The 49,581-nt window shown below is 60.3% G+C and carries 44 protein-coding genes, 2 tRNA genes, 2 rRNA genes and 1 pseudogene (2 of these 49 only partly in view); 22 read left to right on the top strand and 27 right to left on the bottom strand.

Translation table 11 applies throughout. The annotated features are described in order from the left end of the window. The 5 genes from ABTV87_RS24685 to ABTV87_RS24665 all read left to right on the top strand — a co-directional run. A 23S ribosomal RNA gene (locus tag ABTV87_RS24685) occupies positions 1–1,969 on the top strand; it begins 922 nt to the left of the window's first position. Between the two features lie 156 nt (positions 1,970–2,125). Continuing rightward, positions 2,126–2,241 (top strand): 5S ribosomal RNA (gene rrf / locus ABTV87_RS24680). Positions 2,242–2,390: 149 nt separating this feature from the next. Next, complete coding sequence (locus tag ABTV87_RS24675; protein ID WP_007951772.1) at positions 2,391–3,050, top strand: paraquat-inducible protein A; 660 nt, start codon at positions 2,391–2,393, stop codon at positions 3,048–3,050. Beyond that, on the top strand, positions 3,037–3,660 hold the full coding sequence (locus tag ABTV87_RS24670; protein ID WP_007951771.1) for a paraquat-inducible protein A: 624 nt from the start codon (positions 3,037–3,039) through the stop codon (positions 3,658–3,660). Before ABTV87_RS24675 ends, ABTV87_RS24670 begins: the two co-directional genes overlap by 14 nt. Next, entirely contained in the window at positions 3,653–5,956 is a 2,304-nt protein-coding gene (locus ABTV87_RS24665; RefSeq protein ID WP_433898508.1) for an MlaD family protein, read from the top strand. The genes ABTV87_RS24670 and ABTV87_RS24665 overlap by 8 nt, the downstream gene beginning before the upstream one ends. 69 nt (positions 5,957–6,025) lie before the next feature. On the opposite strand, the gene mksF is transcribed toward ABTV87_RS24665, so the two are convergent. Genes mksF through mksB form a run of 3 tightly spaced genes read right to left on the bottom strand, consistent with a single transcriptional unit; the run spans position 6,026 to position 10,834 of the window. Then, entirely contained in the window at positions 6,026–8,866 is a 2,841-nt protein-coding gene (gene mksF / locus ABTV87_RS24660) for an Mks condensin complex protein MksF (RefSeq protein ID WP_085609275.1), read from the bottom strand. Next, complete coding sequence (gene mksE / locus ABTV87_RS24655) at positions 8,863–9,564, bottom strand: Mks condensin complex protein MksE (RefSeq protein WP_007951764.1); 702 nt, start codon at positions 9,562–9,564, stop codon at positions 8,863–8,865. Before mksE ends, mksF begins: the two co-directional genes overlap by 4 nt. Beyond that, entirely contained in the window at positions 9,554–10,834 is a 1,281-nt protein-coding gene (gene mksB / locus ABTV87_RS24650) for an Mks condensin complex protein MksB (protein WP_162803847.1), read from the bottom strand. The genes mksE and mksB overlap by 11 nt, the downstream gene beginning before the upstream one ends. Positions 10,835–11,065: 231 nt before the next feature. Between mksB and ABTV87_RS24645 the strand changes: the two genes are divergently transcribed. Both ABTV87_RS24645 and rimI read left to right on the top strand, forming a co-directional pair. Further along, a complete protein-coding gene (locus ABTV87_RS24645; protein ID WP_007951760.1) occupies positions 11,066–11,812 on the top strand; it encodes a hypothetical protein in 747 nt (248 codons plus the stop codon). Further along, positions 11,805–12,257 (top strand): ribosomal protein S18-alanine N-acetyltransferase, encoded by a 453-nt coding sequence (rimI, locus tag ABTV87_RS24640; RefSeq protein WP_007951758.1) that lies wholly within the window; start codon positions 11,805–11,807, stop codon positions 12,255–12,257. The genes ABTV87_RS24645 and rimI overlap by 8 nt, the downstream gene beginning before the upstream one ends. A gap of 15 nt (positions 12,258–12,272) precedes the next feature. On the opposite strand, the gene ABTV87_RS24635 is transcribed toward rimI, so the two are convergent. Continuing rightward, positions 12,273–12,677, bottom strand: a complete 405-nt coding sequence (locus ABTV87_RS24635; protein ID WP_221534790.1) for a serine kinase/phosphatase — start codon at positions 12,675–12,677, stop codon at positions 12,273–12,275. A gap of 141 nt (positions 12,678–12,818) precedes the next feature. Here ABTV87_RS24635 and can point away from each other — a divergent pair, with 141 nt between their 5' ends. Beyond that, the gene (gene can / locus ABTV87_RS24630; RefSeq protein ID WP_007951756.1) at positions 12,819–13,463 is read left to right on the top strand and encodes a carbonate dehydratase; all 645 of its coding nucleotides are present in this window, start codon (positions 12,819–12,821) and stop codon (positions 13,461–13,463) included. Between the two features lie 8 nt (positions 13,464–13,471). On the opposite strand, the gene ABTV87_RS24625 is transcribed toward can, so the two are convergent. From ABTV87_RS24625 to ABTV87_RS24605, 5 genes are all read right to left on the bottom strand, one after another. Further along, entirely contained in the window at positions 13,472–13,999 is a 528-nt protein-coding gene (locus ABTV87_RS24625) for a lysine methyltransferase (protein ID WP_433898507.1), read from the bottom strand. 180 nt (positions 14,000–14,179) lie between these two features. Next, positions 14,180–15,352: a hypothetical protein gene (locus tag ABTV87_RS24620; RefSeq protein ID WP_433898506.1), complete on the bottom strand. Its 1,173-nt coding sequence runs from the start codon at positions 15,350–15,352 to the stop codon at positions 14,180–14,182. Positions 15,353–15,413: 61 nt separating this feature from the next. Beyond that, complete coding sequence (locus ABTV87_RS24615; protein WP_433898505.1) at positions 15,414–17,141, bottom strand: J domain-containing protein; 1,728 nt, start codon at positions 17,139–17,141, stop codon at positions 15,414–15,416. A gap of 11 nt (positions 17,142–17,152) precedes the next feature. Next, positions 17,153–18,850 carry a molecular chaperone HscC gene (locus ABTV87_RS24610; RefSeq protein WP_433898504.1) on the bottom strand — a complete coding sequence of 566 codons (1,698 nt, stop codon included), beginning with the start codon at positions 18,848–18,850 and terminating at the stop codon, positions 17,153–17,155. A gap of 211 nt (positions 18,851–19,061) precedes the next feature. Next, on the bottom strand, positions 19,062–20,480 hold the full coding sequence (locus ABTV87_RS24605; RefSeq protein ID WP_007951749.1) for a short-chain fatty acid transporter: 1,419 nt from the start codon (positions 20,478–20,480) through the stop codon (positions 19,062–19,064). 199 nt (positions 20,481–20,679) lie between these two features. Between ABTV87_RS24605 and ABTV87_RS24600 the strand changes: the two genes are divergently transcribed. From ABTV87_RS24600 to ABTV87_RS24575, 6 genes and pseudogenes are all read left to right on the top strand, one after another. Then, positions 20,680–21,993: an MFS transporter gene (locus ABTV87_RS24600; RefSeq protein WP_433898503.1), complete on the top strand. Its 1,314-nt coding sequence runs from the start codon at positions 20,680–20,682 to the stop codon at positions 21,991–21,993. Positions 21,994–22,110: 117 nt separating this feature from the next. Beyond that, positions 22,111–22,839, top strand: a pseudogene (locus tag ABTV87_RS24595) (PAS domain-containing protein); the annotation flags it as partial. A gap of 156 nt (positions 22,840–22,995) precedes the next feature. Continuing rightward, complete coding sequence (locus ABTV87_RS24590) at positions 22,996–23,427, top strand: methyl-accepting chemotaxis protein (protein WP_371857323.1); 432 nt, start codon at positions 22,996–22,998, stop codon at positions 23,425–23,427. Between the two features lie 87 nt (positions 23,428–23,514). Next, complete coding sequence (locus ABTV87_RS24585) at positions 23,515–24,114, top strand: flavin reductase family protein (protein ID WP_085609284.1); 600 nt, start codon at positions 23,515–23,517, stop codon at positions 24,112–24,114. 92 nt (positions 24,115–24,206) lie between these two features. Next, the gene (locus ABTV87_RS24580; RefSeq protein ID WP_221534785.1) at positions 24,207–24,767 is read left to right on the top strand and encodes a DUF2975 domain-containing protein; all 561 of its coding nucleotides are present in this window, start codon (positions 24,207–24,209) and stop codon (positions 24,765–24,767) included. 7 nt (positions 24,768–24,774) lie between these two features. Further along, positions 24,775–24,996: a helix-turn-helix domain-containing protein gene (locus ABTV87_RS24575; protein WP_085609286.1), complete on the top strand. Its 222-nt coding sequence runs from the start codon at positions 24,775–24,777 to the stop codon at positions 24,994–24,996. 134 nt (positions 24,997–25,130) lie between these two features. Here the strand turns inward: ABTV87_RS24575 and ABTV87_RS24570 are convergent, their stop codons facing one another. The 3 genes from ABTV87_RS24570 to ggt form a co-directional block, all read right to left on the bottom strand. Beyond that, entirely contained in the window at positions 25,131–25,502 is a 372-nt protein-coding gene (locus ABTV87_RS24570; RefSeq protein ID WP_074692315.1) for a helix-turn-helix domain-containing protein, read from the bottom strand. 3 nt (positions 25,503–25,505) lie between these two features. Next, a complete protein-coding gene (locus ABTV87_RS24565) occupies positions 25,506–25,808 on the bottom strand; it encodes a type II toxin-antitoxin system HigB family toxin (protein WP_064378527.1) in 303 nt (100 codons plus the stop codon). A gap of 260 nt (positions 25,809–26,068) precedes the next feature. Beyond that, the gene (gene ggt / locus ABTV87_RS24560) at positions 26,069–27,901 is read right to left on the bottom strand and encodes a gamma-glutamyltransferase (RefSeq protein WP_433898502.1); all 1,833 of its coding nucleotides are present in this window, start codon (positions 27,899–27,901) and stop codon (positions 26,069–26,071) included. Positions 27,902–28,055: 154 nt separating this feature from the next. Here ggt and ABTV87_RS24555 point away from each other — a divergent pair, with 154 nt between their 5' ends. After that, a complete protein-coding gene (locus tag ABTV87_RS24555) occupies positions 28,056–29,156 on the top strand; it encodes a M14 family metallopeptidase (RefSeq protein ID WP_085607007.1) in 1,101 nt (366 codons plus the stop codon). Between the two features lie 84 nt (positions 29,157–29,240). Here the strand turns inward: ABTV87_RS24555 and ABTV87_RS24550 are convergent. Both ABTV87_RS24550 and ABTV87_RS24545 read right to left on the bottom strand, forming a co-directional pair. Then, positions 29,241–29,317, bottom strand: a tRNA-Met gene (locus tag ABTV87_RS24550). Positions 29,318–29,432: 115 nt separating this feature from the next. Continuing rightward, positions 29,433–31,490 (bottom strand): methyl-accepting chemotaxis protein, encoded by a 2,058-nt coding sequence (locus ABTV87_RS24545; RefSeq protein ID WP_433898501.1) that lies wholly within the window; start codon positions 31,488–31,490, stop codon positions 29,433–29,435. A gap of 333 nt (positions 31,491–31,823) precedes the next feature. Between ABTV87_RS24545 and ABTV87_RS24540 the strand changes: the two genes are divergently transcribed. After that, positions 31,824–33,041 (top strand): MFS transporter, encoded by a 1,218-nt coding sequence (locus ABTV87_RS24540; RefSeq protein WP_433898500.1) that lies wholly within the window; start codon positions 31,824–31,826, stop codon positions 33,039–33,041. Between the two features lie 45 nt (positions 33,042–33,086). On the opposite strand, the gene ABTV87_RS24535 is transcribed toward ABTV87_RS24540, so the two are convergent. The 9 genes from ABTV87_RS24535 to ABTV87_RS24495 form a co-directional block, all read right to left on the bottom strand. After that, a protein-coding gene (locus tag ABTV87_RS24535; RefSeq protein ID WP_371915882.1) for an IS3 family transposase occupies positions 33,087–34,312 on the bottom strand; the annotation gives its coding sequence in 2 pieces (ribosomal slippage) (positions 33,087–33,961 and positions 33,961–34,312; 1,227 coding nt in all). Between the two features lie 105 nt (positions 34,313–34,417). Continuing rightward, positions 34,418–35,518 (bottom strand): redox-regulated ATPase YchF, encoded by a 1,101-nt coding sequence (gene ychF, locus ABTV87_RS24530; protein WP_433898499.1) that lies wholly within the window; start codon positions 35,516–35,518, stop codon positions 34,418–34,420. 22 nt (positions 35,519–35,540) lie between these two features. After that, positions 35,541–36,125, bottom strand: a complete 585-nt coding sequence (gene pth, locus ABTV87_RS24525) for an aminoacyl-tRNA hydrolase (RefSeq protein ID WP_007951726.1) — start codon at positions 36,123–36,125, stop codon at positions 35,541–35,543. A 171-nt stretch (positions 36,126–36,296) separates the two neighbouring features. Further along, on the bottom strand, positions 36,297–36,899 hold the full coding sequence (locus ABTV87_RS24520) for a 50S ribosomal protein L25/general stress protein Ctc (RefSeq protein WP_007951725.1): 603 nt from the start codon (positions 36,897–36,899) through the stop codon (positions 36,297–36,299). Positions 36,900–37,040: 141 nt separating this feature from the next. Then, positions 37,041–37,982, bottom strand: coding sequence for a ribose-phosphate pyrophosphokinase (locus ABTV87_RS24515; protein WP_003171603.1), 942 nt, complete (start codon positions 37,980–37,982; stop codon positions 37,041–37,043). Positions 37,983–38,029: 47 nt separating this feature from the next. Beyond that, positions 38,030–38,104 (bottom strand) — tRNA-Gln (locus ABTV87_RS24510). 37 nt (positions 38,105–38,141) lie between these two features. Beyond that, positions 38,142–38,993, bottom strand: coding sequence for a 4-(cytidine 5'-diphospho)-2-C-methyl-D-erythritol kinase (gene ispE / locus ABTV87_RS24505; protein ID WP_085606999.1), 852 nt, complete (start codon positions 38,991–38,993; stop codon positions 38,142–38,144). A gap of 3 nt (positions 38,994–38,996) precedes the next feature. After that, positions 38,997–39,614 (bottom strand): lipoprotein insertase outer membrane protein LolB, encoded by a 618-nt coding sequence (gene lolB, locus ABTV87_RS24500; RefSeq protein ID WP_007951721.1) that lies wholly within the window; start codon positions 39,612–39,614, stop codon positions 38,997–38,999. Positions 39,615–39,617: 3 nt separating this feature from the next. Continuing rightward, positions 39,618–41,342, bottom strand: a complete 1,725-nt coding sequence (locus tag ABTV87_RS24495; RefSeq protein WP_433898498.1) for a tetratricopeptide repeat protein — start codon at positions 41,340–41,342, stop codon at positions 39,618–39,620. A gap of 182 nt (positions 41,343–41,524) precedes the next feature. Between ABTV87_RS24495 and hemA the strand changes: the two genes are divergently transcribed. The 6 genes from hemA to ABTV87_RS24465 all read left to right on the top strand — a co-directional run bounded on the left by hemA (position 41,525) and on the right by ABTV87_RS24465 (position 46,886). After that, the gene (hemA, locus tag ABTV87_RS24490; RefSeq protein WP_007951716.1) at positions 41,525–42,811 is read left to right on the top strand and encodes a glutamyl-tRNA reductase; all 1,287 of its coding nucleotides are present in this window, start codon (positions 41,525–41,527) and stop codon (positions 42,809–42,811) included. Next, entirely contained in the window at positions 42,808–43,890 is a 1,083-nt protein-coding gene (gene prfA / locus ABTV87_RS24485) for a peptide chain release factor 1 (RefSeq protein ID WP_433898497.1), read from the top strand. Before hemA ends, prfA begins: the two co-directional genes overlap by 4 nt. Beyond that, on the top strand, positions 43,891–44,721 hold the full coding sequence (prmC, locus tag ABTV87_RS24480) for a peptide chain release factor N(5)-glutamine methyltransferase (protein WP_007951712.1): 831 nt from the start codon (positions 43,891–43,893) through the stop codon (positions 44,719–44,721). Beyond that, positions 44,715–45,470, top strand: coding sequence for a molybdopterin-synthase adenylyltransferase MoeB (locus tag ABTV87_RS24475; RefSeq protein WP_433898496.1), 756 nt, complete (start codon positions 44,715–44,717; stop codon positions 45,468–45,470). Before prmC ends, ABTV87_RS24475 begins: the two co-directional genes overlap by 7 nt. After that, entirely contained in the window at positions 45,463–46,254 is a 792-nt protein-coding gene (murI, locus tag ABTV87_RS24470; RefSeq protein WP_433898495.1) for a glutamate racemase, read from the top strand. Before ABTV87_RS24475 ends, murI begins: the two co-directional genes overlap by 8 nt. Positions 46,255–46,367: 113 nt before the next feature. Continuing rightward, entirely contained in the window at positions 46,368–46,886 is a 519-nt protein-coding gene (locus ABTV87_RS24465) for an acyloxyacyl hydrolase (RefSeq protein ID WP_007951709.1), read from the top strand. Positions 46,887–46,927: 41 nt separating this feature from the next. Here ABTV87_RS24465 and ABTV87_RS24460 read toward each other — a convergent pair whose 3' ends face one another. The 4 genes in view from ABTV87_RS24460 to ABTV87_RS24445 are tightly spaced (at most 52 nt apart) and all read right to left on the bottom strand, a layout consistent with a single transcriptional unit that may run on beyond the window. Further along, positions 46,928–47,233, bottom strand: a complete 306-nt coding sequence (locus tag ABTV87_RS24460) for a YkgJ family cysteine cluster protein (protein WP_007951707.1) — start codon at positions 47,231–47,233, stop codon at positions 46,928–46,930. A gap of 52 nt (positions 47,234–47,285) precedes the next feature. Further along, positions 47,286–47,777, bottom strand: a complete 492-nt coding sequence (locus ABTV87_RS24455; protein ID WP_433898494.1) for a DUF2878 domain-containing protein — start codon at positions 47,775–47,777, stop codon at positions 47,286–47,288. Further along, on the bottom strand, positions 47,770–49,041 hold the full coding sequence (locus tag ABTV87_RS24450; protein ID WP_258712304.1) for an SAM-dependent methyltransferase: 1,272 nt from the start codon (positions 49,039–49,041) through the stop codon (positions 47,770–47,772). Before ABTV87_RS24450 ends, ABTV87_RS24455 begins: the two co-directional genes overlap by 8 nt. After that, positions 49,028–49,581: the 3' portion of a DUF1365 domain-containing protein gene (locus ABTV87_RS24445; protein WP_221534779.1), read on the bottom strand. Its footprint extends 262 nt past the window's final position; 554 of the gene's 816 nt are visible here — the last part of the coding sequence; its start codon lies beyond the right edge, outside the window; it ends in the stop codon at positions 49,028–49,030. The genes ABTV87_RS24450 and ABTV87_RS24445 overlap by 14 nt, the downstream gene beginning before the upstream one ends.

The raw sequence follows: 49,581 nt of genomic DNA, 5'->3' as shown, positions 1-49,581 counted from the left end.
GAGCATGGGAGACACACGGCGGGTGCTAACGTCCGTCGTGAAAAGGGAAACAACCCAGACCGTCAGCTAAGGTCCCAAAGTTATGGTTAAGTGGGAAACGATGTGGGAAGGCTTAGACAGCTAGGAGGTTGGCTTAGAAGCAGCCACCCTTTAAAGAAAGCGTAATAGCTCACTAGTCGAGTCGGCCTGCGCGGAAGATGTAACGGGGCTCAAACCATACACCGAAGCTACGGGTATCACGTAAGTGATGCGGTAGAGGAGCGTTCTGTAAGCCTGTGAAGGTGAGTTGAGAAGCTTGCTGGAGGTATCAGAAGTGCGAATGCTGACATGAGTAACGACAATGGGTGTGAAAAACACCCACGCCGAAAGACCAAGGTTTCCTGCGCAACGTTAATCGACGCAGGGTTAGTCGGTCCCTAAGGCGAGGCTGAAAAGCGTAGTCGATGGAAAACAGGTTAATATTCCTGTACTTCTGGTTATTGCGATGGAGGGACGGAGAAGGCTAGGCCAGCTTGGCGTTGGTTGTCCAAGTTTAAGGTGGTAGGCTGGAATCTTAGGTAAATCCGGGATTCCAAGGCCGAGAGCTGATGACGAGTTGCCTTTAGGCGACGAAGTGGTTGATGCCATGCTTCCAAGAAAAGCTTCTAAGCTTCAGATAACCAGGAACCGTACCCCAAACCGACACAGGTGGTTGGGTAGAGAATACCAAGGCGCTTGAGAGAACTCGGGTGAAGGAACTAGGCAAAATGGCACCGTAACTTCGGGAGAAGGTGCGCCGGTGAGGGTGAAGCACTTGCTGCGTAAGCCCACGCCGGTCGAAGATACCAGGCCGCTGCGACTGTTTATTAAAAACACAGCACTCTGCAAACACGAAAGTGGACGTATAGGGTGTGACGCCTGCCCGGTGCCGGAAGGTTAATTGATGGGGTTAGCTAACGCGAAGCTCTTGATCGAAGCCCCGGTAAACGGCGGCCGTAACTATAACGGTCCTAAGGTAGCGAAATTCCTTGTCGGGTAAGTTCCGACCTGCACGAATGGCGTAACGATGGCGGCGCTGTCTCCACCCGAGACTCAGTGAAATTGAAATCGCTGTGAAGATGCAGTGTATCCGCGGCTAGACGGAAAGACCCCGTGAACCTTTACTATAGCTTTGCACTGGACTTTGAATTTGCTTGTGTAGGATAGGTGGGAGGCTTTGAAGCGTGGACGCCAGTTCGCGTGGAGCCATCCTTGAAATACCACCCTGGCAACTTTGAGGTTCTAACTCAGGTCCGTTATCCGGATCGAGGACAGTGTATGGTGGGTAGTTTGACTGGGGCGGTCTCCTCCTAAAGAGTAACGGAGGAGTACGAAGGTGCGCTCAGACCGGTCGGAAATCGGTCGTAGAGTATAAAGGCAAAAGCGCGCTTGACTGCGAGACAGACACGTCGAGCAGGTACGAAAGTAGGTCTTAGTGATCCGGTGGTTCTGTATGGAAGGGCCATCGCTCAACGGATAAAAGGTACTCCGGGGATAACAGGCTGATACCGCCCAAGAGTTCATATCGACGGCGGTGTTTGGCACCTCGATGTCGGCTCATCACATCCTGGGGCTGAAGCCGGTCCCAAGGGTATGGCTGTTCGCCATTTAAAGTGGTACGCGAGCTGGGTTTAGAACGTCGTGAGACAGTTCGGTCCCTATCTGCCGTGGACGTTTGAGATTTGAGAGGGGCTGCTCCTAGTACGAGAGGACCGGAGTGGACGAACCTCTGGTGTTCCGGTTGTCACGCCAGTGGCATTGCCGGGTAGCTATGTTCGGGAAAGATAACCGCTGAAAGCATCTAAGCGGGAAACTTGCCTCAAGATGAGATCTCACTGGAACCTTGAGTTCCCTGAAGGGCCGTCGAAGACTACGACGTTGATAGGTTGGGTGTGTAAGCGCTGTGAGGCGTTGAGCTAACCAATACTAATTGCCCGTGAGGCTTGACCATATAACACCCAAGCAATCTGTAGACTCGAAAGAGACCAGATTGCGGTGTGTGAAGACGAAAATGAACCGAAAGTTCGAGTTCACAAAACACCGAAAGCTGTCACATACCCAATTTGCTGAAGCGAGGCCATCTGGTCACGACTCAGTACCCGAATTTCTTGACGACCATAGAGCGTTGGAACCACCTGATCCCATCCCGAACTCAGAAGTGAAACGATGCATCGCCGATGGTAGTGTGGGGTTTCCCCATGTGAGAGTAGGTCATCGTCAAGATTAAATTCCGAAACCCCAATTGCGAAAGCAGTTGGGGTTTTGTTTTGCCCGCAGGAAAGTTTTTGCTCGCGTCAGCGAACAAATTTGCACAGTTATTTTCGAATCAGAACACTAGAATAGATCCCAACTTTTTCGGAGTCAGAGCCCTTATGTCAGATTCGGTTGACGCCCCAGGGCTGTCAGATTTACCGCTGGATGACTTGGTGGCCTGCCATGAGTGCGATCTGCTGATGCGCAAGCCCAAGCTTGCTCACGGCGAAAAAGCCCTCTGCCCACGCTGCGGTTACGAACTGTACGCTCACCGCCATAACGTGGTGCAGCGCAGCCTCGCCCTGGTCATTGCCGCGCTGTTGCTCTACGTGCCGGCGAACTTTTTACCCATCATGCAGCTCAATGTTCTCGGACAATCGTCGCAGGACACGGTCTGGAGCGGTGTGATCGGTCTGTTCAACACCGATATGCGCGGTGTTTCGGTTGTCGTATTCCTTTGCAGCATGGCGATTCCACTGTTGAAACTGCTGTGTCAGTTGATCGTATTGCTGACTATCCGTTTCAACATCGGACGCAGTTATGGCCTGCTGCTCTACCGCATTTATCACCACCTCAAAGACTGGGGCATGCTCGAGGTCTACCTCATGGGCGTCCTGGTCGCGATCGTCAAACTGGCGGACATGGCGGCTATCACCGTGGGCCTCGGTCTGGCGTGTTTCATCGGCTTGTTACTGGTTCAGGTCTGGCTCGAAGTGGTGATGTCGCCGCACCAGATCTGGCAGGCGTTATCAGGAGAAGATGCCCATGCGGGCGATTGATGCAGGCATTCTGATCTGTACCGAATGCCACGAACTGAACAGGCAGGATACCGACAGCGATGTGCAGACTTGCACCCGATGCGGCGCGCTGGTCCACGCCCGGCGCCCCAATAGCCTCGCGCGAACCTGGGCGCTGCTGATCACGGCCGCGATTATCTACATCCCGGCCAACGTACTGCCGATCATGACCGTCAGCTCTCTGGGCCAGGGTGACCCGAGCACGATCATGTCCGGCGTCATTCAGTTGGTGCAGCACGGCATGATTCCAATCGCCGCCGTGGTGTTCATCGCCAGCATCCTGGTGCCGACTTTCAAACTGGTGGGCATCGCGCTGTTGCTGTTTTCTGTACAGCGCCGCCAGCCGTTGTCCGCCCGTCAGCGGATCTGGATGTATCGTTTCATCGAGTTCATCGGCCGCTGGTCGATGCTCGATATTTTCGTGATCGCCATTCTGGTGGCGGTCGTCAACTTCGGCCGGCTTGCCAGTGTCGAAGCCAATCTTGGCGCCATCGCCTTCGCCAGTGTGGTGATTCTGACGATGCTCGCCGCTGTCACTTTCGATCCCCGACTGATTTGGGATAACACGGAGTCGGACGCCGACCATGACTGATTTGCCTGTAGCGAAAACCCGACCGGCTTCGAACTGGTCTGCCATCTGGGTGTTGCCCCTGATCGCCCTGATTATCGGCGGCTGGCTCGGCTGGCGTGCCTACAACGAAACCGGCATCGAGATTCAGGTGCGGTTTGAAAGCGGTGAAGGCATTCAAGCCAACAAGACCGAAGTGGTCTACAAAGGCATGCCAGTCGGCAAGGTGAAAACTCTCAAGCTCGATGATGAAGGCAACTCCAAAGGTGTCATCGCGACCATCGAGATGAACAAGGATGTCGATCAGTACCTGAAGACCAGCACCCGTTTCTGGCTGGTCAAGCCGAGCGTGACCCTGGCCGGGATCACCGGCCTGGAAACCCTGGTATCGGGTAACTACGTGGCCATCAGTCCCGGTGAAGGCGAGCCGACCCGCAAGTTCAAGGCCTTGGCCGAAGAGCCGCCGCTATCGGATTCGAAGCCCGGTCTGCACTTGACGATCAAGGCCGATCGCCTCGGTTCGCTGAATCGCGGCAGCCCGGTGTTCTACAAGCAGATCAAAGTCGGGCAGATCAAAAGTTACGTGCTGTCGGAAGACCAGAGCACGGTCGAGCTCAAGGTGTTCATCGAACCGACCTACGCCAAACTGGTGCGCAAACACACACGATTCTGGAACGCCAGCGGCATCAGCATCGACGCCAACCTGTCCGGCGTGAAAGTGCGCAGCGAATCCCTGGCCAGTATCGTCGCTGGCGGTATCGCCTTCGCCACGCCGGAGAACCGCAAAGACAGCCCGCCCACCGATCCAAGCCTGCCGTTCCGTCTCTACGAAGACTTCGATGCGGCCGCCGCCGGCATCCGGGTGAAGGTCAAACTCAGCGATTTCGAAGGCCTGCAAGCCGGGCGTACCCCGGTGATGTACAAAGGCATTCAGGTCGGTAACCTGAAAGCGCTGAAGATCGATCCGGACCTGTCCAGCGCCACCGCCGAACTGACCCTTGATCCGCTGGCCGAAGACTATCTCGTCACCGGCACGCAATTCTGGGTGGTCAAACCTTCGATCTCCCTGGCCGGCATCACCGGTCTGGAAGCGTTGGTAAAAGGTAACTACATCGCCGTGCGCCCGGGCGACAAGGGCGGTGCGCCACAGCGTGAATTCGAAGCCCGACCCAAAGCGCCGCCGCTCGATCTGCGTGCACCCGGCCTGCACCTGGTGCTGTTCACCGATACCTTAGGCTCGATCGACGTCGGCAGTCCGATCCTCTACAAGCAGGTCAAGGTCGGTTCGGTGCAGAGCTATCAGTTCTCCAAGACACGCAAGCAACTGGTGATCGGCGTCCACATCGAGAAGGAATACGAAAACCTGGTCAACGCCTCGACCCGGTTCTGGAACGTCAGTGGCGTCACGCTGACCGGCGGTTTGACCGGCGGCATTCAGGTCAAGAGTGAATCGTTGCAGACCCTGATGGCCGGTGGCATCGCCTTCGAAACGCCGCAGGCCAAGGCGCCGCTGCAAAAGCGCATTCCGCGTTTCCGTCTGTTCGCCAACCATGATGAAGCGAATCAGAAAGGCGCCGTCGTCACCATCAAGGTCGATCGCGCGGACGGTCTGCGCAGCGGCACCCCGGTTCGCTTCAAGGGCCTGGATGTCGGCAAGATTGAAAGTGTGGACCTGACCGATGATCTGCAATCGGTAATCCTCACCGCGCGCATCACTGAAGTGCCGGAGAAGATTGCTCGAGTCGGCAGTCAGTTCTGGGTGGTCAAACCGGAGTTGGGTCTGATCAAGACCTCGAACCTGGAGACCCTGGTCACCGGGCAGTACATCGAAGTGCAACCGGCGGCCAAGAACCTCGGCCCGCAGAAGAACTTCGTGGCCCTGGCCAATGCGCCAGAGGTGACCAAGCAAGAGGCTGGCTTGAGTCTGGTACTGAGCGCTGCCCGTCGTGGCTCGCTGAAACCGGGCGTGCCGGTCACCTACCGTGAGATCACCGTAGGCAAAGTCACCGGTTACGAACTGGGCCAGACCGCGGATCGCGTCCTGGTGCACATCCTGATCGAACCGAAGTACGCGCCACTGGTGCGCAGCGGCAGCCGTTTCTGGAACACCAGCGGCGTCGGTTTCGATATCGGCCTGTTCAAAGGCGTGACCGTACGCACAGAGTCGCTTGAGACAGTGATTCAGGGCGGTATCGCCTTCGCCACACCGGACGGCGAGAAGATGGGCAATCCGGCTCGCGCCGAACAAACCTTCCCGCTGTTCGACAAGTTCGAAGACGAGTGGCTGAACTGGGCACCGAAAATCCCTCTCGGCAAATAATCCAGAGCCCATGAAAAAGGGCCGCGATCCAATGGATCGCGGCCCTTTTTTGTGCCCGTCAGTTACGCATCAAACCGCATCCAGCTCCGGCTCGTCCGCTTCGACATTGACGGTGGCTTTCACCACGTCGTGGCGACGGATGTACTTCCAGTCCGCCTCGTCGATGTAGATGCCGGCCGGGCCGCTGCCGCCTTCCAGGTCGATGGCGACACTGGCGCAGACCTGCGGCTTCACACTCGCCAGGATCGGCACGAAGCCCAGTTGCAGGCTGGTTTCCAGCAGAGCGGCCTGGTTCTTCTCGTCGATGTCCGCGGCCTCGTCGAGGTAGTACGGCAGACGTACGCGACCGGCCAGGTCGCGGTCCATCAAGTGCAGCAACAAGTACATGTTGGTCAGCGCCTTGATGGTCATCGTGGTGCCGTTGGACGCCGCGCCATCGATGTCGGTGTGGATAACCGGCTGGCCGTTGACCTTGGTGATCTCGAACGCCAGTTCGAACAAGTCCTTGAGGCCGAGCTGGTTGTGGTTTGCCGCCACCAGCCGCGCCAGGTATTCCTTGGCCTCTTCGTTCTTGTTGTCCTGTTCCGCACTTTGGCTCAGGTCGAACACCGACAGGGTTTCGCCTTCTTCGTACTGACCGGCGCTGTGGATGATCTGATCGATGTGCTTGAGCGCTTCCTTGTTCGGCGCAAGGACGATGCGGAAGCTCTGCAGGTTGGACACCTGACGCTTGTTGATCTCGCGGTTGAACAGCGCCAGTTGGTGCTCGAGGCTGTCGTAGTCGCTGCGGATGTTGCGCAGGGTCCGCGCGATATCGGTCACGGCTGCGCGACGGGCCTTGCCCAGGGTCAGGGCTTCGTCGGTGCGGTGCGCGTAAGCGTTGATCAGCAACGACAGACGGCGCTCCATGTCGTCTTCACTGTCGAACTTGGCCACGCCTTTCAGGCGCACCTGCGCGTACAGCGCTTCGATTTGACCATCGGCGCGCAGCAGGCCTTGCCAGCTGTCTTGATAGTCGTTGAGCAGCGGCAGCAGGTTGTCCATCGAATCGTCGACCGGATCCATGAATGGCGTACCGAACGGCAGATCCGCCGGCAGCAGCTGACGGCGGCGCAGGGCATCGTCGAGGGTGCGTTGCTTGGCTTCCATGTCGGCGATCTGCCGGCCGACCAGTTGCAGCTTGGCCGACAGTTGCTGGACACGCTCGGTGAACGCATCGCTGGAACGCTTGAGTTCGTCCTGCGCGGCTTCCATCTGCGCCAGTTGCTCCAGCTTGTCGCCTTCTTCGGCGCTCAGGGTCTGGGTGCGGCGGAAATCTTCCAGCGCCTTTTGCGCATCCAGCACCTGCTGGTACAGCGCTTCGGTCTGGGTCTTGCTCGCAGCACGGTCGGCGGCCACGGCTTGTTGGGTCTTGAGTTGCTTGAGCTCTTTTTCCAAACGCTCTTTCTGATCGCGCAACGCGGCACGGTCGGCCAAGGCCTGCAGAGCCGGCGGCTCGATGTGCGAGATGTCGATCGACAGGCCAGGCACTTCGAAACGCTCGCCCTTGAAGCCGTCGAGGATCAGCTCGACCGATTTCACCCATTCGCCATCGTCGTCGAGGGTGATGCCGTGTTCACCCAGTGGCAGGCTGAACAGCGCACTGTTGAACAGGCGCATCAGGCGCTCGACATCCTGCTGCGAGAACTCTTCGCGCAGACGGGCGTAGCTGTTGTTGTCGGCGTGATCGAGTTGCTGCTTCACCGACTTCAGGCGTTTTTCCAGATCGCGAAGACGTTCTTCGAGATCCTCGGCGCTGAATTGACGGGACTGCGCCAATGCGCCGGCCAGTTCGTCGTGAGCGTCCTTGGCTGCCAGCAATTGCTGCTCCAGAACCTTGACGTCATCGACCAGCGCGAAGCGGTTCTTCAGAACGGACAACTCGCCGAGCCAGCGCTGGATGCCGGAGATTTCCCGCTCCAGACGCATCAATTCCTGAGTGCCACCGCGCTGATCGTTTTGCAGATCGTCCTGCTCGCGACGGTAGTGTTCGGCCTGAATCGTCAGCTCCTCCTTGCGCGCCGTGGCGTAGTCCGACCAGGTGCCGAGCAACGAGTCGAGCAACGGCGACAGGCGATGCAGTTTGCCGCGCAGCACATCGCGCTGTTTCACACCGTTGGCCAAGGCTTCGACCAACGGGCCGGCAGCCACCAGCGAGTTGTAGTCCTGTTCCATACGACGCACGTCGCGGAAGGCTTCTTCGCACGCGGCGATGTAATCGACGCTGCCGGAACGCAGGCTGTGTTCGAACGCATCGAGGAACAATTGCTTGAGCTTGGCTGCGGTGATTTCGCGCATGTGCAGCAGGTTGATGAACAGTGCACGGAAAGTCTTCAGGCTCTGCTCGCTGGTGGAGCGCAGCGGGATCAGGGTCAGATCCAGCGGGATCGACGTGTGACCGCCAACCAGCAAGCGACGCAGCTCATCGGGCTTGAGTTCGTAGGCTTTCAGGCCTTCTTTCTCAAGGTTGCTGAACAGCTCTTTCTGCCGCAGGCAGGTGTCGTTCTTCTGGTAGTGCGCCAGGTCGAGCTTGCCGGCATAGGCAAAGAACTGGTGACCGAAACCGCCACCCGGGCCGCGACCGACCACACCGATCACGTGTGGGCCGTGGGGCAGGTTCACTTCGACGAGGATGTAGCTGGTGTCGGAGGCAAAGTAGAAACGCCGGGATTGTTCCAGGCTGTACTTGCCGAAACTCATGTCCGACATGCGCGCCAGGATCGGGAACTGCAAGGCGTTGATCGAGGCGGATTTACCGAGGTTGTTCGCGCCGTAGACCGACAGCGGTTCTTCCAGCGGGAACAGACCGAGGCTGTAACCGGCGGTGTTCAAAAGGGCAAAGCGGCGGATGCCGTAGCGTTCCTGGCTCATGCGTCGGACTCCTGTTCTTCGGCAATGGCGCGGGCCAGTGCGTCTTCTTCGCTCTCTTCTTCAAACTCGGAAAGATCGAGCGGGTCGTCAGTGGCGAGGAATTTCGCCTCGGCGGCTTCGTCGATCAGCACCGGCGCCGGCAGCGGCAGAACGCTGTGCACGCTGGCCGCCAGGTCGCGGTCCTGTTGAACCGACAGGCAGACGTCGAGGAAACGGTGCATCGGCGGCAGGAAGCGGTACACGCCGTTTTCCTCGCTGGCGAAGCCGAGCTGAGTCATGCGGCGCATGATTTTTTCTTCGAGCTCTTCAACGGTCTGCACTTCGGCCTGGATGAACAGGTCGCGGTATTTTTCCAGCAGCGACGGCAGTTCTTCGCGGCCGAGGCTGCCGCCATCGAGCACGGCGATCGGATCGCGGCCCTGATCGGCCAGATGCTCGACGAGGATGAAGGTGAACAGCGCCAGACGCTGGGCAGTCTTGTTCACCGCCGCAGCGGCCATGTCGGGCACGAAATAATAGAAACCACGGGTGTCGCAGACCAGTTCGAAGCCCAGCGCCTTGAACAGCGTGCGGTACTGGTCCTGGAAGTTCGACAGTTGCGCGTACAGCTCCGGGTCGCGGCGGCTGACGTGGTAGCCCTTGAACAGCTCGCGGAAGATCGGCGCCAGCTGAGACAGTTCGGATAGATCAAGATGCATTGGGGATGCTCGCAGAATCCTCGGCGGCGGTGTCGCCGGCCGAGAGCAGGGCGAAGGAGCGCAGGCTGACCTGATGCTCGTGAGTGTGGTATTCGCGACGTTCCAGACGCTCGCGCTTGAAGCGTTTTTCCCGCGACAGGCGCGAGAACCAGTAAAGCAATTCGTCGGTCGCGCCGTCCGGCTCCTGCTCCAGCAACCAGGTCATCAGATCCGGCATCGGCAGGGATTCTTCGCAACGGTCGACCATCTCGCGCACGGTGCGCGGTGCACGCGGGGCATCGCCGGTCTTCTGCGACTTGTGCGCCTTGGGGAAACGCGCCGGTTTCGGCTCGAAACGGGCCAGGGCGTAGACGTAGGCTTCAACCTGACTGGCGCTGCCGAGGAAGGTACTTTGCGGCCGGGTGAACAGCGGCATCGCCGCTTGTGGCACGGCGTCGATGCCTTTGCGGCGGATCGCGGCCAGCGCCAGCGCAGCACCACGGGTCACGGCGTTGTGCCGGCGTGCTTCTTCGCGCAGCGGCAGCAGCAGCTCGCGGGCGTGACGCAGGGTCAGCTGGGCGCTGGTCTGCATTTCGAGGATGCGCGCGTGGGTGCGCAGCAGCATGTCGTCATCGACCAGATGGCCGAGGCGCTGCTGTTCGCTGAGCATCTTCAGCAGCACGGTTTCGACCTTGCGCACGCCTTGCTCGAAAGCGCCATCGGCGTTCACCAGATCGATCATCGGCTCGACGTATTCGTCCCAGGTCGCCAGCACTTCCGCATAACGCTGACGCAGCGGAATCTGCCGGTCGCTGGTCTTGGCCCGTTCGGCCACGGCCACCAGCGCCTGTTCGTCGTTGTCGAGTTTTTTCAGAACGTCGCGCACGCGCATGTCGAGCAAACGCAGCTGACGCGCCAGATCATTGCCGTCGCGAACGTCGAACGCATCCTGGATATAACCGGCCAGACGCTCGAGGTGACGCAGATAGGCTTCGATCTCCAGACACAGGCCCAGACGGTGTTCCCGACGCAGGTAGGCGAGGAAGTCGTGGATCTGCGCATTGAGCTCGAAACGGTTCGGGCTTTTCGCCACGGGAACCAGAATGTCGAGGCGGATCCACACGTCGAGCAGGCTGGTGATGTCCTGCGGCGTGCTGTCCAGTTGCTGGGCGGCCAGTTGCGTGCGCAGTTCGTTGAGGCTCAGGGTGCCCTGGTCGAAGTGCTCGCACAGTGGCTCCAGAAGTGCCCAGTGTTCAGCGAGGGCGCGCAAGACGCGCTTGGGTTCGATCATCGGAATGGCCGGCTGGTTGGCGATTAAAAGCCGCGATTGTACTGCATCACGAAGGATGCGATTCACTCTCGGGACGGGCTGTCGCTTTTCTTTGCGTCAAGGTATCGGTCAAGACTATCGATCAACAGCGCGCGATCTTGAGCGAAGGGCGGTAGAATCAGCGCACTTCAGTTATCCACAAGTGGCCGACCCTTGCTAATCGAGTCCCGCCGCCGCGCCTATTTGAACGCCATGCAGGTGGTCAACTGGCTGCCGCGCACCGAACTGCCCTTTGCCGCGCCGTCGCGGCCCGAGCTGCTGGACATGCCCGAGCCCGAGATTGCCGCACCGGTGATCCCGGCTACCCCGGCCGAAGCGCCGGAGCAGCCGGCCGCGCGTCCGGTCGAACGGCCGAAGATCGAGGTTCCGCGACCTTCGCTGGCCAGCACCCGCACGGGCGCCAAACCGGTCGAAGAAGTCGACGAAACCCCTGTGGTGGCCAAGCCGGCGCCGGTGCCGCCACCGCGTTTTGCCCTGCAATTGCTGCGCGCCGGCCGTTGCCTGCTGCTGGTGGAGTTACCCACAGGCGAAGCCTTCCAGTCCCGCGATCCTGCTTATCTGTTGCTCAAGGACATGCTGCGTGCCGCCGGCCTCCCGGACGCGCCGCAGATTGTCGGTGAGCCGGTGCGCTGGCCATGGCTGAACCGCGGCACGATGGATCAGGGCCCGGAAGCGGCCCGGGATTTCGTCCAGGGTTTCCTGTCGGTGCAGATGGAGGCGGCGCCGTGCGCCTGCCTGTGGCTGATCGGCCTGCCGGCGGTGCGCTTTGCCGGTGAGGCGGATGCCGAGGCGTTCAACCGTGAATTGCAAATCGAGGGTCTTGGCCTGGCGTGGGCCGTGCCGGGGCTGGAATTGTTGATGGAAGAGCCACAGCGCAAGGCCGCCGTGTGGCAAGCCATGCGTCGGCTGATGGCGCGCTGGAAAGAATCGAATGAGTGACGCTGTATCGTTTCGCCCGATGACCGAGGCGGATCTGGACGCTGTGCTGAAGATTGAATTCGCCGCGTACAGCCATCCGTGGACCCGCGGGATTTTTCTCGACGGCCTGGGCAAGTACCAGATCTGGCTGATGTTCGAAGGTGAGCAGCAGGTGGGCCACGGGGTGGTGCAGATCATTCTCGATGAGGCGCACCTGCTCAACATCACGGTCAAGCCTGAAAACCAGGGTCGCGGGCTGGGGCTGACCCTGCTCGAATACCTGATGTCCCGCGCCTACGCCGCCGATGCCCGGGAATGTTTCCTGGAAGTGCGCGACAGCAACACGTCGGCCTTTCGCCTGTACGAGCGCTATGGCTTCAACGAGATCGGCCGGCGCCGGGATTACTACCCGGCGGTCGGCGGGCGTGAAGATGCCGTGGTCATGGCCTGCACGCTCGTCGACTGATCGCGGCAGGTGTCCTCAGCGCTTGCGATCCAGCGGATCGCGGCGCGCCAGTTCCGCTTCATCCAGCCCGTTGCCGCCGCCGATATCGTCCTCGTCGACCACGCTCAGATCCCAGTCGGCCTGATTGCCTTCTCCGAGTTCGTGGGCATCCCGGGCACCGTCCTCACGGATCAGGGTTTCCGGGCTCAGGTCATCGTCGGTGGGCTCGTGATCGGCGGTCGAGGCTCCGGTGAAACCGGCTTCGCGCACGCGGTCACGGGGCATCAACTGTTCGCGCTCGCGCTCGGGCAGTTCATCGCCGATCTTCGCACTGGGCTGTTCGTCGTCGAAATCCAGCTCATGCACCGAACCCATGCGGTCTTCGTTATCATCGATGGGCTCCGGTTGCACCGCATCGTACGGACGTCGTGAATCAGTCATGGCAATTCCTCATACTGTGGGCCTTACTGGATGGACTCACCGGGCACACGAGAAATTCAAAGCAAATCACCCACGATCCCAGCGTGACCCCGACGGGCGGTCGACAGTCATACCAGCGCATCTTTCTTGAGGCCTTACAGCATGCACGACTTACAAGACCTGATTGATAACAACGAGCGTTGGGCTGACGCGATCACCAAGGAAGACCCGGATTTCTTCGCCAAGCTGGCCCGCCAGCAGACGCCTGAATATCTGTGGATCGGCTGCTCCGACGCACGGGTGCCGGCCAACGAGATCGTCGGCATGCTGCCGGGCGATCTGTTCGTTCACCGCAACGTTGCCAACGTGGTGCTGCACACTGACCTCAACTGCCTGTCGGTGATCCAGTACGCGGTGGACGTGCTCAAGGTCAAACATATCCTGGTGACCGGGCACTACGGTTGCGGCGGTGTACGCGCGTCCATGCAGGATCGTCAGTTCGGCCTGATCGACGGCTGGCTGCGTTCGATCCGCGACCTGTATTACGAAAAACGCGAAGAACTGGCCAAGCTGCCGACCGAGGAAGAGCAGGTCGACCGTCTGTGCGAGCTCAACGTGATCCAGCAAGTCGCCAATGTCGCCCACACCAGCATCATCCAGAACGCCTGGCATCGCGGGCAAAGCCTGTCGATCCACGGCTGCATCTACGGCATCAAGGATGGTCGCTGGAAGAGCCTGAACACCACGATCAGCGGTTTCGAGCAGTTGCCGCCGCAGTACCGCTTGCGTCCGGTCGGCGCGCCCTGATCGGTCGTTCAGCGTAAACCTTGCCGTCGCCGCCAGCTCAATAGATAGCGCTGGCCTTCGAGATTGGGTGATTCATCGTAACCGGTGATCCACCCTCGGCAGCGCGAGGATCCGCAACCGCAGGCGAACTGCCGCAGCAGTTTGTCTTCGGTGGCGGTGTAATCGATAGTCAGCCTTTCACCCTCCAGAATATCGCGCAGGGCCCACACCCATAACTCGCTCATGTCGAGAAAGGTGTTCGGGTCGCAGCAATGCTCGAACGCACCGCAAAAACGCGGATCGTAGAGGTGGATACCGGCCAGCAGTTGCCGGGTCTGCCGGCATCGATAGGGCAGAAGTTGGCCTGAAATCCGGCACATTCGGGTGATACGCAGGAATGCCCGGCACGCTACGACAGCGGTGGCTACGCCCTCGGGATCGTGAACAATCTCGAAATCCTGTTTTGACGGAAATCCCAGGCGGACGGGGAGTCCGGCAAAAGGATAAATGCCCTCGGTATCGCGTGCCGGTTTACCCGGTAGTGCGTAAGTGTTCATAACGGTCCCTGTTGGCTCGTTGTCGCAATTTCCATCGACTGACGTCCTGCCAGTTCTGCAACACGATCATTGGATCCAAGATCCCGCAAATCACACTAGCGGTCTACTGTCAGATCTGACAGGCGAAATAGACGTTTTCCCGGGTCAGCCAAGGCTGACACGGGAAGAATGTCCGATTGATCAGAGGTGGGCAGCGGGCGCAGCCATGTCCGGCAATGGGCTTTTCAGCTGTTGCAGCTGGGATTTGACCGGTGTGGTCGAGCAGGTCTTGTCCGCCTGTGCCACGGTCTCGTTGCGGATCGTGGTGTAGAACAGCTCGCAGGTCTTGGCTTTCTGCGTCACTTGCCAGGTCTGGGTGCAGCTGTTGAGCAGTGTCTTCGGATCGGTGTCCGGTTTGCTGCCCATTCCGGCCTGCCAGCAGGCGGCGCTCAAGTCTTGCCCCATCACCTTCAGACCCGCCGCATCGGCCTTCGCCTGGGCATCGTCGCCGGTGTAGTTGCTCGGGTCGGCGGCGTACCAGATGTAGCTCGGGTGGTTGGAACCCAGCACCGGCACGTTTACGCCCGCGCTCGGGCTGATGGTCGCCAGGCCCAGTACATTCACGGTCGCACCGTATTGCTGTTTGATCCAGTTTCGCACCGGCGCACCAAAGGCAACCATCGGCAGCACGGCGCCGCTGGCGTTCTGGCTGACCTGCTTGACCATGGTGGTCTGGTAATCCTTGAAGTAGTCGTACACGCCTTCCAGATCCTTGCCGGCGCTGGCGGGCGCGGCAATCGGGGCGATGTCGATGATGGTCTGGTAGGCCGGCGTCTGGTCGGCGGGGATGCCATTGTCGGTCAGCAGCGCGGCCCAGCGGTCGGTGGTGTTCGAGCGCAGGTAATCCTGGGCCTGGGTCAGCGAGTAATCCGGCGGGAAGTGCAGCAGCTCGACACTTTTGCGGTTTTCCAGGGCCATGCCCAGTGGCAGGAACAGGTACCAGCTATAGGCCCATTTGCCGTCGGCATTGAGGTTGCTGGCGCCGTTGTAGGCCAGGTCGCCGGCGTCCAGCAGCGCGGTCAGCGGCTTGTCGTAGCCCGTCGGTACGCCGCTGATTTCGGCGTAAAGCTGATCGTTGTCGTTTTTCACCAGCACCTTGGCGTTGGTGTAGCCGTCGCGCTGCACGCTCTGGCTCAGGTAATGGGCGACGGTCTGCTCCAGCGTCCAGTTGCGAAAGCAGATCACGCTGCAATTGTTGGGGTAGGCGAAGAGGCGGGTGACGCGTTCGGTGCTGCCCAGTTTCAGGTCGACATCGGCGTGGGCGGCGGCGCTCAGCGTGAGCGCCGCGAGGGTGAGGCCTGCGAGTTTCAACATGCTCAGATCCTTTTCAGCGAGGGTAAAACCTTGGTGGAGGGCAATCCGGCCCGCGTCTAGCCTAGCCGGGGAACAGGTGTTTCAGCGAATAACCAAGCTGACTGGCGAGAGTCACGCCGGTCATGACCACCAGAAACAGCAGCTGCAACGGGCTGAAATGCGCCCAGTGCAGTGCGGTCAGCCACGGGTGCTTGTCGCTGAACTCCGGGTCGAGCGTGCCGATGCGCCGCTTGTGCCAGAGCCCGATCAGGATCACCCCGATATAGGTGAAGGCTCCCAGCCCGCCGAGCATGACCGAGAACAGCAGGATCATGACGGCTTGCGGCACGCCATGGCGCAGCACGAGCCAGCGGGTATCAGGGTTCCATCGGCGCGGAATGATCCTTTCAGTCAACCACAGGTCCTGAACGATCAAATGGGCGCTGATCAGAAACCAGTAACTCAAGCCGATCCGGAAAAACCAGACAGGAACGCAGGCGAAGGCCAGGGGAATGACGATGCTCATCGCCGTGGTTTTGTGCTCGGCAGGCAGATAGAACAGCCACAGCGCCAACGCAATCGCGGCCCATGAGCGCAACCAGGTTTCGGCGGCGATGTAGCGCGGCAGAAAGCGTCGCCAGTAGAAGACGTCGGCGTACGGCAAGCGGGCGAGCAAATCAGGGAAGCGCCACTTGAGGGTTTCCGACAGCTGCTGGCAAGCCTGCCAGTCAGCCGGAATGAACCGGTCGGTCATGTCTTTCTGTTGCCGCGGCTTCATCGGGCTGATCAGCATCCGCGCGGCAAGCGCGTCGGGCGACCCGTTGCGCTGATCTTCGGCCCGGGCACACAGGTTGTCGTAGAGGCTTTCCTGGTTGCAGCGCTCGATCAGCGCCTGCCAGAGCCAGTCCGGTTGCGGATGAATGCCCTTGGTGTCGTCCCAGCCAAATAATTGGGAGATACGGTCGAACAGCGCCACGCTCCACTCTGTGTCCTGCAGCAATTGCAGGATGATCTGCTGCCAGTGTTCCCGACGGTCGAACACCTGGAGCCAGGGTTGGGCCGTGTAAGACTTGAGCAGCGCGAGAAATTCGCGCTCGTTTTGCGATGCGAGTAGCGTTTCCAGCGATTGCCGGTAATCCGTCAGCAGCTCGTTGGCGAGAATGCTGCGCTGGCCGTCGCCGATGACGATCTCCTGCCATGGGCCCAGCCAACCCAGATGCTGCACCGCCCAACGGGCAATCGAAAGGCGCAGCGCGGGATGATCGAAGCACAACGTCAGCAACAGTGTCTGGAATGCTTGCGCACAATCCTGCTGGCACGCTTGCTCCCAGCGCTGCTCCAGATTTGAGTCCGAGAGGCCGTTCAGCAATTGCGATGCGGCTTCAACGGCCGGGTCGGCAGTCGGCTGCTCGGGCTCCAGGTTAAGAGGCTCCGGATTCAGGGGCTGTACCCGCAAGATCGGCGATTCGAGAGGTGCTTCGGGCGCGGCCGGCGTCACCGGTTCAAATAGCGCCGCAGGGTAATCCCACGCATCGGTCCCGGTCTTCTGCAGCGGCTGAGCCATGGACTGCTCTTGTACCGCCAACGCAGCGATCCCCGGAGCCAGAATGACGTCGCCGTGCTCCTCGCTCTCCTCGTTTTCAAGGCGCCACTGGGCAATCGACAGTGCCCGCTCATAAGCCTCGCGCAGGCGCTGGAAGCCTGCGGCATCTTCATCGGGCCGGAAGACTTTCAGCAGGCGCGCGTAACTGCGCTTGATATCACGCAGCCCGGCGTCTTCGGGCAGTTGCAGGACAGACCAGCATTCCATGTCGTGCATCCTTACTGCCACGGGTTACGGTCGAGGGCGCTCAACTGCTTGCTCAGTTCGGTACGGGTTTCACGGATCTGCCGCTCGTCCTGGGAATCCAGCGCCTGCTGGAATTGCTTGGCCCAGTAGCCGATCTGATCGCGCAGGTCGCCCAGGCTTTCCTGATACAGACGTTCCAGACGCGCACTGAGCAGGGTGTTCACCTGTTGCTCGCGCGGATGGATCTTCAATTGCGCCAGCGCTTGCAGACGTTGCTGGATTTCCTCTGGCGTCAGCACGCCGGGGTTGTTTTCGATGACCAGCGAATGCTGCTGCCCAGTCAGGGGAATGCTGACCTGGGCTTCGAGCAAGCCGTTGTTGTCGTAGGTGAAGCGCACATCCAGTTCGACTTCGCCGGCCTTGCGCTTGGGCACCTTGATGTCCAGTTGGCCGAGCGCCACGTTGTCTTTGACCAGGCGGCTTTCGCCCTGAAAGATTTTCACGACCACCTGTTCCTGATTGTCGTGAAGGGTCTGCACGGTTTTCACCCGGCTGACCGGGACGATGCTGTTGCGTTCGATGATCGGCAGGTAGTGGCCGCTTTCATACTGGCGACCGACCTGAGTGGAGGTCTCGATCCCCAGGGTGTATGAGCAGACATCGGTGAGCACCACTTCTTCCAGCGCGGCCGAACGGGCCTTGAGCGCCGCCTGAATCGCGGCGCCTTGTGCCACGACCTGATCCGGATCGAGGCTGATCGACGGGAAGCGGCCGAACAGCCCGGCAGCCAGTTTGCGCACCAGCGGCATGCGGGTGGTGCCGCCGACCAGCAGGATTTCATCGAGGTCGCTGACGCGGATACGTGCGTCGCGCAGGGCCCGTTCGATCGGCGCGCGCAGGCGTTCGAGCAGCGGCATGTATAACGTCGCCATTTGCGCCTGGGTGATGGTCTGGGTCCATTGCTCTTCGCCGACCTGCAATCTGAATTCGGCGCTGGCGTCCTGGCCCAGTGCGCGGCGCACACGCTCGGCTTCGCGGCGCAGCGGCTGGAGGATGGTGGAGCGCTCGGGGAAGTCCGACACGTTGCGATGCTGATCGATAAAGTGCTCGAGCAGCACGTTGTCGAAATCCTCGCCGCCGAGGAAGTTGTCACCGGCGCTGGCGCGCACTTCCATGACGCCTTCGAAGAGTTCGAGAATCGACACGTCGAACGTACCGCCGCCCAGGTCGAACACCAGGAACGACGTTTCCTTGTCCCGTTGGTGCAGACCGTAGGCGAGTGCGGCGGCGGTGGGTTCGTTGATCAGCTTTTCGACTTTGAGGCCCGCCAGTTCACCGGCGATGCGCGTGGCCTTGCGCTGGGCGTCGCTGAAATAGGCCGGAACGCTGATCACGGCTTCCGTGACGGTCTGGCCGTAAGTGCGCTCGACGTCTTCTTTCAGGCTCTTGAGTACCAGCGCCGAAAGCTCTTCAGGACGGAATTTTTTTTCCCCGAGGTAGACCTCCGTCGCACTGCCCATATGGCGCTTGAACAGCGACGCGGTCAGACGCGGATGCGTGTGCAGGCGTTCGCGGGCAGCTTGCCCGACCAGAATCCGGCCCTGATCGTCCAGACCCACCACGCTGGGTGTCAGGAACTGCCCCAGGGCGTTAGGCACCAACTCAGTGGCATCGCCGCGCCATACGGCAACAAGGCTGTTGGTGGTTCCCAGGTCAATCCCGACGATCATTGCAACGAACTCCCTTTGCGCTCAGACAAAAAATGAAACAGATATTGGGCGCGCAAGAATATTACCGAGGCAGTGGCGCGGTAAAGAAAGATGATGGCTCTGAGCCATTATTTAAGACAGGCAACCGCAGGAAGGATCGTTCGGGTCGCTTTTTGTCGAAGGGGTCGAAGGGAAAGACAGGGCGCCGGAGCCGGCGCCCTGTCGTCATCGTTTAAGGCATGACGGGCGGCAGATACGAGAGCGTCGTACCCAGCGCCCACAGCAGTACCAGCACCAGCGGCGTGTGCACCAGCAATTGCACGAACGAGAAACCGATCAGATCCCGCGCCTTCAGCCCTAGCACGCCCAGCAGCGGCAGCATGTAGAACGGGTTGATCAGGTTCGGCAGGGCTTCGGCGGCGTTGTAGATCTGCACCGCCCAACCGAGGTGGTAGTTGAGGTCATTGGCCACTTGCATCACGTACGGCGCTTCGATGATCCACTTGCCGCCGCCGGACGGAATGAAGAAGCCGAGAATCGCCGAGTACACACCCATCAGCAACGCATAGGTGTCGTGGGAGGCGATGCTGACGAAGAACGTCGAGATGTGATGGGCCAGGGTCTGGGCATCGGTGCCCTTGACCGTGGTCATCAGCGCGGCGATCGAGCCGTACAGCGGGAACTGGATCAGCACCCCGGTGGTGGTCGGCACGGCGCGCGACACCGCATCGAGGAAACTGCGCGGGCGCCAGTGCAGCAACGCGCCGAGCATGATGAACAGGAAGTTGTAGGTGTTGAGCCCGGAAATCGCGGTGATCGCAGGTTTGGTCGAGAACTCGTGGAACAGCCATCCGGCCGCCAGCAGCACCAGCAGGATGATCAGCAGCGGGCTGTGTTCCAGCCATTCGCCGGGGCGGGTGCGCGGTTGCAGCGGCGGCAGGTTGAAGGCCGGGTCGATGCCGCAGGCCTTGGCGTCACGCGCCGAGTTCGGGCCGGGCGCGGTGGCGTAGGCGATGATGATCGAAATCACGATCAGCGCCAGCAGCATCACCCCCGACTGCCAGAGGAAAATCGTCTGGGTGAACGGAATCACCCCGGTGATCGACAGAATCGACGGCGGCAGGCTGGCCGGGTTGGCCTGCAACTGCGCGGCGGACGACGACAGGCCCAGTGCCCACACGGCGCCGAGGCCAAGGTAGGCGGCGGCACCGGCGGCGCGATAGTCCATTTTCAGATCGGTGCGGCGGGCGAGGGCGCGCACCAACAGACCGCCGAACACCAGCGACAGGCCCCAGTTGAGCAAGGACGCGACCATCGAGATCAGCGCGACCCACGCCACGGCAGAACGACCGTTCTTCGGGATTCGCGCCAAGCGGTCGATCAGCTTTACGGCGGGCGGCGAACTGGCCACGACATAACCACCGATCACCACGAACGCCATCTGCATGGTGAACGGGATCAGGCTCCAGAATCCGTCACCGAAGGCCATGGCGGCGTCGGTGGGTTTGGCGCCCATGGCCAGGGTCGCCAGCGCGACGATGATCACCGCCAGCGCGGCGAATACCCAAGAGTCGGGAAACCAGCGTTCGGCGAAACTTGAACAGCGCAAGGCAAAGCGCGCAGAGCGGCTATCTTCGATATCAACGGCCACGGGAGTACCTCGGATTTTTATGTTTATTGTGGTCTTCGGGGCTTGGCCGGCCCCTCTGGACAGGTGCCAACAGTAAATCAACCGGCGGATTTTTGTGACCGTGTTTTGCCGAATCAGACTATGGTCTAACGGGTTGTCCGGCGGCCCGTTTGCGTAGACCATGGGCGCCTTGGTTTTTTGCCTGCCAGAGTTCTTTGCCATGACTGCCCATTCCACTGCCCGACCGGCGCCGTTCAGCCGTTCCGACTACAAGACCCTCGGCCTTGCGGCCCTGGGCGGGGCGCTGGAGATCTACGATTTCATCATTTTCGTGTTCTTCGCCCTGACCCTCAGCCAGCTGTTCTTCCCGCCGGAAATGCCCGAGTGGCTGCGCCTGCTGCAAAGCTTCGGGATCTTCGTCACCGGCTATCTGGCGCGCCCGCTGGGCGGAATCCTGATGGCGCATTTCGCCGACCGGCTGGGGCGCAAGAAAGTCTTCAGCCTGAGCATCCTGATGATGGCGCTGCCGTGCCTGCTGATCGGGATCATGCCGACTTATGCACAGATCGGTTATTTCGCACCGTTGCTGCTGCTGGCGCTGCGCATCCTGCAAGGCGCGGCGGTGGGCGGTGAAGTGCCGAGCGCCTGGGTATTCGTGGCCGAGCATGCTCCGACCGGGCATCGCGGTTATGCCCTAGGCTTTCTGCAGGCCGGGCTGACCTTTGGTTATCTGATCGGCGCGTTGACCGCGACTTTTCTGGCGCAAGTGTTCACCCCGGCCGAAGTGCTCGATTACGCGTGGCGTTATCCGTTCCTGCTCGGCGGTGTGTTCGGCGTGATCGGTGTCTGGCTGCGCCGCTGGCTGAGCGAAACCCCGGTGTTCATGGCCATGGAAGCGCAGCGCGAGGCGCGGGTCGAGCTGCCGCTGCGCACTGTGCTGCGCGATCATCGGCTGGCCATGTTGCCGGCGATGCTTCTGACCTGCGTGCTGACCTCGGCGGTGGTGGTGTTCGTGGTTATCACCCCGACCATGATGCAAAAAACCTTCGGCATGACTGCCGGCCACACCTTCGCGTTGAGCGCGCTGGGCATTGTTTTCCTGAACATCGGCTGCGTGATCGCCGGCCGACTGGTCGATCGCATCGGCGCCTGGCGTACGGTCATGCTCTACAGCCTGCTGCTGCCGCTGGGCATCGGTCTGCTTTATACCTGCCTGATCAGCGGCGGGGATTGGGTCGGTCTGGCCTACGCCATCGCCGGGTTGTGCTGTGGCGTGGTCGGTGCGGTGCCGTCGGTGATGGTCAGCCTGTTCCCGGCGCGGATCCGCGTTTCCGGGATCTCCTTCACCTACAACATTGCCTACGCCGCCTGGGCGAGTGTCACACCGTTGCTGCTGATCGGTCTGATGCCGTGGAGTCCGTGGATCTGCGTGATGTTCTGCGCGGTGATGGGAGCGGTGGGCGTCGTCAGCGCGGCGTATTTCGGCTCGCGCATGCCGCGCGCAGAACAGTGTCCGGTGGCCGGCACCGCCTGAATTGTCGAGGCGTAACTATTTTTGTAGGACACGCCTCAAGCGCTCTTCAGAAAAGATTTCCAAGGCCGATGGTTAGGCTGCATACCCGCTCTCCATCCAGTCCATCGGTGCTTTCCCATGTTCAACAAACGCCTGAAGCAAGAGCTGGCGGCTCTTCGTGAAGAACTCTCCAGCCTTCTGCAAGTGAAGGAGAGCCTGGAAAGCGAGATGCTGGTGCTCACCCTTGAGCCCGACGGACGGATTCAGTCGGTCAACCAGAATTTCCTCAGCGAAATGCTCTACAAGAACCACGACCTGATCGGCCGCGCCATCGAAGACATCGTGCCGGCCCATGTGAAGTCCGACGAGTTTCATCACCGCTTCAAGGCCGCTCTGACCCGTGGCGAGCATTTCGCTGGCGCAGTGCGCCTTTCCCGCGGTAACGGCGAAGAGGCGTGGTTGCGTTCGATCGTGCAGCCGATTCGTTCATCGGATGGCCGGATCAAGCATTTCTCGATTTTCTCCAGCGACCTGACCCGCACCATCGAGGCCTCCCGCGAACACGAAAACCTGATCGGCGCGCTGGTGCGTTCGACTGCCGTGATCGAGTTCGACCTCAGCGGCAACGTATTGAGTGCCAACGACCGGTTCCTGCAGGGCATGGGTTACAGCCTGGCGCAGATCAAGGGCAAACATCACCGCCAGTTCTGCGAGCCGGAGGAGTACAACAGCGCCGAGTACCAGAACTTCTGGCGTCGCCTGAATAACGGCGAATTCGTTGCCGGCCGTTTCAAACGGGTCGACAGCCATGGTCGTGTCGTCTGGCTGGAAGCCTCCTATAACCCGGTGCTCGACGCCAACGAAAAACTCTACAAAGTGGTGAAGTTCGCCACGGTGATCACCGATCAGGTCAATCAGGAGCAGGCCGTCGCCGATGCCGCCAATATCGCCTACAGCACGTCCCTGCAAACCGACAGCACCGCCCAGCGTGGCACCCGTGTGGTGACCGAAGCGGTCAATGTGATGCGCGATCTGTCGAAGCACATGCAGACCGCCGGCGAAGGCATCGAGGCGCTGAACGAGCAATCCCAGGTGATCGGCACCATCGTCAAGACCATCAGCGGCATTGCCGAACAAACCAACCTGCTGGCGCTCAACGCCGCCATCGAAGCCGCTCGCGCGGGTGAGCAGGGCCGAGGCTTTGCGGTGGTGGCCGACGAAGTGCGGCAACTGGCCTCGCGCACCAGCCAGGCGACCGAAGAAATCGTCGGTGTGGTGCGCCAGAACCAGGACATGGCGCGCAACGCCGTGGCCCTGATGACCGACGGCAAGCAACAGGCCGAGCAAGGTCTGGCGCTGGCGGCGGAGGCCGGTACGGTGATCGTCGAGATCCAGGACGGCGCGCAGAAAGTGGTGGATGCAGTCGGCCAGTTCGCCAACCAGTTATCCAGCTGATGCCTGCCAGGCGAAGGGAGGGTCGACGGCCATCCCTTCGTTGTTTTTATCCCGCTACAATCGGCTCTTTTTCCCGGAGCAGATCCCATGAGCGAGTCCTTCCGTCGCCCGGTTCCCCTGAACAAAGCCTACCGCCTGCTCAATCACGGGCCGACCGTGCTGGTCAGCGCCGCCCATGACGGGCAGCGCAACATCATGGCCGCTGCGTGGGCCATGCCGCTGGATTTCGAACCGCCGAAAGTCGCGGTGGTCCTCGACAAATCCACCTGGACCCGGCAACTGCTCGAGGCCTCGGGCACCTTTGTTCTCAACGTTCCTTGTGTGAATCAGGCCGACATCGTGCAGACCGTCGGCTCGACTTCAGGTCTGGAAATCAATCGCGATCAAGGTCAGGACAAGTTCCAGGCGTACGGCTTGCAGAGCTTCGCTGGCGAGCAGGTCGAGGCACCGATGCTGGACGGTTGCGTGGCCTGGCTCGAATGCCGGTTGCTGCCGGAACCGCGCAATCACGAGCAATACGATCTGTTTCTCGCCGAGGTGATCGCGGCGCAGGCTGATTCGCGGGTGTTCAGCGATGGACGCTGGCATTTTGAAGGGCACGATGAGCTGCGCACACTGCATCATGTGGCCGGTGGCAACTTTCTGAAGATCGGTGATCCGGTGGTCGGTAAAAGTCTGGATGCCTGACGGTTATTAATGTTTTGCAGTAATTAATTATTGTTATTCGATAATTTTAATCGTTAGGGTGGCGCTCACATTCATTCTTGTGAGGCTTTCCCATGACCACCCACGGGCTCGTGCAATTCAGTCGGCGCATGGCGACGATAACGTTGATCCTGATCGTCGTGATGCTGCTGCTCAATGCTGTCATATGGGTTTACCCACCGTTGGCGGAAAAGGAAGGCTGGGGATTGGGGTTTGCGCTGACCGAGCGCCAGCTGTCACAAATGGCCGACACCGCCACGCTGTTTCCGTGGTGGCAGAAGCTGGGCGGGATCTTGCTGTCGAGCATTCCCCTGCTGGCGCTGGCGTCGGGCCTGAACCATTTGCGCCGGCTGTTTCAGAGTTACGCGCGAGGTGAGTATTTCGCCCGGGAAACGGCGGAGCATCTGGGCAAGGTCGGGCGAGCCGTGGCGATCTGGGTGCTGCTGGATTTCCTCTGTGAGCCGATGCTCAGCCTGTGGGTCACCCAGAATGCGCCGGTCGGTGAGCGGCTGTTGACCCTGAGCATCACGGCTGCCTCATTCGTCGCGTTGTTTCTGGCCGCGTGCATTTCGATCATCGCGCGGATTCTGGCGCAGGCCAGTGAAGTCGATCGGGAAAACCGTACGTTTATTTGAGGTCCTCATGCCTATCGTGATTCAACTGGATGTGATGCTCGCGCTGCGCAAGGTCAAATCCAAAGACCTTGCAGCCGCCATCGGCATCACCGAGGCCAACCTGTCGCTGCTCAAACAGGGCAAGGTCAAAGGGCTGCGACTGGCGACCCTGGATGCCATCTGCGAGTACCTCAACTGTCAGCCCGGGGATCTGCTGGTTCGGGTGGCGGAGGAGGAGGGTGACGCCTGAGGGGGTCGGTTGCTGGCGAATTGGATTCATGGACCTACAAAAAAGGCTTACCTCTCGGTAAGCCTTCTTCATTGGGTGGGTGCGGAATTCAGGGTAGGCAATACATGTTGAGGTGCCTGCACGATTGTTTTTTATCAGACCGATTTCATGGGTTTGATCAGACTCTCTGCCGGGATACCGAACAATTCGTGAAGCTTCCAGATCATGGGAAGCGTCAGCGCGCGTTTGCCATTCAGAACTTCATAAACGCGGTTTGTCCGGCCAATTGCTGGAGCGAGATCGGCGGCTGACAGCCCGGACTGCTCCATCCGAAACCTTATGGCGTCAATCGGGTTGGGCAGGTCGAGTGGGAAGTGTCTGGCCTCATAGGCCTCGATAAGGGTGATCATGATGTCGAAGTAATCACCTTCAGGCGTGCCGGGCTCTGGCTCATTCTCGAAAAGAGCGGACACGTCTTTGAGCGCCGCACGGTAGTCTTCTTCGGTATGAATCGGACGTATGTTCATGGGTTACTCCATTTCGACGGTATCAGCGTCGATTGCGTCGTACTGTTTGTGAGTGCCGACAAATTTTATGTACACCGCGCCAAAGCGGTACGCCACGGCGACAATCAGGCGATAGGAATTGCCTTTGATATTGAATACAACTCTTCGGCTTTTCAGAATGCTGGCGCAAGCAAACTGTGACTTGATATCCACAGGTGTTTTCCAGCTTGCCTTTCTTGCTTCGTCTATCCATGCCAGCAATGGCTGCTCTGCTTCCGGATATCGTTCCCAAAAGACTTTTAGCTGACTGATGGCGATGATTCTCATGGCGTGATCCTAGTCCCGCTGTGGGACTGCTGCAAGTCTGTCGGTGGATACTGGACAAATGGTTGGTGTCAATTGATGACTTTTACCGATGCTGTCGGCAGTGGAGGGAAAGGGGGGAGTGAATTCAGTGGAGGAAAACTCTATCCCGGACAGCATTTTTCCGGTGTAGGAAAAGGCAGCGTGATTTAGCCGAATTGGATTCATGGACCTACAAAAAAGGCTTACCTCTCGGTAAGCCTTTTTCAGTTGGCAGTGTTGATTCAATCCCCCAACGCTACCCCTTCACGCCGAGGATCCGCCCCACCTGCCAGCGTTGTCTTCCCCTGAGCATCCTTGACTCGCACGATTGCCTGGGTGCCGCTGGTCATGTCGATTTCGTTGACGGTGTGGCCCTTGTCCTTGAGTGCCTGGATCAGCGTCGGGCTGAACTGGCCCTGTTCCAGTTCCGTCGGGCCGTTGCGGCTGCCGAAGTTGGGCAGGCTGATGGCGCTTTGCGGGTCGAGGTTCCAGTCGAGCAGGCCGACGGTGGTTTTGGCCACGTATTCGATGATCTGCGAGCCGCCGGGAGAACCGACGGTGGCGACGAACTCGCCGCTGTTGCGGTCGAAGATCAAGGTCGGCGCCATCGATGAGCGCGGGCGTTTGCCGGGCTCTACGCGGTTGGCGACTTTCTGTCCGTTCTCTTCGGGGATGAACGAGAAGTCGGTCATCTGGTTGTTGAGCAGGAAACCCTGAACCATCAGGTGCGAGCCGAACGCTGCTTCGATGGTGGTGGTCATCGAGACGGCGCCACCGAAGTCATCCACGGCCACCACTTGCGAGGTGGAAATGCGCAGCGGCGAGCGATCCGGCGCGTAGGCGATCTGCACGCCCGGCGGTGTGCCGGGTTTGGCTGTGCCCATGCTGCGTTCGCCGATCAGGCTGGCGCGGCTGGCCAAGTAACCCGGATCGACCAGGCCCTTGGCCGGCACCGGCACAAAGTCGGTATCGGCTACGTATTGCGCGCGGTCGGCGTAGGCCAGGCGCTCGGCTTCGGCGATCAGGTGCACGGCTTGCGGCGCAGGTTCGATGCCGGCGGGTTTATCGGTCTTCACAGGTTTGAGCGGCGTCAGGGACAGGCGCGGATCGCGGGTCTCCAGCGCCTGCAAGGTGCCGAGAATCTGCGCCACTGCAATTCCGCCCGATGATGGCGGCGGCATCCCGCAAACCTGCCAGCGTTTGTAGTCGGTGCACAGGGGCGCGCGCTCCTTGGCCTGATAGTGCTGAAGGTCGTTCAGCGACAGGCTGCCGGGGTTGGCGTGGCCCTGAACCTTGGCCACGATCTCTTCGGCGATCGGGCCTTTGTACAGTGCGTCCGCACCTTCGTTGGCGATGCGTTTGAGCACGGCGGCCAGCGCCGGATTCTGCAAGCGAGTGCCGACGGCTTTGACGCTGCCATCGCTGTTCAGAAAGTACTTGGCCATGTCCGGCGAGCGGCGAATCACCGGGTCGGATTCCAGCAGCGAATGCAGGCGCGGGGAGATCGCAAAACCCTGCTCGGCCAGTTTGATCGCCGGCTCGAACAATGTCGCCCACGGCAAGCGGCCGTGCTTTTTGTGCGCCAGCTCTAATGCACGCATTACCCCCGGGGTGCCGACGGAGCGTCCACCGATCTGCGCCTGCGGGAACGGCATCGGTTTGCCGTCGGCCTGGAGGAACAGCTTCTCGGTCGCACCGGCCGGTGCGGTTTCGCGACCGTCGTAGGTGCGCACTTGTTTGCCGTCCCACAGCACGATCATCGCGCCACCACCGATCCCGGAGGATTGCGGTTCGACCAGGGTCAACACGGCTTGCATCGCGATGGCGGCATCGATGGCGGAACCACCCTGACGCAACATCTCGCGACCGGCCTCGGCGGCCAGCGGATTGGCAGCGGCGGCCATGTGTTTTTCGGCGTGGCTGGCTTGCAGGCCGGTGCGGTAACCGGAGGCGGCTTCCGGTGCCAGCGGCAGGGTCGAGGAGGGCGGTGCGTTGCAGGCCGTGAGGGCGATGGCGCTGACGATCAGCGTCAGGGCGGGCAGGCGAAAACGGTTCAGGGGCAGGGCTGGAAACACGCGGGCTCTCCGTCCGTGGGATAAAAGTCTGACGGACTGTATCGGCCGACCGTGTACGACGCAAACCGGAGGTATCTTTGTCCTTCATGCCTTGGCGGATTTTCTGTAGGGTCATGGGCAAACGTGAAGCCAGAACAATCAACAAGAGGCCGCCATGCACAACGAGTTTCCGACCCAGCCCAGCTATCGCGAACAACGCGAGCGCTTTCTAGCCGCCGCAAAGGTTGCGGGTGCAACGCTCTCTTCGTACGCGCATCCGCTCAATGGGCCGTTTGGCGAGTCTTTGAGTACCGATGTCGCGGTGCTGGGGGATCCAGCGGCCAAACGGCGCCTGGTGGCGCTCAGCGGCACCCACGGGGTTGAGGGTTATTACGGATCGGAGTGCCAGATCGACTGGTTCGAGCATTTCACGCCGGACTCGCTGCCGAAGGATGTCGCGGTCGTGATGGTTCACCTGATCAACCCGTGGGGCACGACGTGGCTGCGGCGGGTCAACGAAGACAATATCGACCTCAACCGCAATCACCTGGATTTCAACCGACCGCTTCCGGACAACCGCGCTTACGCAGCGCTGCATGAAATTTACGCCTGCACCGATTTGAATGGCCCCGAGCGGCAAAAGGCTGATGCCTTGCTGGATGCGCAAATTGCCGAGCACGGCTGGCCGGCTGTCATGTCGATTGTCGAGGGCGGTCAGCACAGTCATCCCGACGGATTGTTCTTTGGCGGACTCGCGCCGAGTTGGTCGAATCGCACGCTGCACTCAATCATCGAGAATCATCTGGCCGGTGCTGAAACCGTGATGTGTTTCGACCTGCACACCGGCGCAGGCGAGTACGGGCATCCGATGCTGCTGACGATTACCCAGGCGCCGTATCCAGCGCTGGCCAAGGCGCAGTCGATTTACGGCCCGTGGCTCTACACGCTGCACACTGGAGCCGAAACCCTGAGTGAAACCGGCGTTGCGGCAACCGCCACCGGCTACACCTCGCAGGCACTGCTCAATGCGCTGCCGAATGTGCAACTGATGCCGTTCGTGATCGAGTGCGGGACTTATCCGGGGCCGGACGTGCATCGTTACCTGCGCGACGATCACTGGCTGCATCTGCATGGCGATCCGCTGGATGCGACGGGGCGCGAGATCAAATTGAATCTGCTGGAGCAGTTCTACCCCGCCGATCCGGACTGGCGAGCGATGGTCGGTTTGCGCACGCGGCAGATCTGGACGAAAGGGCTGGCGGCACTGGCCGGATAAAAGAAAATGCCGGCTGACGATGGCCGGCACTTTTCTCGAGGCATAAAAAAACGGCCTACCTTTCGGTAAGCCGTTTTTAGTACTTGGTGGCTACACAGGGACTTGAACCCCGGACCCCAGCATTATGAATGCTATGCTCTAACCAACTGAGCTATGTAGCCAAGTGGCGCGCATTATTCCCCTGAAATGGAAAAGCGTCAAGCGTAAATTCAAAATATTTCTTCTTATTTTCAACCGCTTATCCTCCCGCGCCGAAAATCGGGGCGGGAGGGGCTTTCAACGCAGCTGAAATCTTCCGGTGTTGGCACTCAAGGCATGGCTGCCCTGGCTCAAGGTGTCCGCCGCGAGATTCACGGCCCGCGCGCCTTCGAGCAGACGAACCGCCGCTTGATCGACCTGCTGGATATTGCCGCTGACCTCATCGGCAGTGTTCGCCTGTTCTTCTACCGCTGTGGCGATCTGGGCGAGGGTGTCGGTGACACTCTGCACGGCGCTGGCGATTTCCCCCAGGCGTTCGCCAAGTCCCGTGACCGCTTCCGCGTCCGATTGCGCCTGGCCGCAGGCAGCCTCCATCAGGCTCACGGCTTCATTGACCGTATTGCGCAGGCTGTCGACCGTGCCGGCGATCTGCGCCGTGGACGATTGCGTACGTTGCGACAGGCTGCGCACCTCGTCGGCCACCACGGCAAAACCGCGACCTTGCTCCCCGGCCCGCGCGGCTTCGATGGCGGCGTTGAGCGCCAGCAAGTTGGTCTGTTCGGCGACGCCGCGAATGGTGTCGACCACCAGTTGAATCTGCTGCCCTTGCTCGCTGACCCGGCCGAGCGCTGCGGCAGTTTCGTTCAGGCGCTGATTGAGCTGCTGAATGCTCGCCGTGGTCCGTTGACTGTCACGGCTGCTGTCGGCAGCGATGCGCCGGGTGTGCTGGGCGCTGCCGGAAGCCTGTTCGCAACTCTGCGCCACGCCTTGAGACGTCGCCGCCAGTTGCGTGGCCGCTGCGGCGATCTGGCTGATCTGCAATTGCTGGGCCTCGACTTCGCTGAGAGCGCCGCTGGAGTGATCGTTGAGGCTGCGCACCGCGTTGCTCAGTTGCGAAGTCTCGTGATCGACACCCAGCAGGCTGGTGCGCAATTGCACCACCGCCACGTTGAGTGCGGTGCTGATCGAAGCCAATTCATCGCGGCCCACGACCGGCACTTGCAGGCTCAGATTACCGTCGCGCAGAGCCTCGGCCAGCAGCGTGATGCCGCTGGCGCTACGACGGATGGAGGCTTGCAGGCAGACGAACAGATACAGCGCCGCCAGCAACAGGAAACCGAACACAGCGGCGACAACGATGAACTGACGAATCGCCGATCCGTGGTAGTCATCCAGGCGCTGATCCAGCGAAACCAGCGATTGCTGGCGCAGCGTGGCGAGGTTGCCGAGCAGGGCATCGAGAGTGCGCTCGAACTCTTCAGGCTTGAGATTGATGCTGCCGCCGAACACGCCGTCATCCAGCACTTTCAGACCGGCATCCAGTTGTTTGAGGCTGTCGTGATATTGCCCGGCCCAGCCTTGCAGGGCCGGCGGCAGACGCGCTTCGAGCAGGCTCGCAGTTTTCACCAACTGCTCACGGGCATCGCCGATGCGGCTGCGCAGGTCACGCAGTTGCAGACGGCTTTGCAGGGTGAACTGGCCGGATACCACCGACGCCTGGCCGACGGCTGCCAGTCGGCCGACACGTTCGATCAGGTCCGGTGCGTGCTGGGTGGAAATCTGCGTCAGCAGATAGGTTTCCAGCCACGGTGCAAGGATCAGACGGTTGTCCATCGCGATCTGTTCGCGCAACGCTTGCAGGGCGCTGAGGGCGTTGGTGAATCGGTCGTAACCGTCCGGCCACCAACCGACACCGGAAAGGCTTTTCGAGTCCAGACCATTGAGCGCGGCTTGCAGCGCCTGATAGCGAGTCAGGGTTTCTCCTTCCGCGCCTTCGGCTTGCAAGGCATTGCCCAAGTCCAGCGTCGCCTGGGCAACAGCAGGTTGTACGCCATCGAACGCAGCCATCGCGGCGAGGGTCGCGGGCGTCGGCTGGCGGTTGGTTTCCGTGGCGCGCCAGCGGGCGGCGCGGTCGCGCTGGGCGGCGAGCAGGTTGTCGAGAGCATCGAGGGCGAGCAACTGCCGCACACCGGCACGTTCGCCGGCGATCAGGTTGAGTTTGTCGCGATAGTCCTGGCCGATCATCAACAGGCTGCCGGCCAATGGCAGGATAAACAGCAGAAACAACAACTGGAATTTACGCGCGAAGCCAAACCGCCCCAGCAACCTGATCCCCGGTGATAAAAAAGCCTGCATGCCCCATGACTCCTCTGGACACCACGCACCATCGGCGTGCATCGCGGTCGTTGCGACCGGGATTGGTGCCCTGCTAAAAGGCCTCGAAAGTTCACCCTTGCCCGCTCTGTAGGCCGGCTCTGTAGCGAAACTTCCCATTCTCGATGCCCTTTGTAAGGGCGCCGCGTTCAAGCGGATAAGCAAGGCAAGATTCAGACCATGGCGTTGCGCTATCACTTGCGGCGCGACGACTGAATAGTTCGTTAGCTGGCTAAGGGGATGGCGCTGGCGCACCGAAAAATGGCACATTGACGCACCTGCCCGCGTGCACCCATCTGCAGTCCGGAAACTCCCATGGCTATCAGCAACGTTCAGACCGCCGCTGCCTCGGCGTCCGCTCCTCCCCAAAGCAGCCCTTTGGTGATGCGCATCATCGGCGCGGTGGCGCTGGCGCATTTGATCAATGACCTGATCCAGTCAGTGCTGCCGTCGATCTATCCGATGCTCAAGGCCAACTATGGCCTGAGTTTCACCCAGGTCGGCCTGATCACTTTGACGTTCCAATTGACCGCTTCGCTGTTGCAGCCGTGGGTCGGTTATCACACCGACCGGCATCCGAAACCGTGGCTGCTGCCGGCAGGTTCCGTGTGCACGCTGATCGGTATCGTGATGATGTCGATGGTTGGCAGTTTCCCTTTGATTCTGCTGGCAGCGGCGCTGATCGGTATCGGCTCTTCGACCTTCCACCCTGAAGCTTCTCGTATCGCGCGGCTGGCGTCGGGTGGGCGCTTCGGTCTGGCGCAATCGACGTTCCAGGTCGGTGGTAATGCCGGTTCGGCATTCGGCCCGTTACTGGCAGCGGCGATCATCATTCCTTTCGGCCAGGGCAATGTGGCCTGGTTCGGACTGTTCGCGGTGTTTGCGCTGTTCGTGCTCTATCGCATCAGCCGCTGGTACGCCCATCACCTGAACCTGTTCAAGCTCAAGGCCGGCCAGGCCGCCACTCATGGACTGTCGAAGAGCAGGGTGATCAGCGCGCTGGTGGTGCTCGGGTTGCTGGTGTTCTCCAAGTACTTCTACATGGCCAGCCTGACCAGCTACTTCACGTTCTACCTGATCGAGAAGTTCGACCTGTCGGTGGCCAGTTCACAGCTGCATCTGTTCCTGTTCCTCGGCGCGGTGGCGGCGGGCACGTTCTTCGGCGGGCCGATTGGCGACAAGATCGGGCGCAAGGCGGTGATCTGGTTCTCGATCCTTGGCGTGGCACCGTTCACGCTGCTGATGCCGCATGTCGACCTGTTCTGGACCAGCGTCCTGAGTGTGGTGATCGGCTTCATCCTCGCTTCGGCGTTCTCGGCGATCGTGGTGTACGCGCAGGAACTGGTGCCGGGCAATGTCGGAATGATTGCCGGGGTGTTCTTCGGTCTGATGTTCGGATTTGGCGGGATCGGTGCGGCGTTGCTCGGGCATCTGGCGGACATTCACGGCATTGAGTACGTGTACTTCCTGTGCTCGTTCCTGCCGCTGTTCGGGGTGCTGGCGATCTTCCTGCCGAGAACCAAAAAGGCCTGACGGGCCGAATTTCATGTCTAGTCCTGAAATAGGTTTACACCTGTTTCACCCTAACGCCCGATGCACCGCATCGGGCGTTTTGTATTTTAAGGACAGGTGCGGGCGCTCCTGGTTGTAGATCAAGATCGCCTCCCGCACCATTTGCTCCGCTTGCGCCAAGTCTGTCGGTCGGTGGAGCAAGAGCTCTGTCTTCAAGATGCCATTGACCCGCTCTGCCAAGGCGTTTTGGTAGCAGTCGTAGCCATCAGTCATCGAGCACGTGATGCCATGTTTGGCATGGAGCTTTTGATATAGCGCCGAGCAGTACTGCACACCTCGATCCGAGTGATGAACCAGTTTCTGGCGTGTTCGACGCGTCTTCAAGGCCATACGCAAGGCTTGAGCCACTGAGTCGGCATGCAAGCTGCCATGCACGTGATAGCCGACGATCTTTCTTGAGAAGGCATCCGTCACCAGACTCAAATAGACCGGATCATCACGCTTGGTGGACAGATAAGTGATATCGGCCACCCAAACCTGTTCCGGACCGGTAGCGACAACTTGCGACGGGCCTGGTTTGAGCAGATTGGGATGGCAGCGGAAGTGATGATGACTGTCGGTCGTTTTGTGATAAGCCCGCTTCCTGCGGACCAGTTGGCGGTAATCACGCAAGACCGCCAATAACCGATCGCGGCCGACATGCAGCTCCTGTTTCTCACGCTCCGCGTGCATCAACGAGTGCAATTTGCGGGCGCCAATGCAGGGTTGGCGTACTCGGATTGTCTGCACAAACTGGATGAGTTTCTGATCTTGCTCGATGCGAGCCCGATAGACGCGATTACGTTTGTAAAAGGCTTGGCGACTGATCCCCATAAACTGGCAAGCCCTGCTGACACTCAGGGTTTGGGTTTGCGCAACGACTTGCCGGGCCGCTTTTTTACGACAGAGACGCCGTAGTCGTTCTTCAGTACATCCACCACGTCTTCAAAAAACTTGGCTTTCTGATTCGCCAGCGCCAACTGCTCCTCAAGTTCTTTGATTCTCTGCTCGGGTGTTAAGGGCAAAGTGGGCTCGTCCATCGGTCGGGTCCTTTGGGAACGAATGGAGGCGCCTTGGCTCCAGTCTTGCCGACCATGCTTGCGTAACCAAACCAACACCGTCGATCGACCCTGAATTCCGTAGCGCCGTTGAGCCTCTTTATAACTCAACTCGCCTTTTTCGACTTGGTCGACAACCGACAATTTAAAAGTCAGCGTGTAATCGCGTTGACTGCGTTTTGCGCCCGAATCCATTGCACACTCCTGAAAAGAAGCCAGAAGGTGTAAACCTTATTCAGGACGAGACATCAGGCACAAAAAAGCCGCGTATCAAACGCGGCTTTTTCTTGGGTGCAGCTTTTACACGTTGAAGCGGAAGTGCATCACGTCGCCATCTTTGACGATGTAATCCTTGCCTTCCAGACGCCATTTGCCGGCTTCCTTGGTGCCCGCTTCGCCCTTGTACTGGATGAAGTCGTTGTAGGCGATCACTTCGGCGCGGATGAAGCCTTTCTCGAAGTCGGTGTGGATCACGCCGGCGGCTTGTGGTGCGGTGGCACCGACGCGGACGGTCCAGGCGCGGACTTCTTCGACACCGGCGGTGAAGTAGGTCTGCAGGTGCAGCATTTCGTAGCCGGCGCGGATCACGCGGTTCAGGCCAGGCTCTTCCAGGCCCAGGGCCTCAAGGAACATGTCTTTCTCTTCACCGTCGTCCAGCTCGGCGATTTCCGCTTCGATCTTGTTGCAGACCGGAACAACCATCGCGCCTTCTTCTTCGGCGATGGCCTTGACCACGTCCAGGTGCGGGTTGTTCTCGAAACCGTCTTCAGCGACGTTGGCGATGTACATGACCGGCTTGGTGGTCAGCAGGTGGAAGCCCTTGATGATCGCTTTTTCGTCGGCGCTCATGTTCTTCATCAGGCTGCGTGCAGGCTTGCCTTCAGTGAAGTGCGGGATCAGTTGTTCGAGCAGGGCCTTCTGGGCCACTGCGTCCTTGTCACCGCCCTTGGCGTTGCGCGCGACTTTCTGCAGTTGCTTCTCGCAGCTGTCGAGGTCGGCGAAAATCAGTTCCAGGTCGATGATTTCGATGTCGCGCTTCGGGTCGACGCTGTTGGAAACGTGGATCACGTTCTCGTCTTCGAAGCAGCGCACGACGTGAGCGATCGCGTCGGTTTCGCGGATGTTGGCCAGGAACTTGTTGCCCAGGCCTTCACCTTTCGAGGCGCCGGCAACCAGGCCCGCGATGTCGACGAATTCCATGCTGGTCGGCAGGATGCGCTTCGGATTGACGATGGCCGCCAGAGCGTCCAGACGCGGATCCGGCATCGGCACGATGCCGCTGTTCGGCTCGATGGTGCAGAAGGGGAAGTTCTCGGCCGCGATCCCGGATTTGGTCAGGGCGTTGAACAGGGTGGACTTGCCGACGTTAGGCAGGCCGACGATGCCGCAATTGAATCCCATGGTGTTTCCCCTCGGATTAGAGTCAGGCCTTCTGGCTGTGCAGGTTTTTCATCGCGCGGTTCCATTCACCGGCGAGGATATCCGGCAGCACGCCGAGGGCAAAGTCGATGCTGGCATCGAGTTTTTCCTGTTCGGCGCGTGGCGCACGACCCAGGACGAAATTTGAAACCATACTGGCGACGCCCGGGTGGCCGATGCCAAGCCGCAGGCGGTGGAACGTATTCTGATTGCCCAATTGCGCAATGATGTCGCGCAACCCGTTGTGACCGCCATGGCCGCCGCCGACTTTGAGTTTGGCGACGCCCGGAGGCAGATCGAGTTCGTCGTGCGCCACCAGGATTTCTTCAGGCTTGATGCGGAAGAAACCGGCGAGTGCCGCCACGGCCTGGCCGCTGCGGTTCATGTAGGTGGTGGGAATCAGCAGACGAACATCCTGACCCTGATGCGAAAAACGCCCGGTCAGGCCGAAATACTTGCGATCGGCCACGAGATTCACGTTCTGTGCGTGGGCGATGCGCTCAACAAAAAGGGCCCCTGCGTTATGCCGGGTCTGCTCGTATTCAGCGCCTGGATTTCCCAGGCCAACGATCAGTTTGATGGCAGTCACGATAGGGGCCCTTCCTTTGAGTGGTGGATAACATCGCCGCGATCAGGGAAGGCGGCGAAAGTGGACGAAAAATGCTCATTTACCATGGATGTAAACTCCGCGTTCCCGCCCGCTTTCTCGCTACGTTCCAGTCCGCGATGTTACCTGCTCACTCAGGCATGACAGAGTGAATTACTCTGCTGCGCCTTCTTCGGTAGCTTCTGGAGCAACACGTGGAGCGTGGACGTTGGCAACAGCCTTGTCATCGCCGTGTGCCAGAGCCACGAACTCGACACCTTTAGGAGCTTTGAGGTCCGACAGGTGAACGATGGTGCCGATTTCAGCGTTAGCCAGGTCGACTTCGATGAACTCAGGCAGATCTTTTGGCAGGCAGGAAACTTCGATCTCGGCAACAACGTGCGAGATTTCGCCGCCTTTCTTCACTGGAGCAGCTTCGTTGATGAAGTGCACAGGAACGATAGCGGTCAGTTTCTGGCCAGCTACAACGCGTACGAAGTCAGCGTGCATCACGTGGCCTTTGGCCGGGTGACGTTGCAGAGCCTTGATGATCACGTTCTGCTTGGTGCCACCAACGTTCAGTTCGATAACGTGGCTGTAGGCAGCTTCGTTTTCGAGCAGTTTGGCAACTTCTTTGGCCAGCATGCTGATGGATTCAGGGGCTTTGTCGCCACCGTAAACAACAGCTGGAACCAGGGCGGCGAGACGACGCAGGCGGCGGCTCGCACCTTTCCCCAGGTCGGAACGCGCTTCAGCATTCAGAGTAAAATCGTTCATTTTGTATCTCCAAAATAGCCATGACCGAGTGGCGTTTGCGACCAGCGCCGAACACGGTATGGGCAAAAAAGCCCCGCCCCGGCAGGAATGCCGGGGCGGGGCGCTTTTCGTCAACGAGACATTTCGAGAAGGGCAGGGCCCTTAACGGAACATCGCGCTGATCGATTCTTCATTGCTGATGCGGCGAACCGCTTCGGCAACAACCGGTGCGATATCCAGTTGACGGATACGTGCACAGGCTTGTGCTGCAGCGGACAGCGGGATGGTGTTAGTGACCACCAGCTCGTCCAGCACGGAATTTTCGATATTCTCGATGGCCCGACCCGACAGCACAGGGTGTGTGCAGTAGGCAAAGACCTTGGCTGCGCCATGCTCTTTCAGGGCCTTGGCCGCATGGCACAGAGTGCCGGCGGTATCGACCATGTCATCGACCAGGATGCAGGTACGCCCTTCGACATCACCGATGATATGCATCACTTCAGAGTGATTGGCTTTCTCACGGCGTTTGTCGATGATCCCGAGATCCACGCCCAGGGATTTGGCAACGGCACGTGCACGCACGACGCCACCAATGTCCGGGGACACGATCATCAGGTTCTCGAAGCGCTGATCTTCGATGTCATCCACCAGAACAGGGGAGCCGTAGATGTTATCTACCGGAATATCGAAGAAACCCTGAATCTGGTCAGCATGCAGATCAACCGTGAGAACACGGTCGATGCCGACTACGGTGAGCATGTCAGCAACGACTTTCGCGCTGATAGCCACACGTGCGGAACGCGGACGGCGATCCTGACGGGCATAACCAAAATAAGGAATAACAGCAGTGATACGAGTAGCCGAGGAGCGGCGGAAGGCATCAGCCATCACTACCAGTTCCATCAGGTTATCGTTGGTCGGAGCGCAAGTCGGCTGAATAATGAAGACGTCTTTACCACGAACGTTTTCATTGATCTCGGCTGTAATTTCGCCGTCGGAGAATTTACCGACAGAGATGTCACCGAGAGGGATATGCAGCTGACGTACGACACGCCGAGCCAGATCGGGGTTAGCGTTCCCCGTAAAGACCATCATCTTGGACACGCGCAGTACCTGAAGGCTGAGGGTATACCTGGATGAGTATAGGAAAATGGCAGGGGCGGCTGGATTCGAACCAACGCATGGCAGGATCAAAACCTGCTGCCTTACCGCTTGGCGACGCCCCTGTATCTGTTGCTTGCAAGTGCCGGGCACTTGGTTCCTTTAGAGCAGACTTTGCAGCTTGCGATGCAACATCGAAACGTTGCTTCCTTTCGCTACAAACCCTGTAAGGGTCTCTGTCAGAAGGGCCGAGACTTTATCAGCTTCAGCTTTGCTTGGGAAGCCCCCAAACACACAACTTCCAGTTCCGGTGAGTTTTGCTTCGGTAAAATTACCTAACAAATTCAATGCGTTACGTACTTCTGGATAACGCCTTGATACCACCGGCAAGCAGTCATTTCGACTGTTTCCCTCGGGAACGGGGCGCACTTTAATGGGCGGCGTGTTACGTGTCAACAATGGATCTGAAAAAATTTCTGCCGTACTAACAGAGACTTGCGGAACGAGCACGACATACCACGGTTCGGCGGGCTCGACCGGGGTCAGTTTCTCGCCGACACCCTCGGCGAAAGCCGCATGGCCACGCACGAACACCGGCACGTCGGCGCCCAGTGTCAGGCCCAGTGCAGCCAGTCGATCTTCATCCCAACCCAGTTGCCACAAGTGATTGAGGCCGAGCAGGGTGGTGGCCGCGTTCGAACTGCCGCCACCGATGCCGCCGCCCATCGGCAGGATCTTGTCGATCCAGATATCGATGCCGAGCGAGCAGCCGGATTGTTCCTGCAGTTTCTTCGCCGCGCGCACGATCAGGTTGCTGTCGTGGGGCACGCCGTCGAATTCGGTGTGCAGGTGGATCACGCCATCGTCACGCACGGCGAAAGTGATTTCGTCGCCGTAGTCGAGGAACTGAAAAAGCGTTTGCAACTCGTGATAACCGTCTTCACGGCGACCGAGAATATGCAGCATCAGGTTGAGTTTGGCCGGCGATGGCAGCGTCAGGCGTGGAGCGGTCATGCGTTATTGCCCCAACTTGCGCGGTTGCCAGGTCTTGATGACCAGCGTCACGTCCAGGTCGGTGCCGTGCAGTTTGATCCGCTCGGGCAGCCAGTAACCGTTCTGTTCGGCATAGCTGAGGTATTCGACCTGCCAGCCATCCTGATCCAGATTGGCCAAACGGCTGTTGCCGTCCAGGGTCAGACGGCTTTTGCTGTCCGGTGCCGGGAGGCCGCGAACCCACCAGGCCAGATGCGAGACCGGCAGTTTCCAGCCCAGTTGCTCTTCGACCAGCGCTTCCGGAGTTGGCGCTTCATAGCGGCCCTGATTCGCCACTTCCAGCGACACCGCGCCCGGGCGACCGGTCAGTCGCGCCGCGCCACGACCCAGCGGGCCGGACAGACGGATGTCGTAGTAATCCTGACGTTGCAGCCAGAACAGCGTACCGCTGCCCGAATCTTTCGGGGCGCGAATGCCGATCTTGCCGTCGATCTGCCAGCCGTCGAGGCCGGTCAGGTGTTGTTTGTTCGCGGCCCACTGTGCCGGGTTGCCGTGGCCTTCGACCGATTCACGGGCGCCGAAACCCGCGCAACCGGCGAGCAGGGCGATGAAGCTGAAAACTATGACGTGGCGCAAAAACATGAGTTAAAGAGTCTCGGATCCGGTCAGGCGCTTGATGGTGCTGCGCAGGATGGTGCTGTCAGGCTGGTCCTTGAGGAACTTGCCCCAGATTTGTTTCGCTTCGCGCTGCTTGCCCTTGGCCCACAGCACTTCGCCCAGGTGCGCGGCGACTTCGTGATCGGGGAAGCGCTCGAGGGCCTGACGCAGGTATTTCTCGGCGTCTTCCAGATTGCCCATGCGAAAGTTCACCCAGCCGAGGCTGTCGAGCACCGCCGGGTCTTCCGGGTTGATCTGGTGCGCCTGCTCGATCAGCGCCTTGGCTTCAGCGTAGCGGGTGGTGCGGTCGGACAGGGTGTAGCCGAGGGCGTTGAGGGCCATGGCGTTGTCCGGATCGCGCTTGATGATCAGGCGCAGATCTTTTTCCATCTGCGCCAGGTCATTGCGTTTTTCCGCCTGCATCGCGCGGGTATAAAGCAGGTTCAGATCGTCCGGGTACTGCTGCAACGCTTGTTGCAGGACTTTCCAGGCCTTGTCGCCCTGATTGTTGGCGGACAGGGTTTCGGCTTCGATCAGGTACAACTGGATCGCGTAGTCCGGCTGTTCGTCACGCTCGGCGGCCAGTTTGCTCTGGGCTTCGGCGGTCTTGCCGTTGTTCATTAGAATATCGGCCTGACGCAGTTGCGCCGGCAGAAAGTCGTTGCCCGGGCCGACCTGGGCGTACTCGATGAGCGCGCCTTGCGGGTCATTGCGCTCTTCGGCGATGCGGCCCAGGTTCAGGTGCGCCGAATCGACATGGCTTTCCCGGGCGATCAGGTCTTCCAGATAGCCCTTGGCCTCGTCCCAGGCCTTGGCTTCCAGGCAGACCAGCGCCAGGGAATAACGCAGTTCGTCGTCTTCCGGGTATTGCTGAACCAGGGTGGAGAACTCGACCTTGGCGTCGTCCATCCGGTCCTGTTCCACCAGCATCCGCGCGTAGGTCAGGCGCAGGCGCTTGTCGTCCGGGTATTTCTTGATGCTTTTCTGCAACAGCGGCAAGGCTTCGTCGCCACGGTTCAGACCTTGCAGAAGACGTGCGCGCAGCAGGATCGGGGCGATTTCGCCGTCTTCCGGCGGATTGTCTTCAAGCAGGGTCAGCGCACCTTTGGTGTCGCCGTCCTGCTGCATCAGCAAGGCCTTGCCGAAAATCAGCTGATTGTTGTTCGGGTGACGCTGCAACAGGCGGTCGAAGCTTTTCATCAGGCCGTTGCGGGTTTCCTGGTCGGTGTCGGCGGCCGACAGCGCGAGGAAGTCGAAATGGGTGTCGCCCTTGCCCTGCAGGACTTTCTCCATGTAGACCATCGAGTCGTCATAGCGCCCGGCGCGAGCCAGTTGCACGGCGGCGGCGCGTTGCGCTTCGAGGTCGTCCGGGGCGTTTTTCGCCCAGATCAGCGCGGTATCGAGGGCCGGCTGATCGGCGCCCAGGTACTCGGCGATGCGGAAGGCGCGCTCGGAAACGCCCGGATCCTGGGTGTTGATGGCCTGGGTCACGTAGTTGTCCAGGGCAATGTCGAAACGATTGCGCTGGCCAGCGAGTTCGGCGCTCAGCAGGCTGAACACCGTTTCCTGGCTGAACGAGCTGTAAACCTTGGGCTTTTCAGGAGCCGGCGTGGTGTCTTCGACCGGTGAGGCACCGTCCTGCGAAACGGGGGCCAAGGCCTGGCAGCCGCTGAGGAAGACAAAAGCGAGGAGCAACGCGGAAGATCTATTCATATAGGAAGAGGACGACTAACCTGCGGTCGGATCATCATGACACAAGCCTTCGGCCAAACATAACCGAGTCTCGATTGTGGCCATTATAGGGGCCGACAATTGGGACAATAGTCAGCGGTAGTTGTTCTGAATCTGACGAAGTAGGACAATTGCCGGCTTCACGTCACCATCAGCGACCTTGAATGGCCTTCCTTGCACTCGGTATCAACCACAAGACTGCTTCAGTAGACGTCCGCGAGCGCGTGGCCTTTACCCCTGAGCAGCTGGTGGAGGCCTTGCAGCAGCTCTGCCGACTCACCGACAGCCGCGAAGCTGCGATCCTCTCCACCTGCAATCGCAGTGAGCTGTATATAGAACAGGATCAGCTTTCGGCCGATATCGTGCTGCGCTGGCTGGCCGACTATCACCATTTAAGCCTCGATGAGCTGCGCGCGAGCGCTTATGTGCATGAAGATGATGCGGCAGTTCGTCACATGATGCGCGTCGCCTCCGGGCTCGACTCACTGGTGCTGGGCGAACCGCAGATTCTCGGCCAGATGAAATCGGCCTACGCCGTGGCCCGCGAGGCCGGCACCATCGGGCCGCTGCTCGGGCGACTGTTCCAGGCGACCTTCAATGCCGCCAAGCAAGTCCGTACCGACACCGCCATCGGCGAAAACCCGGTGTCCGTGGCATTTGCCGCCGTCAGCCTGGCCAAACAGATTTTCAGTGACCTGCAACGCAGCCAGGCCCTGCTGATCGGTGCCGGCGAGACCATCACTCTGGTCGCCCGTCATTTGCATGAACTCGGGGTCAAGAGAATCGTGGTCGCCAACCGGACGCTGGAGCGCGCCAGCCTGCTGGCCGAGCAGTTCGGTGCCCACGCAGTGTTGCTCTCGGATATTCCTGCCGAACTGGTACGCAGCGACATCGTCATCAGTTCTACCGCCAGTCAGTTGCCGATCCTCGGCAAGGGCGCAGTGGAAAGCGCGCTGAAGCTGCGCAAGCACAAGCCGATCTTCATGGTCGACATCGCCGTTCCCCGTGACATCGAGCCAGAAGTCGGCGAACTCGACGACGTTTACCTCTATAGCGTCGACGATCTGCACGAAGTGGTCGCCGAAAACCTCAAGAGCCGTCAGGGTGCAGCGCAGGCAGCCGAAGAGATGGTTTCGGTCGGCGCCGACGATTTCATGGTGCGCCTGCGCGAGCTGGCGGCGGTCGATGTGCTCAAGGCCTATCGTCAACAGAGCGAACGCCTGCGCGACGAAGAACTGCAAAAGGCCCTGCGCCTGCTGGCCAACGGCGGCAACGCCGAAGATGTGCTCGGGCAACTGGCCCGTGGCCTGACCAACAAACTCCTGCACGCTCCGAGCGTGCAGTTGAAAAAGCTTTCTGCCGAAGGCCGCCTCGATGCGCTGGCCATGGCTCAGGAACTCTTTGCCCTCGAGGGCTCACCGGATAGCTTTTCGGATAAAAAACCGCAATGAAAGCGTCACTGCTCAATAAGCTGGACATTCTCCAGGACCGTTTCGAGGAACTGACCGCGCTGCTCGGCGACGGCGAAGTCATTTCCGACCAGACCAAATTCCGCGCCTATTCCAAGGAATACGCCGAACTTGAGCCGGTGGTACAAGGCTATAAAAAGCTGCTCAGCGTACAAAGCGATCTTGAAGGCGCGCAGGCGCTGCTCAAGGACAGCGACCCGGACATGCGTGAAATGGCCGTGGAAGAAGTCCGCGAAGCCAAGGAATTGCTGATCACGCTGGAATCCGACCTGCAACGCATGTTGCTGCCCAAGGATCCCAACGACGGGCGCAACGTGTTTCTCGAAATCCGCGCCGGCACCGGTGGCGACGAGGCGGCGATCTTCTCTGGCGACCTGTTCCGCATGTACTCGCGTTACGCCGAACGGCGTGGCTGGCGCGTGGAGATCCTTTCGGAAAACGAAGGCGAACACGGTGGCTATAAAGAAGTCATCGCCCGCATCGAAGGCGACAACGTTTACGGCAAGCTGAAATTCGAATCCGGCGCGCACCGCGTACAGCGTGTACCCGCCACCGAATCCCAGGGCCGTATCCACACCTCGGCCTGCACCGTGGCGGTATTGCCCGAGCCGGACGAGCGTGAAGCCATCGAGATCAACCCGGCGGATTTGCGCGTCGACACTTACCGTTCCTCCGGGGCCGGTGGTCAGCACGTCAACACCACCGATTCGGCGATCCGCATCACCCACATACCGACCGGCACCGTTGTCGAGTGCCAGGAAGAACGTTCCCAGCACAAGAACCGTGCCCGTGCGATGGCCTGGCTGGCGGCCAAACTCAACGACCAGCAGACGGCGGCGGCGGCCAACGCCATCGCCAGCGAACGTAAATTGCTGGTGGGTTCCGGTGACCGCTCCGAGCGCATCCGTACCTACAACTTTGCCCAGGGCCGGGTCACCGACCACCGCGTCAACCTGACCCTGTATTCCCTCGACGACATCCTCGCCGGTGGCGTCGAAGCCGTGATCGAGCCGTTGCTGGCCGAATACCAGGCCGACCAGCTCGCAGCGATAGGTGAGTAAATGACCATCATCGCCAGCCTGTTGCGCGCCGCCGAATTGCCGGATTCGCCCACCGCGCGTCTGGATGCCGAATTGCTTCTGGCCGCCGCGCTGGGCAAGTCGCGCAGTTTTCTCCACACCTGGCCCGAGCGCATCGTGCCCAGCGAAGCCGCACTGGTCTTCGCCGAGTACCTGCAACGTCGTCGCAGCGGCGAGCCGGTGGCCTACATTCTGGGTCAGCAGGGTTTCTGGAAGCTGGATCTGGAAGTCGCGCCGCACACGCTAATCCCGCGCCCGGACACCGAACTGCTGGTGGAAGCCGCACTGGAATTGTTGCCGGCGACCCCGGCCAAAGTTCTCGACCTCGGCACCGGCAGCGGGGCGATTGCCCTGGCCCTGGCCAGCGAGCGCCCGGCGTGGAAAGTCACCGCCGTGGATCGCGTGCTGGAAGCCGTGGCCCTGGCCGAACGCAATCGCCAGCGCCTGCACTTGAACAACGCCACGGTGCTGAGCAGTCACTGGTTCAGCGCCCTCGAAGGCAAGCGTTTCGAGCTGATCATCAGCAACCCGCCGTACATTCGCGCTGCCGATCCGCATCTGGTGGAAGGCGATGTGCGTTTCGAGCCGGAAAGCGCCTTGGTGGCCGGCATCGACGGGCTCGACGATCTGCGCCTGATCATCGCCCAGGCGCCGGCCCATCTGGAAGCCGGTGGCTGGCTGATGCTCGAACACGGCTATGATCAAGCCGAAGCCGTGCGCGATCTGCTGCTGACGCAAGGTTTCGAAGAAGTCCACAGCCGCACCGATCTGGGCGGCCATCAACGGATCAGCCTGGGGCGCCTGCCGTGCTGAATGATCAGGAATTGTTGCGCTACAGTCGGCAGATCCTGCTGCAACACATCGACATCGATGGCCAGTTGAAGCTCAAGGACAGCCGGGTATTGATCGTCGGCCTCGGTGGTCTCGGTGCGCCGGTGGCGTTGTATCTGGCGGCGGCGGGTGTCGGTGAATTGCACCTGGCGGATTTCGACACGGTCGACCTGACCAACCTGCAACGCCAGATCATCCACGACACCGACAGCGTCGGCATGACCAAGGTCGACTCGGCGCTCAAGCGCCTGAGCGCGATCAATCCTGAAATCAAGCTGGTGCCCCATCGTCAGGCACTGGACGAGGATTCTCTCGCCGCAGCCGTGGCGGCGGTGGATCTGGTGCTCGACTGCTCGGACAATTTCTCCACCCGCGAAGCGGTCAATGCCGCGTGCGTGGCGGCGCGCAAGCCCTTGGTCAGCGGCGCCGCGATCCGCCTCGAAGGACAGCTTTCGGTGTTCGACCCGCGTCGTGCCGAGAGCCCGTGTTACCACTGCCTGTACGGTCACGGCAGCGAAGCCGAATTGACTTGCAGCGAGGCCGGCGTGGTCGGGCCGCTGGTCGGTCTGGTCGGCAGCCTGCAAGCGCTGGAAGCCCTGAAGTTGCTGGCGGGTTTCGGCGAACCGCTGGTGGGGCGTCTGCTGTTGATCGATGCGCTGGGCTCGCGTTTCCGTGAGCTGCGGGTCAAGCGCGACCCCGGTTGCAGTGTCTGTGGTTTGCAGCATGCGTGAAGCGCCGATTGCCGTCTTCGATTCCGGCGTCGGCGGTCTGTCGGTGCTGGCGGAAATTCAGCGTCTTCTGCCCAATGAATCGCTGCTGTACCTCGGCGATTGCGGCCACATTCCTTATGGCGAGAAAACCCCGGAATTCATCCGCCAGCGTTGCAGCGTGATGGCCGGTTTCTTCCGCGAGCAGGGCGCCAAGGCGCTGGTGATCGCGTGCAACACCGCGACCGTGGCCGGCGTCGCCGATCTGCGCCGGGACTTTCCCGAATGGCCGATTGTCGGCATGGAGCCGGCGGTCAAACCGGCCGCCGCCGCCACCCGCAGCGGCGTGGTGGGGGTACTCGCCACCACCGGCACCTTGCAGAGTGCAAAGTTTGCAGCGCTGCTCGATCGTTTTGCCACGGATGTACGGGTCATCACTCAACCGTGCCCCGGACTGGTCGAGCGGATTGAAAGCGGCGATCTGCATAGCGCCGAGCTGCGTGCATTGCTCAAGCACTACGTCGATCCGCTGCTGGCCAACGGTTGCGACACGATCATTCTGGGCTGCACCCACTACCCGTTTCTCAAGCCGATGCTGAAGTCGATGATCCCCGAGAGCATCAGCCTGATCGATACGGGCGCGGCGGTAGCACGTCAATTGCAGCGGCTGCTGGCCGAGCGTGATCTGCTCGCCGAAGGGCCGAACCGGCCGGTCAGATTCTGGACCAGCGCCGATCCCGCGTCTTTGCGCAAGACCCTCGCCCTGCTGGGTCAAGTCGATGGTGACGTCGAAAAATTCACCTTGTAAAAAAAATGTGAAATATCTAAAAAGTCAGCTGAACTTCTGACCAAGCGCAGATTTCTATAGCGCAGAGTGACCTAGAAAAACCAAACGATCGTTCCGGAAAAGGAAGTTTCAACGTGAAGCGACTATTCTGCTTGGCCGCGATTGCGGCTGCACTGATGGGGCAAAGTTTTACCGCACAAGCTGCTGGCGTCGAGTTTGCAGTGGGTGCCACCAGCGATTCGACGATGACTTATCGCCTGGGCATGAATTTCGACTGGGACAAGAGCTGGCTGCAAAGTGACGTTGGTCGTCTGACCGGTTACTGGAGTGGCGCCTACACCTACTGGGAAGGCGACAAGACCTCCAGCAACAACAGCCTGTCGTTCTCGCCGGTGTTTGTTTACGAGTTTGCCGGTCAGTCGGTCAAACCGTATGTCGAGGCGGGGATCGGCGTGGCGCTGTTCTCCAACACCGAATACGAAGACAACAAGCTCGGCGGCGCCTTCCAGTTTGAAGACCGCTTTGGTTTCGGCCTGCGCTTCAATGGCGGGCATGAAGTCGGTATCCGTGCGACGCACTATTCCAACGCCGGCCTGAGCAGCAACAACGACGGGGTCGAAAGTTACTCGCTGCATTACACGATGCCGCTGTAAACCCCATAAAAAAAGGAGCGCTTGGCGCTCCTTTTTTTTATTCAGCGATACGCCGTGGCAATTCCCTGGCGTTCGTCGATGCATTCCGGTGCGCCCATTTCGAACTCGCGGCAGATCAGCGGACGCTTCTCGTAGATCGTGCACATCATCGTGTCGCGATCCAGCGCTGCACACCAGCCGTCGTCCAGACGCAGCATCACCTCACCACCCCAATCGTCGGTATCGATAAAACGCTCGGGTACGCCGGTGTCGGTGATCAGCATCACTTCGAGCTGGCAGCAGCAGGCCGCACAGGTCGAGCAGGTGACCTCGGGTTCGGCGATTTGCCGATGGGGAATGGTTTTCATGGCGCCAGTGTACGGCAGTGGCCGGTGAGCGTGTGAAAGGCCTGACAGACGTTTAGCGCGCCAGCCTCCGGGACAATTGGTGCAGCAGCGGAAACAGCAACGCCCACAGCAGCGCGATGCCGATCAGGGTAGGGAGCTCACCGAGAGGAAACTGCACGCCGGCCAGTCGTCCGCCGGCGCCATAGGACAGCGCGCCACCTGCCGCACCAAACAGGCTGGCCAGCCACCACGGACTCGCGCTCCATTGCAGGCAATGACGCAATGTCGTGGCAAATAACGCCCACAACAACATCAGCCACAGCGGAATCAGCGGCGACAGATCCTTGAACTCGAAAACCCCGAGGCCGCGCAGCGCACTGTCCACCGCCGTGCCGATGATCACCACACTGAGGATCAACCGGCCTTCCTGCGGCCAACTGCTGATCCAGCGCAGATGAATCACCAGCACCGCCAGCGCCAGCAACAACCACAAACTGTTACCGCCGAGTACGCAGGCCAACCAGCCGATCTGGAACAGCACCGCGTTGGCCAACCGCTCAAGCATCGAAACGGCCCAGCAAAGGCGCGGTCATCGCCGCCGGTTTGGCCAGCACCAGTTGTGCGGTGCCGATGGTGCGCTCGAGGAATCCACCCTCGCAATAACACAGGTAGAACTCCCACAGCCTGAGGAAGTAATCGTCATAGCCCAATTCGGTCAGACGGCCGTGAGCATGGCGAAAGTTCTCGTGCCACAGACGCAGGGTGCGGGCGTAATGCAGGCCGAAATCTTCCATGTGCAACAGGTTCATGTCGGTGTCGCGGCTGACGATCTCGAGCATTTTCTGCACGCAGGGCAGGGCGCCGCCGGGGAAAATGTAGCGCTGGATGAAGTCCACCCCACGACGCGCCTGCTCGTAGCGCTGTTCGCGGATGGTGATCGCTTGCAGCAGCATCAGGCCGTTGCTCTTGAGCAAGTGCGCGCACTGTTTGAAGTAGGTCGGCAGGAAGCGGTGGCCGACCGCTTCGATCATCTCGATCGACACCAGTTTGTCGTACTGGCCGGTGAGGTCGCGGTAATCCTTGAGCAACAGCGTCACCTGATCCTGCAGGCCGAGGCGTTCGATGCGCGCGGCGGTGAAGGCGAACTGCTCCTTCGACAGCGTGGTGGTGGTGACTTTGCAGCCGTAGTGCTGCGCCGCGTAAAGCGCCATGCTGCCCCAGCCAGTGCCGATTTCCAGCAGGTGGTCGCCGGGCTTGAGCGCGAGTTTCTGGCAGATCCGCTCCAGCTTGTTCAGTTGCGCCTGCTCCAGGCTGTCGTCGGGGCTGAGAAACTGCGCGGCGGAATACATCATGGTCGGGTCGAGAAACTGCTCGAACAGGTCATTGCCGAGGTCGTAGTGGGCGGCGATGTTTTTCTGCGAGCCCTTGCGCGTATTGCGGTTGAGCCAGTGCAGCCCGCGCACCAGCGGGCGACCGAGTCGGGCCAGGCCACCTTCCATTCCGTCGAGCACTTCAAGGTTGCTGACGAAAACCCGCACCACCGCCGTCAGATCCGGCGAGCGCCAGTAACCATGAATGAAAGCCTCACCGGCACCGATCGAACCATTGCCGGCGACCAGCCCCCAGGCAGCCGGATCCATGACCTGAATTTCCCCCACCAACGCGCTGCCCGGTGTGCCGAAGACGTGGCGTTCGCCGTCCTCGATGACGATCAGTTGACCCTGTTTGAGCTGCTCCAGCTGGCGCAGTACTCCCCGGCGCAGCAGCGAGCCGCTCAGGCCGTGGGGGCTAAGCAGGCTGGCTTTGGCCGAGACGCTAGTGGATTTCATGGTGGCGTTCCTCGGTCGGTACGGTGGCGGTTCGAAAACGGTCGTCGGCGCGCTGGTGGGCAAATATCGGGGTGCGCTTGAGCAACAGGCGCAACGCCTGCCAATAGATCGCCAGCGCGGTCTTGGCGGTCATCCAGGGAAAGCGCCACAGGTGCCGGTGCAAGTGGTGTCGATCAAGGGGTTCACGTCGCAGGTCGAGGGTGGCGTCGAACAGTTTTTGCTCGCCTTGCCAGTCGGCCATGTGCACACCCAGGACCTGCGCGGCAGGGCTGAAGCTCATGCGGTATTCCAGGTCCGGCGGCAGGAATGGCGAGACATGAAACGCCTTGGCCACGGCAAAGTGCTGGTGAAAGTCCTGCAGGTTGCTGGGCGCTCTGGCCGGCAACACGTAGTGAAAACGCTCGCGCCACGGGGTATTGCTGACTTCGCAGAGAATCGCCGCCAGTTGGCCGTCGGCCTCGTGGCAATAGAAAAAACTCACCGGGTTGAACGACAGGCCCCAACTGCGCGGCTGGGTCAGCAGGCAGATCGAGCCTTGCG

The sequence above is a fragment of the Pseudomonas sp. PSE1(2024) genome (assembly GCF_050990555.1).
Lineage (GTDB): Bacteria > Pseudomonadota > Gammaproteobacteria > Pseudomonadales > Pseudomonadaceae > Aquipseudomonas > Aquipseudomonas aphyarum.
Note: the sequence above shows the minus strand (reverse complement) of the source record. Positions and strands in the feature narration are given on the sequence as shown.

What these genes read in the sequence shown, in the direction of transcription:
- ABTV87_RS24675 (WP_007951772.1), top strand. Translation starts at nt 2,391, where the DNA reads ATGTCAGATTCGGTTGACGCCCCAGGGCTGTCAGATTTACCGCTGGAT.
- ABTV87_RS24670 (WP_007951771.1), top strand. Translation starts at nt 3,037, where the DNA reads ATGCGGGCGATTGATGCAGGCATTCTGATCTGTACCGAATGCCACGAA.
- ABTV87_RS24665 (WP_433898508.1), top strand. Translation starts at nt 3,653, where the DNA reads ATGACTGATTTGCCTGTAGCGAAAACCCGACCGGCTTCGAACTGGTCT.
- mksF (WP_085609275.1), bottom strand. Translation starts at nt 8,866, where the DNA reads ATGAGCCAGGAACGCTACGGCATCCGCCGCTTTGCCCTTTTGAACACC.
- mksE (WP_007951764.1), bottom strand. Translation starts at nt 9,564, where the DNA reads ATGCATCTTGATCTATCCGAACTGTCTCAGCTGGCGCCGATCTTCCGC.
- mksB (WP_162803847.1), bottom strand. Translation starts at nt 10,834, where the DNA reads ATGATCGAACCCAAGCGCGTCTTGCGCGCCCTCGCTGAACACTGGGCA.
- ABTV87_RS24645 (WP_007951760.1), top strand. Translation starts at nt 11,066, where the DNA reads ATGCAGGTGGTCAACTGGCTGCCGCGCACCGAACTGCCCTTTGCCGCG.
- rimI (WP_007951758.1), top strand. Translation starts at nt 11,805, where the DNA reads ATGAGTGACGCTGTATCGTTTCGCCCGATGACCGAGGCGGATCTGGAC.
- ABTV87_RS24635 (WP_221534790.1), bottom strand. Translation starts at nt 12,677, where the DNA reads ATGACTGATTCACGACGTCCGTACGATGCGGTGCAACCGGAGCCCATC.
- can (WP_007951756.1), top strand. Translation starts at nt 12,819, where the DNA reads ATGCACGACTTACAAGACCTGATTGATAACAACGAGCGTTGGGCTGAC.
- ABTV87_RS24625 (WP_433898507.1), bottom strand. Translation starts at nt 13,999, where the DNA reads ATGAACACTTACGCACTACCGGGTAAACCGGCACGCGATACCGAGGGC.
- ABTV87_RS24620 (WP_433898506.1), bottom strand. Translation starts at nt 15,352, where the DNA reads ATGTTGAAACTCGCAGGCCTCACCCTCGCGGCGCTCACGCTGAGCGCC.
- ABTV87_RS24615 (WP_433898505.1), bottom strand. Translation starts at nt 17,141, where the DNA reads ATGGAATGCTGGTCTGTCCTGCAACTGCCCGAAGACGCCGGGCTGCGT.
- ABTV87_RS24610 (WP_433898504.1), bottom strand. Translation starts at nt 18,850, where the DNA reads ATGATCGTCGGGATTGACCTGGGAACCACCAACAGCCTTGTTGCCGTA.
- ABTV87_RS24600 (WP_433898503.1), top strand. Translation starts at nt 20,680, where the DNA reads ATGACTGCCCATTCCACTGCCCGACCGGCGCCGTTCAGCCGTTCCGAC.
- ABTV87_RS24590 (WP_371857323.1), top strand. Translation starts at nt 22,996, where the DNA reads ATGCGCGATCTGTCGAAGCACATGCAGACCGCCGGCGAAGGCATCGAG.
- ABTV87_RS24585 (WP_085609284.1), top strand. Translation starts at nt 23,515, where the DNA reads ATGAGCGAGTCCTTCCGTCGCCCGGTTCCCCTGAACAAAGCCTACCGC.
- ABTV87_RS24580 (WP_221534785.1), top strand. Translation starts at nt 24,207, where the DNA reads ATGACCACCCACGGGCTCGTGCAATTCAGTCGGCGCATGGCGACGATA.
- ABTV87_RS24575 (WP_085609286.1), top strand. Translation starts at nt 24,775, where the DNA reads ATGCCTATCGTGATTCAACTGGATGTGATGCTCGCGCTGCGCAAGGTC.
- ABTV87_RS24570 (WP_074692315.1), bottom strand. Translation starts at nt 25,502, where the DNA reads ATGAACATACGTCCGATTCATACCGAAGAAGACTACCGTGCGGCGCTC.
- ABTV87_RS24565 (WP_064378527.1), bottom strand. Translation starts at nt 25,808, where the DNA reads ATGAGAATCATCGCCATCAGTCAGCTAAAAGTCTTTTGGGAACGATAT.
- ABTV87_RS24555 (WP_085607007.1), top strand. Translation starts at nt 28,056, where the DNA reads ATGCACAACGAGTTTCCGACCCAGCCCAGCTATCGCGAACAACGCGAG.
- ABTV87_RS24545 (WP_433898501.1), bottom strand. Translation starts at nt 31,490, where the DNA reads ATGCAGGCTTTTTTATCACCGGGGATCAGGTTGCTGGGGCGGTTTGGC.
- ABTV87_RS24540 (WP_433898500.1), top strand. Translation starts at nt 31,824, where the DNA reads ATGGCTATCAGCAACGTTCAGACCGCCGCTGCCTCGGCGTCCGCTCCT.
- ychF (WP_433898499.1), bottom strand. Translation starts at nt 35,518, where the DNA reads ATGGGATTCAATTGCGGCATCGTCGGCCTGCCTAACGTCGGCAAGTCC.
- ABTV87_RS24520 (WP_007951725.1), bottom strand. Translation starts at nt 36,899, where the DNA reads ATGAACGATTTTACTCTGAATGCTGAAGCGCGTTCCGACCTGGGGAAA.
- ispE (WP_085606999.1), bottom strand. Translation starts at nt 38,993, where the DNA reads ATGACCGCTCCACGCCTGACGCTGCCATCGCCGGCCAAACTCAACCTG.
- lolB (WP_007951721.1), bottom strand. Translation starts at nt 39,614, where the DNA reads ATGTTTTTGCGCCACGTCATAGTTTTCAGCTTCATCGCCCTGCTCGCC.
- ABTV87_RS24495 (WP_433898498.1), bottom strand. Translation starts at nt 41,342, where the DNA reads ATGAATAGATCTTCCGCGTTGCTCCTCGCTTTTGTCTTCCTCAGCGGC.
- hemA (WP_007951716.1), top strand. Translation starts at nt 41,525, where the DNA reads ATGGCCTTCCTTGCACTCGGTATCAACCACAAGACTGCTTCAGTAGAC.
- prfA (WP_433898497.1), top strand. Translation starts at nt 42,808, where the DNA reads ATGAAAGCGTCACTGCTCAATAAGCTGGACATTCTCCAGGACCGTTTC.
- prmC (WP_007951712.1), top strand. Translation starts at nt 43,891, where the DNA reads ATGACCATCATCGCCAGCCTGTTGCGCGCCGCCGAATTGCCGGATTCG.
- murI (WP_433898495.1), top strand. Translation starts at nt 45,463, where the DNA reads ATGCGTGAAGCGCCGATTGCCGTCTTCGATTCCGGCGTCGGCGGTCTG.
- ABTV87_RS24460 (WP_007951707.1), bottom strand. Translation starts at nt 47,233, where the DNA reads ATGAAAACCATTCCCCATCGGCAAATCGCCGAACCCGAGGTCACCTGC.
- ABTV87_RS24455 (WP_433898494.1), bottom strand. Translation starts at nt 47,777, where the DNA reads ATGCTTGAGCGGTTGGCCAACGCGGTGCTGTTCCAGATCGGCTGGTTG.
- ABTV87_RS24450 (WP_258712304.1), bottom strand. Translation starts at nt 49,041, where the DNA reads ATGAAATCCACTAGCGTCTCGGCCAAAGCCAGCCTGCTTAGCCCCCAC.